Origin of the sequence: Bacillus sp. AFS088145 (genome assembly GCF_002564465.1) — a bacterium.
Classification (GTDB): domain Bacteria; phylum Bacillota; class Bacilli; order Bacillales; family Bacillaceae_G; genus Gottfriedia.
Map to the genome: position 1 here is coordinate 1 of NZ_NUUX01000014.1, position 49,841 is coordinate 49,841.

A 49,841-nucleotide genomic window follows, 5' to 3' on the forward strand; every position below is an offset into this window, starting at 1 on the left:
TATGCTTTCTGACCTTTACCATATTTTAGATAGGTTATATCTGTTAGAAGTACTTTCCCAGGTACTTCTTGTTTAAATTGACGATTCAATCGTGAAAAAGGAAGATTTTCTATTTATCTAAAAAATAATTAATTATATGTTAATTTTGTTTTAAATAACTTACAATTAATAAGAGTTTATTACAATTATATCTCTTATTCTACTAAAAGTGAGTAAAAACACTTATTTCGTTAATTACGTTACAGGTAATTAGACCTTGAAAATTCTCGGATAATCATATTATCAAATCCAAAAGTTCTATTTTCGAGTAATCTTAAAGGTATTATTGGGTGTTTACTAGAAAATAATTCCAAGAGAAAGGAGGGGTTTGACAGTTTTGATTTAGAACTGATGTAACTACTTATAGAATTTAATCCATTTGTTTTCACTCATTAATAAAATCTAATCTTACAATTAAATGAATGGATTAATGTTTAAATGTTACATAAATGTGTCTAGTTATTTTTCTTTGAATCTATTAAAAAAGGGGCTCTACAATGAAGAAAAAAAATTATTTAGCTTTACCTGTATCTACAATCCTTTTATTTTCAAGTATTTATTCTGGGACAGTTCAAGCTGCTTCAGTAACAGGCGCTAATAGTACAGTTGCTAATCAGGTAAACTCTGGTAAAAACCTTAGAAAAAGCCAAATGAAGGAAGTACCAAAAGCAAGCGGTAAAGTACTCCCTAAGAAGGCAGAGACTAAAATTGAAACAAAATTAAGAGATAAATTAAAAAATAAACAATCAGTAACGAAACATAATGAACAAACTGGTGAATTAATCGTTAAATATAAAAAGAAAGTGACCACTGGTGAAATCACAACACTTCAGAAAAAGTATTCTCTAAAGTCTTCAAAGAAATTAAAGAGTTTAAACGCTGAAGTAGTAAAAATCCCAGCAGGTGAAAGCACTAGTGAGTACATAACGAAACTAAAAAAGGATCAAAATGTTGAATCTGTACAACCGAACTACAAATATTACGCTTCTGACTTCAATAATGCTAATGACTATTATGATCAATTATGGGGACTTAATAATATCGGACAAACCGTCAATGACAGTGTAGGAAAACAGAATATTGATGTAGACGCACCTGAAAGCTGGACTAATTTTAGTTCAAAGCTATCGAAACCGGAAGCGCAAGTAGTAGTTGGTGTAATCGATACGGGCGTGGATATTAACCACCCAGATTTAAAGGATAAAATTTGGGTAAATGAAAAGGAATTACATGGAAAAAAAGATGTAGATGATGATGGCAACGGTTATGTTGATGATATAAATGGTTGGGATTTTTATAACCATGATAATACGGTCTATGATGCACTTGATGGAGATGAACATGGTACTCATGTATCCGGAACAATTGCTGCGGCTTTAGAAGGACCAAATCTAGAAAATAATAAAGGAGTAGTTGGTGTTGCTCCTAACGTAAAAATTTTACCATTAAAGTTCATCGGTCCTGATGGTGGAACAACTGCAGATGCGATCGAAGCGATCGAATATGCTAAGACTATGGGAGTTAAAATCACAAATAACAGCTGGGGTGGCGGAGAATACGATCCATTACTTGAAGAAGCAATAGCAAATTCTAATAGCTTATTTGTAGCTGCTGCAGGTAATGATGGAATGGATAATGATGAAGAGGGAGCTTACCCAGCAAGCTATGAAAGTTCTAATATCTTATCAGTAGCTGCTGTTGATAACAAAGGCAACTTAGCACCTTTCTCAAATTATGGTGCGGAATCTGTTGATGTTGCTGCTCCGGGAGTTGACATTATCAGTTCAGTTCCTAAATACCCAATCGATGAAATTACAAAAGCATTAAAAATTGATCAAGCTGGAGCATCAGCTCAAATTGCCGGAGACAATTACAAAGCGATCTTTGATGGAATTGGATATGAAAAAATATCTGAAAAACAAAGACAGGATGCTTTTGATAAAGCGTTAAGTTATTTAGATTTGACGGATACGAATAAGAAAATTTTACTTGTTCAAGATGATGAAAGTGATCTTGCAGACTTGTTAAAAGGCATTCCTGAACTTTCTAAAATCTTTAAAAGCTATTTACCAACATATCAAAACCTGTTATCTAAGTATTCTTCAGTAAAAACGGTTACGATCAGTTCTGAATCGTCTTTATCAATGAACAGTACTGATTTATCACAATACGATGCGGTAGTTTGGTTTACAGGAAACGGTATTGGATTTAATTCTGAAGATGGTACTGTTTTAACTAAATCAGATACAGAATTGTTAAAAAATTATCTGACAAGTGGCGGTAAATTATTATTATCAGGTGTTAACGCTTTAATAGGCCAAGAAAAATCATCTTTTGTAAAGGATTCTTTACATTTAAATGTATATTCAGAGATGGGTCCAAGTTTGAATGTTGAAGGTTTATCTGGTGGAATCTATGAAAATACTAAATATGATGTAAACCGATATGATTTACCTTATTACATTGCTGATTATGTAACTTCGAATGATCAACAAAAAACAATCATTAACTCTAAATATGTTTCTGACTATGCCCAAGCATACGATTATTATAGTGGAACATCTATGGCAACTCCACATACTACGGGTGCTGCTGCTATTTTATTAGGTTTACATCCGAATATGTCACCAGAGATGCTTAAGCTATATACAAGTGCAAAGGGAGCGAAATTAGATTCATTAAAAGGTCTTGTAGGCACTGGAAATATTGTTAAATCATCAACTTTAGATAACTTTGATGACAATGATACACCAGGGGTTCCATTAGATAAAAGTGTATTAAATGGAAGTCTAGATTCTAAAAATGACAAAAACGATGTTTATGCAATATCATTAAAAGAGGGCCAAGGTATCACATTCTCATTAAATGGGCAAGCAGGAAGCGATTTAGACTTGTATGTGTATAATGAATCCGCATCAAGTGTAAATAATAAGAATGGTATGGTTGCTTACTCAGAGAACATAAATTCATCCAAAGAAAAGATAAACTTTATCGCTCCTAGAACTGGAATCTATTTTGTAAATGTCTACGACTACAATGGTTCAGGAAACTATAAACTTTATTCTGGTAATTTCGGTGGATCTTATGAAGATGATTCTGACTCAGTGACTTTAGATGGAGATTGGATGCCAACATTTAATCCAGAATTCTCTGAAGAAATGGCAGGAGTACTTAATTCTAGAGGTGAAGTTAATTTCGCATTTGTTGGAACTAGCATTGAATGGCAAGGTTTTAAAGATCCAACACAAGGAATTGCCGATGTTTATATAGACGGCAATAAGATTGCATCACCATCTCTTTATAATAGTACGTTGAAATCAAAACAAAGTTTATTAAAATATGATTTTACAACTTATGGTAATCACTCTATCAGAATTGTATGGACTGGAAAAAGTGACCCAGTAGCAAGAAAATCTGCTACAGGAATCAATTTGGATAAATTTATTGTAAAAGATAACCCTATTTCATTAAAAACATCATTTGATACGGCAAAGAAATATCCAGTTATTTCATGGACTGCACCAAAATGGGCAGAATCATATAATATTTATCGCAAAGAGTCGTCACAAACTGATTATGTACAAATAAATAAAACACCTATTACTACAACGACATTTACAGATACAACTGCAATGTCGCCTGGAAAAACGTATAACTATGTTGTGGTAATTAATACACTAGATAAAACTGAGACACCTTATTCATCATCAATTAATTACGTAAACGATGATGATATTAAAGGAAGAGTATATATATCAGGTACTGCAAAAGGAAGTCTTAGTACTGACACAAAAGACTATAAAGATGTTTGGGCTAAAAACTTAGACGCGGGCAAAACATATGAAATAACGTTATCTGGCCCTACTAATGCAAACTTTGATCTTTCATTATTCAACATTGGTACATCAACTATTTATGGTACGAAAGAATTGAAAAAGTCTGCTAGTACAACGTCTACTGAAAAAATTGTCTTTAAACCAACAAAAACTGGAATGTACTACATCGTTCCTACTGCTGTAAAAGGCTCTGGCCAATATAGTATTAATATTTCAGTTCAAACAACGAAATCAGTAGAAAACAATGATTCTAATGTTAAATACTCTGGAACTTGGAGTAAGTTAAATTATACGAGCGCTTCTGGTGGCACGATTAATCAAACAAAAGGATCGACTGGATCGCTTCAATACAATTTTAGTGGTACGGGTATTACTGTTTATGCATTAAAAGATAAGAATATGGGTAAAACCGATATTTATATTGATGGTAAAAAAATAAAGCAAATTGACCTTTACTCTTCAAGCCGTAAATATAAAGTAAATGTATTCGATATACAAAATCTAGAAAATAAAGCTCACACTATTAAAATTGTTGCTACTGGTACAAAATCTAGTGCTGCAACAAACAAGTTAATAAATGTTGATTCGTTTAAATTAACTCAGTTTTCAATAGTTAAATAAGCAAAACAAAAAAATCCTGATTGCTCTTTTGAGTATTTCGGGATTTTTTTTTTTCGAATTTAGACTAGTTTAATTTCCTTTACCAAAGGAAATTAAAAGGTAACAAATTTTGTGAAATATTTTGAATAATATAGACGTTTTATCGTAATATTTGGTAAAATTAAGCAAAAATACGTTGGTCAGCCTAATTATTTTGTCATTTTTAGTGAATGAAATATGGAGGATCTAGGATTTAAGGAAAGGAAACCAAGAGTGTTTATCGGTTCATCAGCGGAAGCTATTCATTATGTTGAAGCCGTATTTGAAGGACTAAAAAGGGAAACGGAAGTCACGATGTGGATGAATGCTTTTGACGAACTAGAGTACACGATGGATGATTTAGAAAAGCAACTAGATACAAATCACTTTGCAGTATTTATATTTACTCCAGACGATATTATTGAAATTCGAAATGAGAAATATTTAGCAACTAGAGATAATACAATGTTTGAAATGGGACTATTTTGGGGGCGTTTAAAAAGAGGACGAGTTTTTTTATATAATGCCAAATGATACGAAAGGTATAATACATAAAAACTCGATAGAACCGCAGAACTATCATTTACTTTCTGATTTAACCGGTCTTAATTCTTTAAAATATGATATACGTGATGATAAAGATATCGTTCAAGAAGTGGCTGGTGCTTGTATAAAAATAAAGACAAAGATTAGGGAAAAAGGCTTATTTCCTAATCTTCATTGAAAATAGTATGGTACTAACTGTCACTTTTTCAAGTGAAGAGTATGAAGCAATCGATCTAACTGAAGATGAAAAAGACTTCCTTTTAGGAAGAAATAAAAGATTAATGAAAACAATAAACGAAATTTTTGGAGGTGTTTCTGTATGACTAGGTATATCAACTTAAATGATGCTAAAAAGGAATTCAAAAAAGATTTCTATCCAAAAGTTGAAAAAGGTATTGGCCAAAAGGGACTTGCTGATTTTAATGGTAAAACTGAAAGAGGAATTGTTGTTCTTCGTCGCAAAGCAGAATACGGAACTCCAGATCAAATGAAAGCATATTAAAACAAAAGGGTGATGAAATAGTTACCCTTTTTTTTTGTGCGAAAATAAGAAATTTAGTCCCTCATAAGAGCTTCATGAGTAAGTAAAAAGGCAAAAATAAGTAATTTAGTACCTCATAAGAGCTCCATGAGTAAGTATAAAGGCAAAAATAAGAAAAGGAGTACCTCATAAGAGCTCCATGAGTAAGTATAAAGGCAAAAATAAGAAAAGTAATACCTCATAAGAGCTTCATGAGTAAGTAAAAAACCCAAAATATGAAATTCAGTACCTCATAAGAGCTTCATGAGAAATATAACAATGATCACGTTAAACACTAATAAACAACCCCATGTTTACTACATTCTAAAAAACATAATTGCCAAGCTTTTCCACTTTAAAAATCTACTCATTATTCATCAGTTTTCTTAACTTAGATTCTGTATTTGTATTTTCAACAGGAGTGTAAACACTGCATCTTAAATCAATGTTTCCCTGAACTTGTAAGGATGTTAAGTTAAAGAGCATTTTTCCTGCTTTTGCGTGTCGAAACTCAATTAATACATCTGGAGCCGAACTTACCTCGCTCTCATTCCAGAGTTCATGAAATTCTGGGAAATTTTGTTCCATTTCGTTAATAAAGGAAGTGTACCATTGATCACCTACATATTGTCCGTAATAAGTGCGGAAAATTGCTAAAAAGCCTTTTACAAAATGCTCCCAATTCACTGCTAAACTTTTAAATTCTTTTCTAGAGAAAAGCAATTGAATAAGATTTCGTTCCTCTTTTGGAATTTGTTCGAAATCTAAAAATACGTGAGCTGCTGCTGGATTCCATCCAACGATATGGCATCTTCGATCAGAAATAATGATCGGACAGTTCCGAAGTTCATTTAATATTTTAGTCAAGGCAGGACTAATGACTGTTTCTTCTTCATTTGAAAATGAGCGTTTTTCAGCTTCCGGTAATGCAAGTGCATATAAGTAATTTCGCTCATCCTTATTTAATTGTAATGCATCTGAAATGGCATCTAATACGGAATTAGAAACGGTTATATCTCTTCCTTGTTCTAGCCACGTATACCATGTTGTACTTACTCCTGCTAACCCGGCAACCTCTTCTCTACGAAGGCCCGGAGTTCTTCTACGGGTTCCAACTGGTAATCCAACCATTTGCGGATTTATTTTAGACCGCTGCGTTTTTAGAAATTCTGACAGTGCTTGAAGTCGGGTTTCTCGATTCATCTTATAACTCCCTTCTGAACGTAGTATAAATTATACTAGGATAAACTACAACTTGTAATAGGATAAATACGCGTTAAAATAAAGAAAAAACGATTGGAGAACTTATGATGAGAAGAATTGTTATTACAGGTATGGGTGTTATCTCCCCTCTAGGAAATGATGTAGATACGGTTTGGAATAACTTAATTAACGGAAAATCAGGTATCACCGCTATTGATACAATTGATGTATCAAATATAAAAACGAAAGTAGCAGGAATTGTTCGTGACTTTGATGCCGAAGAAAGATGGGGAAGAAAGGAAGCAAGAAAATTAGATCGTTTTTGTCAATTTGCCTTAGCAGCTGCTGAACAAGCTTTGGAAAGTTCACAATTACAATTAGAAAAAATCGATCCTGAACGATTAGGAGTTTATGTAGGATCAGGAATTGGTGGGATTAATACCTTTATCGAAAATGTAAATTTATTAAACGAGAGAGGACCTGGGAGAGTTAGTCCAAGTTTAGTACCGATGATGATATCAAATGCGGCAGCAGCTCAAATAAGTATAAGATTAGGTGCACTTGGTCCATCTTTATCACCAGTAACCGCATGCTCTATAGGAAATTCTGCTATAGGAGAGGCATTCAATACAATTCGTAACGGAGAAGCGGATGTTATTTTCGCAGGTGGTACAGAGGCAGCTATAACGCAATTATCTTTAGCAAGTTTTGGTAACGCTAAGGCATTGTCCATCAATACTGAACCTACCTCATCAAGTCGACCTTTTGATGCAAATAGAGATGGATTTGTAATGAGTGAAGGTGCGGGGATTTTAGTGTTAGAATCATGGGAACACGCAGTAAAAAGAAATGCGCCCATCTTATGTGAGATAATTGGTTATGGAGCAAGTTCGGATGCATATCATATGGTTGCAACTCACCCAGAAGGACGAGGAGCGTTTTTAGCTATGAGAAATGCTTTAAATAGAGCTGAAATAGCATTACAAGATGTGGATGTCATTAGTGCACATGCAACAAGTACCCCATTAGGCGATCAATCTGAAACGCTGGCAATAAAAAAATTGTTTGGCGAACACGCTTATAAAATTCCAGTTACAGCAAATAAATCAATGCTTGGTCATATGCTTGGCGCAGCAGGAGGAGTAGAGGCGATCGCTTTAGTGAAAAGTCTTCAAGAAGGTATTATTCCGCCAACAATCAACTTAACTCAGCCGGATCCTAATTGTGACTTAGACTATGTATCGGAAGGGGCAAGGAAAAAAGAATTAAACATAGGTATTTCAAACTCATTCGGCTTTGGTGGTCATAATTCTGCCATTGTATTGAAAAAGTACGTTTAAGATAAATCCTAATTGGTATATATTAACAGTCTAAAAGCCTCTTTTTAGTAAGAGGCTTTATTTTTCAGAGACCTAAATACTCTATCTAATTCATATAATTCTGCTCAGTAAGATTCTTCACTTCACTGTTTTTAAATAAATTCAAAAATAGATAGATTAAATAAAAGAGGAATACAACAAAAAGTCCAACTAAAAGTAGGATTAGTAAATAAATTGGATTGTAATGAAGTCCTAAAGTTGTTGTTTCTTTACCTAGTTTGTAAAAATAGTCTAATGGTGTTCCTTTTTCGGGAGCCATTGTGTAAAAGTAATTAGATGTAAAGGGCTCCATCCATTTCATAAACAAATTATTTACAAAGATTGATAAAATGTACAATAAAATAATGAGTGACATTGTTTTTCGCAAAATTTTTAAATTAATTACGACCATATGATTGAAATACGCCCACAACACAATTCCTACGAGCAGCATATGCCCCCAAAGATATGCCATACCTTGCCATGTTAGGAGAGATTGATAGTTCGAAAGACCGTTAGCAAATATTATGCTTACTAAAGCAGCGGGAAGGTTAAAACAAAACGCAATTGAAAATAGCAATTCACTTTCAAATAAAAAGGCAAAAAATAAAATAAAATTAGCAAAATGACAAATTTGTAAAGGGATTTCTTCAGGTGAAATTTGATTCACTTTGTGATAAATTTCAATATTACGACCAACTAAAAGAGCAATCCCAATAAGCGAGAAACCCATACCAATCAATCGTAAAGTCTGATTGTTAAAGCGCCTAAATAGAAAATAAAACAAAGTGACAAATAGAAAAGGGCTCGCCATAAATAAAAAATGGAATGGACTCCACATTTGAAAAGTCATTGAACTATACTTTCCTTCATGTAGTAAAATTCACTTGTTTTCAACGCGATTTACCCCCATTACTTTTTATTGTAATTTGTTTTGAGCAAAAAACGTATCATTAAGCGATCAAACTAAAGACATCAAGTAATCAATACCTATTATTGATTTATTCACAAAATTTTTAGAAAGAACATGTAATGTATACTCTAAACTTGTACAAAAAAAGAAAAGTTAATTAGGGTATCAGAGGGGGGAGTAACAAATCAATTTCCATAAAACGTACTGATTTCAGTACTGTAAAAAGATTAGTTATTAGTAGTTTAAGCATAAAAACACCTGTCATATAAAACCCATAATTCTTATCTTAACATTTATGATTCAGAACTATTTTCAAGTATTTTTAACAAAGTATTTAATCGATTAGAAAATGTATTTCTCCCTATAATTTTTGTCCGTAATTTTTTTACTAATTCCTCCTTATAAGAAAACTCATTTATATATTTTTGAATCAATTGAATACAATGATGATCATCTGCATACCTTATAACTCTTTCATTTTCTTCATCAACAAAACTGTCAATTTCTTCATTGATTAACTGAAATCCACCACTTAAAACAATATCAAAAAATCGATTGTTTATACTTCGATTTTTTACGTTTTTACTATTTTTATTAAAAATAAAAGTAGATTGCCTATGAGGATTTAAAATGATTTTTGCTTTGTTATACAAAAGGTTTACTTCATTAGGCGGTAACCAATTATTGATCATTTGGATATTTCTCTTTTTTTGATTTGGAATTTTCAAATATTTATTCCAGCTTTTTCCTATGAGCAAGATTGAATAATTTGTAGAATTTATGATCGATTGGATTAATTTAATTCTGTTTGGATATGGATAACCGATTAATAACAAATCTATTTCTTTTTCTAGATTGAGAGGTTTAAAAATACGTTCATTACTAGCTAAAGGGACATAATGAATATTTTTATATCCAAGTTTGGTATAGAATTCGCACGATGATTTGTCTATGGAAAGAATATAATCCGCATAAGGCAGTACTTTTAAACTAACATCAGTATAGAAAGGGTCCTCTGTAAACCATACAACAAGTGGAATATTGGTTTCTTTTATAACTTTTAGTATATGGTTTAACTGTTTATTTCCAATCATTAAAAGTACAAATATAGGACTAATGGTTTGTAACATATTTTTAAACATCTGTTGATTTATACTAATCGGAATGTCTATTATTTCAATTTGTTCTGAGTTTATTTCATTAATCCATAAATCAAAATGAGAATAGATTCCTTTATAACCAGAATTAATATAAAAGATTTTCATAAGCTACTGAAATCTAATCGATTCAATTTTAGATGCGATTAAGGTTACAACTACTTCATCACTTGGCGATAAAGAACTGAATTCTTTTAAGATAATAATTCCTGTCTGGTTATTATAAGTAACGAATTGTGCTGGTCCAATCGTGTCACCTGAATCGGTAGTGATCACGATAACTTGTCCTGCTATAAGATTTTCAATTAAGTGTTGGTAACTACTCAATTTTTATCCACCCCTTTATAATAAAATTTCAATTCAAAACTATTATATGAATAGAATTTAAAATGTTACGGTTTAATTAATTAAGAGACATAAATTGATAGATTTAACCAGAATATTAAACATAATTAATAGTCAAATAAGTGATTCTCTCACAAAGTGAGACGGATCACTCTTTTTTTAGCTTATTTTATTAAACTTTACTAATATAGTATTTATTTCCTATTACTTTTATAGTAAACAACGCATACAGTATAGAGTATTTTTAAAAAAGGTGGGGATTTTTTGACGAAAGTTTCAATCATAATGACTAGTTATAACAAGCCAGAATATATTGCAAAATCTATACATTCTATTTTAAATCAGTCATTTTCTGATTTTGAATTACTATTGTTGGATGATAATTCCAATGAAGCTACTTTAAAAGAAATAAGACCGTTTCTAAATGATCATCGAATACGTTTCTATCAAAGCGAGGTAAAATCGTTAGAAGAAAGAGTTGAGAAAATTAGATATGCTGTTTTAATAAATCAAGCTTTAAATATAGCTCAGGGGGAATATATCTCGTACGCAACTGATGATAATTGCTATCGAAAAAATAGATTAGAGAAAATGGTTCGTTATTTAGATGAGAATCCTAATGTGATGGTTACTTATTCAGCATCCTTAGTTAATTTTTTAAATGAAAATAAGGAAATCATTAATACAAAATTAAGAGCAACACATGGAATTGTATCGATCGCGTCGTGTCAAATTGATCATTGTTCTATTATGCATCGGAAATCGATATTACCTATCATTTATAAAAAATTTGGTTCTTATTGGGATGTAGATCCAACATTTTATCGCATTGGGGATGCACGATTTTTTTGGAGATTGAATCATTTTTGGGATTTCTATCCAATTGGAGAAATATTAGATGATAACTTTATTACGGAAAAATCGATTCACTTCCAATTGGCACAGCAAGAAAAAAGTGAGTTCATAAACATGCTACCTCCACAAAGAACATGTAAAGAATTGAGAGAAGATATAAGATTTAAGAAAAAAAATCAAAAGAATATGGAGGGATAGCTTGAGTAATTATCTCTCAAATTATTGGTTACTGTATAGCGAATTTATTAATCTATTTAAAGAATTAAAATATAGAGATGTACCAATCGCTATTATGACAAACTTTTATCAACAAATAGATGAAGAGCTTAAAAAGGAAATGGAGAAAGAAAATTTCCATTTGCAGTTAAAACATGCTACCCTCACTGAACCGAACCAGATTCAACCATTTTTTAATGATTTGCTTAATCCCCTCAAAAATTCTAATAAAAATCTTGGGAATGGTAAAGTGCTTATAAACTTAGATTATATTAGGATAACTGGCAAAAAAATAAATGAAGTATTTAATAAAGACAAAACGGTGATTTTGTCTCGTTCAAAAAGTAATCGTTTCTCAGAGATACCTAATTTATTCATCGGAAATTTTAAAACTGATACAAGTCAGATTTCCAAAAAATTAGTCGATCGTGTTTGTGAAATATTTCTTAATTTCAAGAAGCATCCTGCATTTGGCAATTCATTTTTTATCAATACATTCATCAAAAGGATTCCACTAATTGTTGATGCAATTGAAACTGTTTTTAATCTATATGAACAAATTCCAATCTCTACAGTTTTAGTAGGAACATCAGAAGATATGATTAGTCGTGCTCTTGGAATAGTTGGGCTAATAAAAGGTATTCCAAGCATTTGTCTTCAACACGGTATTCTTATGGGTGAAGAAGCTTTCATTCCTGTGTTTACTAGTCATGTTGCAGTTTATGGTGAATATGAAAAAAGATGGTATATAAAGCGGGGTCTTGAGGCCGAAAGAATTGCAACGATCGGTCATCCTAGATATGATGACATTTTTGTCTATCCAAAGGCAAATCATAATGATTTTTTAAATAAGTATCATTTAGATGAAAAAAAAATGACGATATTAATAGCTACAGGTCCAAATACAAATGAATACAACTTTAAAAAAATGGTTGAATTACTAATTTCTAATAAAAGTTTCCAATTACTAATTAAGCCTCACCCGTGGGAACTAGCAAAGAATCGGATTAAGTTGTATTTGGATTTAAAAAAAGATTATAAATCAGTCCATGTAGTAACAGATCGAACAGTCGAAACGCATGAGTTAATTTCGAATGCCGATATAGTACTAGCATCATTGTCAACTGTAGCATTGGAAAGTAGCTTATTTAATAAACCAACTTTTGTCTACTACTTTATAATGAGTAATCGTCACTATGATTACTTTGATCGATTAGGTAAATACACTCAAAATGACCCAACAGCATTAGTAAATACTTTGTTAGCTTTCTTCCAATCTTCAGAAGAAAAACAAAAATATAATGAAGTAATAAATCATTTTCTAATAGATTCCTATCATGTAACAAATTCAGGAAACGAACTATCTAATCTAGTATCTAAAATAGCACGGGGTGAAAAGTAGATATGTTTTTTAAGAATAAAAAAATTTTAGTTATAGGTGGGACAGGCACAATCGGTAAAAACATCGTAAAACATCTTTTACGTGAAGAACCAGATGTAATTCGAATTTTGAGTAGAGATGAATATAAGCAATTTAATTTGAAAATTGAATTTAATAACGATTCAAGACTGAGGTTTTTAATTGGTGATATACGAAATTATGAGCGTGTATTAAGTGCAATGGAAGATATTGACTATGTTTTTCACACCGCTGCAATGAAGCATGTTGAATTTTGTGAATACAATCCTTTTGAGGCTGTTCTTACTAATGTAATTGGAACATACAATGTGATTTCTGCGGCGAAAAATCAAAATGTTAAAAAGGTTGTTTTTACTAGTACAGATAAAGCTATATCACCGACAAATAATTATGGAGCTACTAAACTAACGGCAGAAAAGCTTATCTCTTCAGCGGAATATTCAAAAGGATCGAAAAGTACAATTTTTTCAAGTGTCCGATTTGGAAATGTAATTGGTTCTAGAGGTTCAGTCATTCCTTTATTTATAAACCAAGTAAAGGAGAAAAACTTCGTAACTGTAACTGATTTATCGATGACAAGATTTATGATGACATTAGAACAAGCAACTAAATTAACAATTGAATCACTCAAAATTGCTCAAGGTGGGGAAACGTTTATATTAAAAATGCCGGTCATAAACTTAAAAGATTTAGCAGAGATCATAATTGAAGAAACAGCTAACAAATTTGGAATTGATGGTAAGCATATAAAAATTAATGAGATCGGTTTAAAGCCTGGAGAAAAAAAGTATGAGGAATTAATGACTTATGAGGAATCTTTAGTTGCATTTGAATTAACGGATTTATATATTATCCCTTCTTTTTTTTCTTCAACAAAGGTCTATGAAGGAGCAAGCAACACAAAACCTGGAACTTATAGTTCTGAAGGTCAAATCCAACTAAATAAAGAACAAGTTAGAAAAATCATTTTACAGGAAAATCTTATTTAAGGAGGAAGTTAATGAATGTTTTAGTTACCGGAGGATGCGGATTTATTGGTAGGTGGGTAGTTGGGCGATTACTAAAAGATGGTCAAAAAGTTTGGATTGTAGACAATTTATCTAATTCATCCATTGAAAATGTAAATGAATTTATAGGTGATGAAAATCTCAAAGGTTTAAGAATCATTGATTTAAAAGATCGATTTTCAATACAAGAACTTTTTAAAACGATAAAATTTGATATTTGCTATCATTTAGCAGCTAGTATTAATGTACAAGATAGCATTGATGATCCTGAAACAACATTTATAAATGATACGCTTGCAACTTTTTATTTGTTGGAAGAATGCAGGAAATACAAAGTAAAAATGGTCTTTATGAGCACATGTATGGTTTATGAAAAAGCATACAGCGATGAGGGAATCAGTGAGAAATCGCCAACAAAGACAGCTTCACCTTATGCTGGATCCAAAATTGCAGCTGAAAATATGGTACTATCTTATTATTTTTCATATGGCTTACCAGCAGTCGTATTAAGACCTTTTAACACTTATGGACCCTTTCAACGAACAGGTGGTGAAGGGGGCGTAGTTTCGATCTTTATTCATAACAAATTAAAAGGATTACCAATTAATATTTATGGTGACGGAACTCAAACGAGAGATTTACTTTACGTTGAAGATTGTGCTGATTTTGTAGTAGAAGCTGGATATAATGACCTTTTAAATGGCGAAATCATTAATGCAGGAAGCGGAAAAGACCTCTCAATAAATGACTTAGCTGAAAAGATTGCTAAAAATCAAGTTCCTATTAATCATATCCCTCATATCCATCCTCAAAGCGAAATTCCAAAACTTTTATGTAATTTTCAAAAGGCAGAAAAAATGATGCTTTGGAGTCCTAAAGTGTCGATTGAGGAAGGGATTTTAAAAACTGAAAATTGGATTAAAAATAATTTACACAATGAGAGTGATTCACCGAATGGATAAAGAAAAGTTAGCAATTCATGGAGGACAACCTATTCGAGATCATTACTTGCCTTATGGGAGACAAGTAATAAATGATGACGACATTAATTCTGTCATTAGCATATTACGTAGTGATTTTATTACCACTGGACCTACTATTGAACAGTTTGAAAGAGAAATAGCGGAATATACAGGTGCTAAATTTGCTGTTGCCTTTTCAAGTGGGACTGCTGCGTTACATGGTGCATGTTTTGCTGCAGGGATTGGTAAGGGAGATGAGGTGATAACGACTCCAATGACATTTGCTGCAACATCAAATTGTATTTTGTATCAAGGTGGAAAACCTGTATTTGTTGATATTGATCCAAAAACTTATAATCTAAATTCATCGCTAATAAAGGAGAAAATTACAAAAAAAACGAAAGCGATTATCCCTGTACATTTTACGGGTCAGCCAGCTGATCTGGAATGTATTAGTAAAATTGCTAAAGAAAACAATTTAATTTTAATAGAGGATGCCGCACATGCATTAGGAGCTAAATATAAAAATAAGAATATTGGTTCTATAGGTGATATGACTATGTTTAGTTTCCATCCGGTGAAACATATCACAACAGGAGAAGGTGGTATAATTACGACAAATAATGAAGACTTTTATCAAAAGTTATTGCAATTTAGATCCCACGGAATTGTTCGAGCTAAAGAAATGTTAATTGAAAACCATGGTCCGTGGTATTATGAAATGCAATCATTAGGCTTTAACTATAGACTGACAGATATTCAAGCTGCTCTTGGAATATCACAATTGAAAAAGTTAGATTCATATATTGCTAGACGAAAACAAATTGCCGATTTTTATAACAAAGAATTTAAATCAATGAATGAAATTTCTTTGCCATTCCAAGAAGTTCAAGGAGATTCTAGTTGGCATCTATATATTATAAAACTCCAAAGCTCAAAATTGACTGGAAATCGGAAAGAAATCTATGAGGCATTACAAAAAGAAAATATAGGAGTAAACGTTCATTATATTCCTGTATATCATCATCCTTATTACCAGACTTTAGGCTATAAGTTTGGAACTTGTACGGTTGCCGAAAAATGTTATGAAGAATTCATAACACTGCCATTACATGCAGGAATGAGTGACCAAGACTCTATGGATGTCGTAAATGCAGTTAAAAAAGTGATAAATTATTTCTCGAGAAGAAATTAATTATAAATTAATAAGGGAGAGTGAAAATGAAAGTAGTAGCAATCATACAAGCACGAATGGGTTCTACAAGATTACCTGGAAAAGTTCTACTAAAAGTTTTGAATAAACCATTATTAGCCTATCAAGTAGAACGAGTAAAAAGGTCAAAACTTATTAATGAAATCGTGATAGCAACCACTACAAAAGATTTAGATCAAGAAATAGTAGATTTTTGCGAATTAATGTCTATGTCTTATTATAGAGGATCTGAAGACGATGTTTTGTCTAGATATTATGAAGCTGCTACCATTTTTAAGGCAGATATTGTTGTTCGAATTACCTCAGATTGTCCCTTAATTGACCCCAAAATAATTGATCAAGTTATCAATGAATTTATGATCAATATGAAACAAATTGATTATGCCTCAAATACAGTTCAGAGAAGTTTCCCAATAGGAATGGACATCGAAGTCATGTCTTATTCTTTAATCGAGTCAATTAATCGAATAAACCTTGTTCAGCCCTTCAGGGAACATGTAACCCCTTATGTGTACAAATCAGGAAATTTTATCATTAGACAAGTACTTCAAGAAACGGATAAAAGTCATCTAAGACTTACAGTTGATACACCTGAGGATTTTATCTTAATTAGTAATGTAATTGAAGAACTTTATCCAAAAAATCCTTTTTTTACATTACAGGATTTATACGATTTATTTGATAAAAAGCCTGAATTATTAATGATTAATCACCATATTAAACAAAAGAAAATAGAGTGATTTAATGAAAAGTAAAAAGATTTTTATTCGAGTGGATGCTTCTTATGAAATCGGGACGGGTCACGTAATGCGTTGCTTAACTCTGGCAAATCTATTTACTAAAGTTGGAATCGATATTATGTTTATTTGTCGAGATTTACCTGGGAATTTAAATCATTTAATAGTAGATAGAGGCTATAAATTATATGTACTGCCTTGCCCAATTACTGACCATCAGTCCACTGAATTCAAAAACCCGTATGAAGATTGGTTGAGAGTAGATTGGAAAATAGATTTACTTCAAACAGTAAATATTATCAAGTCGGATCCTTCTACTTCATGTTTAATCATTGACCATTATTCGATAGATTCTAAATGGGAAAATCTATTTTATCGACTAACGGGAAAAAAAATAATCGTTATTGATGACTTAGCAAATCGAAGTCATTTTTGTCAACTTATTCTTGATCAAAACATTTCAAACCATAATGAACGCTATGATGGTTTAGTTCCAAAAAGCTGTGTGAAATTTTTAGGCTTACCATACGTTATCCTTCGTCAAGAATTTATGGTTGAAAAAATAAATTTAAGAAAAAGAAACGGTAGTATAAGAAGAATTCTTGTGTTTTTTGGAGGAAGTGATCCTACTAACGAAACGTTTAAAACAATACAAGTATTAAAAAATCCAATGTATTCAGAAATTCACATTGATATTGTTGTAGGAGATAGTAATAAAAATAAGGAAACGATTAAGTCTTTTTGCAATGAAGAACCGAATTTTTATTATCATTGTCAAATCAATAACATGGCAGAATTAATGGGTCTTGCTAATCTATCAATTGGAGCAGGTGGAACTACCACATGGGAAAGGTGTTATTTAGGTCTGCCTACATTAACAATTGTAACAGCAGATAATCAAATTGAGATTATAGATTTAGTAAATAATAAAGGCGCAATCTGCCATTTAGGCGAGAGTTCAAATGTAACCCCAGAAAAAATTGAACAAGAATTGAATTTCTTAATACAGAACCCATTAAAAGTAACAAAAATGTCTCAAAGGGCTTTAGATTTAATGGATGAAAATATGATAAATAGTTTTATAGAAAGAGTTGTTGATTCAATAAATGATACAGATTGAAGAGTTTAAACTAATAGATTTGGAAGATGAAAATTTAAATACCGTATTGACTTGGAGAAATAGTGATCGAGTTAAGTCTGTAATGAATTCTGATGAAATAATTACAATCGAACAGCATAAACGTTGGTTTGAATTATATAAAAATGATTCAACAAAAATTGCAAAGCTTTGTTTATATAAAAATAAGCCTATAGGATTTATTCAATTCACAAATATAAATAAAAAACATGGAACGTGTGAATGGGGCTTTTACATTGGTGAAAAGACAGTACCTCGTGGTTCAGGGACAGTTATGGGCATTTTAACACTGGATTACCTGTTTAATGTGTTGAAAATGAGAAAACTAAATGCTTATGTACTTGAGTTTAATTTAATAAGTCTAAATTACCATAAGAAATTTGGCTTTGTTGAAGAAGGTAGACTTAAAAAACAAATATTAAAAAACAATCAGTACGCCGATCTAATAGTATTTGGACTATTTAAGGAAAGTTGGAAAAACTATTATGAAGATTTAAAGAAGGAGGTCACACGTAATAGTGAATGAAATCGTAATAGGTAATAAAAAAATTGGTGAAAATCATCCACCTTTTATCATTGCAGAAATGTCAGGCAATCATAATCAATCACTTGACCGTGCGTTAAAGATTGTAGAAGCTGCCGCTAAAGCAGGTGCACATGCGTTTAAAATTCAAACATATTTGCCTGATACGATGACTTTAAATATTCGTAAAAATGAATTCTTAGTAAATCCAGCTAATCAGCAATGGAACGGAAAATCATTATACGAATTATATGAAGAAGCATATACTCCTTGGGAGTGGCATGAACCAATTTTTAATCGATGTAAAGAATTAGGTATGATTCCATTTAGCACACCTTTTGATGAAAGTTCCCTTGAATTTTTAGAAAAACTTAATGTGCCTTGTTATAAAATAGCATCATTTGAAAATAATGATCTTCCTCTTTTAAAAAAGGTCGCTTCTAAAGGAAAACCTATGATCATTTCCTCTGGAATGGCTACTATTTCAGAGATTAGTGAAATGGTCGAGACGATTAAAGGAGCGGGTTGTAAAAATTTTATTTTACTAAAATGCACTAGTAGTTATCCTGCATCTCCAGAAAATTCAAATCTACGAACAATCCCGTATTTAAAAGACTTATTTCAATGTCAAATAGGGTTGTCGGATCATACGTTAGGAAGCGGTGTAGCGGTGGCCAGTATTGCATTTGGTAGCACAGTAATTGAGAAGCATTTTACGTTAAATCGTTCCGAAGGTGGAGTAGATTCAACTTTTTCGATGGAACCAGATGAATTTGCAAATCTAGTTATTGAAACCGAAGCTGCTTGGAAATCATTAGGGACAATATTTATTGGTCCTACAGAGGAAGAAAAAAAATCAATTCAATTTAGAAGATCAATTTATATTTCCGAAAATATAAAAGCCGGACAAATATTAACAAAAGATAATATAAAAATAATTCGTCCAGGGTATGGACTTGCTCCGAAATATCTCGATTTAATTTTAGGAAAAAAAATTAATCGAAATGTAGAAAAAGGAACTGCTCTCCATTGGGACATGCTTATAGAAGGAGTGGATCAATAATTAATCTATTAAAAAAAATTAAAAACTATTTTATTTACTTGAGAGATACTAATCTAACCAAAAAAATAATATTTCAATATAATATATTAATTAAAAAAGGAGGGAGATGGTTTAATTTGGGATCAAACGACGATATTTGTAGAACTAGAAGTATTTGTGAGCTTTTATCTACTCTACCACCACATTATTCTATTAGTGAAATAGTTGTTGATGGAGTAACAGAAAGTGTAAACTATTTTATTACTTTAGATTCTTCAACAAATCTAGCATATTTTTCAAGTGTAAGTGGAGGATTAGTAATAGCAGATTGTAGAAGAATCTCACAAGTAGTAGTTCCAGGAGCATAATATTAGTGCATAAAAACCTTGTTTTAAAAAGCAAGGTTTTTTTATTGAATAAATTAAGAAATCACTATCAAAAAACGATTATAGGGTAAATGAGTTGAAACTTAATTTTTAGTACAATGATATAATTTCTAAAATCTTAATACATTATTCGTTATTGACAACTTTATTAATTCATACTATTATTATCTCAAGTTCAAGATATTTTAATTTGAAATAATTTGGAGGTTGAAATAATGGAGAATGAATGCAAAACCCTTCTTTTACTTTTAAAGCACTAATGTAAAGAAGTTTATGATGAATAAATGCACTGAAATAGTTTTTGTAATACTGTATAAAAATAATTTGATTCAAAAATTTTTACAAAATTATCTCGAATTAAAGATAAAAAACAATTAGGAGGATTTTAAGATGTTAAATATTGGTTTATTAATTATTCGTTTAGTAATCGGTTTACTTTTTGTAGGTCATGGAGCTCAAAAATTATTTGGCTGGTTCGGTGGTCATGGATTGAAAGGAACAGGTGGATGGTTTGAATCAATTGGCATGAAACCAGGTGTAACAATTGCACTTTTCGCAGGGTTAGTAGAACTGATCGGGGGAATTTTGTTTACACTAGGGCTATTTACACCACTTGCAGGAATTATGATTGCTGGAACAATGGTGATGGCAATTATTAAAGTTCATGCGCCAAATGGATTATGGGCAACAGCTAATGGATATGAATACAACTTAACATTGCTTTCAGTTGCTATTGGTATAGCTTTAATTGGACCTGGTAAATATGCGTTGGATGCATTTTTATTCTAATTGATCACGTTAGAAATTGATTTTACAAAGTAAATAGTAATAAGTATAAAAGTGCTGTTAAAAAATGAATCTGTTCATAAAAAAATGAAATAATAGAAAATGTAAGTTAAATAAAAGTGAGCTAATCGAGTCTTGTTCGATTAGCTTACTTTTATTTTAAATATTGATGACTATATTTCAATATAATATATAAATGAACTACTCTTTTAGAAAAAGATCTTTGACAATGCTCGAATGATACATAAACAAACTTAACTTTACTGATTCTAATGTCAAAATAATTACTTTGATTCGATGTAGTTACATATGATTTAGTAATTAAAATCTAGGAGGAAAAAAATTGGATTATCGAATTGAAAAAGATTCAATTGGTGAGATAAAAGTACCCGTAAACAAACTTTGGGGAGCTCAAACGCAACGAAGTTTTGAGAACTTTAAAATCGGTACTGAAAAAATGCCTATTCAATTAATTTATGCTTTGGCATTAATTAAAAAAAGTGCAGCAATTACAAATAAAAAACTAGGAAAATTAGATAGTGAAAAAGCAGATGCAATCATTGGTGCTGTAGATGAAATATTAAATGGTAAGCTTGACAATCACTTTCCACTTGTTGTTTGGCAAACAGGAAGTGGTACACAAACAAATATGAATGTTAATGAAGTAATCGCTCACCGTGGGAATGAGTTCTTAGCAGAAAAAGGAAACAATAAAAAAATTCATCCAAATGATGATGTTAATATGTCTCAAAGTTCGAATGATACATTTCCAACAGCAATGCATATTTCAAGTGCTCTTGCAGTAAATGAGCAATTGCTCCCTGCATTAAAAAATTTAAAAATGACACTAAACGAAAAGATGAATAAATTTAAACAGATTATAAAAATTGGCCGAACACATTTACAAGATGCAACGCCAATAACACTTGGGCAAGAGATAAGTGGTTGGCATCGAATGCTTGAAAAAAATGAAGAAATGCTAGTAGCTAGTAAGAAGTTTATTGCTGAATTAGCTATTGGTGGGACTGCTGTTGGTACAGGAATCAATGCGGATCCGAGTTTTGGAACGATGATGGCTGAAGAAATTAGTTCGTTAACTGGACTACATTTTATTTCTGCAGAAAATAAATTCCAAGCATTAACAAGTCATGATGAGATTGTTTATACTCATGGTGCATTAAAAGCATTGGCTGCAGATTTAATGAAAATAGCGAATGATGTCCGTTGGATGGCAAGCGGTCCTAGAAGTGGTATAGGTGAAATAACCATTCCATCAAACGAACCAGGAAGTTCAATTATGCCAGGGAAAGTAAATCCAACCCAATCTGAAGCACTGACAATGGTTGTAACACAAATTATGGGAAATGATATGACAATAGGCTTTGCTGCTAGTCAAGGAAACTTTGAATTGAATGTCTTCAAACCAGTCATTATTTATAATTTTCTGCAGTCAGTTAGATTACTTTCAGACGCAATCAGTTCTTTTGACGATCATTGTGCAAAAGGCATAGAAGCAAATATAGAAGTGATTGAACAAAATCTAAATCGATCACTTATGCTCGTAACTGCATTAAATCCTCATATTGGTTATGAAAAAGCAGCAGCAATCGCGAAGTTAGCATTTAACGAAAATTTGACACTTAAAGAAGCTGCATTAAAAACGGGTTATTTATCGGAGGAAGAATTCGATCGCATTGTTAGACCTGAAAACATGATTTAGTTAGATTTTGAATTCTAAATAGAATCAAAAAAAATCCTGATGGACAGTTTAAAGCCATCAGGATTTTTTTATGAATTCTCACATACCATCGACTAAATAACTATCAACTTTTCAATATTTTTTCACCGAGTTTAGAAAAAAGAGCGGATTAACTCAATTTAAAATTCGATTTTAGAGGATCTATATTAAAAAAATTATCATAAATTCACATTAAGTTCACATCAATAGATTATAATCACTTTATCCTTAAATAATATTTAAACAGAAAGAAGGCGGATTAATTGAAGCCCATAAAAACAATTTCAGCAGAAGAGATGCAAAAATTTGAAGATAAACTTAAAAAACACAATTGGATTTTAATGTTAATAACAGTAATCACTATACCATTTATCGTAAGTAACTTGTAAAAAGAGAAAAGTACTAATACTGTTTTCTTTTTTACATATGCCCCCCAAAAAGATTATGTCAAAAAAGCCAAGAATTTTTTCTTGGCTTTTTTATTGTTAATTTATCTATCTTGTTTTTAAGCGAACAAACGAAATGTTTACAACTTTGAAACAACCTATGACAAAAAATGAAACATTTAAAAACTAAGATACATATATAAGTTTTTCTGGAGTGTGATACAAGAAAAATGCTAAATGTAACGTTACGAATACTTAACAAAAGTTGGTTTTGAGATCTTCAAGTGCAGCTATTAGTTAAGTAATTTAATATAAATAAGGAGAGAGCCTATGTCTAATAAGATTATTTGGATACTTCTGGGAATGTTATTAATCCTTATCCTCATACCGAAAGCCAATGCAACTACATTTAAGTTTAAATTTAACAATAATAAGTTCTCTAATTATATAGATCATTTGAACTTAAACACGACAAAGGCTACTTTTGGTCAGACAATTGAGATCAGTATAAAAACGAAAAAAAGCGGTGAAGGAGTTTCATTAACATTTTCAAATGGTACGAATCGAAAAGAAATTTCTTTAATAAAAACATCTATGAACTCTTTTTCTGGAAAAATGAAGATTACAAGTTTATTTGCAAAAGGAGAATACAGGCTTGATGCAATTAAATTTAATCATCAAAATCTAGTAATCTCTGATAATAAAATCAATTTCACAATTTTAGATTTACCAACCCCAACGATTGAACAAGTAACAAATCAATCAACAGCTATTAAAGGGTTGTTTCTTTCAAATAGTCAGGTAGAAGTGTATAAAGATTCCAAATTAATTAATACCGTGAAAACGAATGATAAAGGTGAATTTATTGAAGCGATTAAACCATTGAAAGAATTTACTAAAATAAGCATCATTGGAGTTAGCGAAGGATTACAAAGTAAACCGATTACAGTTAGTGTAAAAGATTCAATTGCACCATCCATTACTTCACTTTCTGCTATATCTGATCAATCACTATATGTTACTGGAATATCTGAGCCTTTAGCATCTGTAAAAGTATATATGAATGACAATCTTCTTGGTGAAAGTAGTGTTAGCTCAACAGGAAAGTTCAAAGTTAAAATCGACAAACAAAAAGCGAACTCAATAGTCAAAGTAATCGTTCTTGATCAGAGTAATAATCAAAGTAAACCATTTACAATGCACGTATCACATCATACTTCACCAGTGTTAAATACGGTTAAAAATAATTCAACAAGGCAATTGATTATTAAATAAGCTAACTTATTATAGTAAGGGCAAAATTATCAAAACGTTTAATGTTGCCACAGGAAAGTCGTCAACACCAACTCCTACTGGGAAATTTGTAATCTTAAACAAAATTAAGAACCGCCCATGGTACAAAGGAAATATTCCAGGAGGCGATCCTAGTAATCCACTTGGAAAACGTTGGATGGGATTAAGTGTTGGTGCAGCATATGGTATTCATGGAAATAATAAAGAAAATTCTATTGGACAATCAGTAAGTTCAGGCTGTGTTCGAATGCATAATAGTGAAATCCAATGGCTTTTTGAACAAGTTACTGTAGGAACAACTGTCATAATTACTAAATCTACAAATTCTAATGGGATAGTTGCACAATCTTATGGTATTTCAATTTCATAAATAAAGAAAGGGGCATTCTCGTTTTTACGTGATTGCTTCTTTCAATTTTAAAAGTTTTATAAATTGTTTTTATCAGTATATTATGATGGAAGTGTTCCAATGTACGAAGCAAAGTACAAGGAAGTAAGATCAAAAATACATTAGTGGAAATCCTATAATTATATAAAGTTATTGAATGACAAAGTAAAGAAAGGAGAGGTCTCAAGTAGTTCCATTTTTAGTGGTTTTATTTCAAGTTTGTATAGTGCTAAATGACTATTTCCCCCAATCTCTAGTAATCGAATTTCCTTATTCATATTAAAATTTCACAGATTATTTTACTTACTTCTATTTAATTCTCCAAATTCCGATAATTCTAATCGAAAAAATATCTATTATTGTGATTAAACAACAAAAAAATCCCCCAATTTACAGTATGTGCAAGTACAACTAGAATAAGAATAAAGTTCCTGTTCTAAATTCGGTAAAAGTCGAATAGTTAAAACTTTTACCGGATTTAGAAACCCCTTAATAAGTTGCTTTAGGGAAATGGTATTCGAAAGGGGGAAGATTTAAACAAAAGATAATGAAGTAGAAATGATGTGTTACTTAAAATTGGTTTATTTAAAAAAAATCTTATGTCTTTATGATTTAGGAACACTATTTTCATTGGGTCTGTCTATCTTGCTCTGAACTTTTTAGAAGAATTCCTTCAATTTAATCCTCTCATTTTTTTGTAAAGACTACCCGCTAATTAATTAATAGTTTGAAAGGGTGGAAAGTTTGAAAAAAAGAAAACTATTTCCTTACAAAGTAATTTCTACTGTTGGTCTTTCAGTATTACTTTTCTCAACAACTGTATTTGCAGAAGGAGCGAATAATCCTATTGCTTTGTCAAATGGAGAAAAAACAAATCGTAATATAAGCGATTACATAAAAAAAGGATTATTATCTCAACAAAGTGAAAATAAATCAGGTAAAAGCGATCGTGATGGTTATAAAGACTTATACAATTCAGGCAAGGATCAAATTAGGAAGTTTAAACCAGACGAGAAAGTAAGACTAATAGTTGAGGTTGATAGTCCAGTTGTTACGTCAACCGTGTCTGAAGAAACAAAAGAGAAAGAGTTTAAGATAAAGCAAGATAAAGTCATTAATAGTCTTAATAAAACCAAAAAAAATATACATGTTAAACATCGTTTCTTTACAGGTTTTAACGGGTTTAGTACTGAAACTGAATATAAAAATATGAAAGAAATCAAATCGATACAAGGCGTTAAGAATATACATATTGCTCGAGTATTCCAACCTTCTATGGGCGCTAGTAAAGAATTAGTACAAGCTCAAAAAGTTTGGGAATCTTACGGATACCAAGGGGAAGGATTAGTCGTTGGCGTAATCGATTCTGGTATTGACTGGACACATAAGGATTTGACGATAACTGACAAAGGGAAACAACAAGAAAAGTGGACAAAAGAAAACATTCAAGGAAAATTTGCAGAAACTAATGTAAACGAAATTTGGTATAGCGACAAAGTTCCAACAGGATATGACTGGGCGGACGATGATACAGATGTAATTCCTGGGGAATATGGAAGTCCACATGGTACACATGTATCAGGAACAATCGGTGCCAATGGTGATGAAACGAGTGATGGCGTAAAAGGAATTGCACCTGGTGTGCAATTGTTAGCAGAAAAAGTATTCTCTGACTATGGTGGCGGAGCATATGAGGATGACCTAATCGCAGGCATCCAGCACGCAGTAACGATGGGTGCTGATGTTATTAATATGAGTTTAGGTAGTGATTCGGGCTGGGTTGGCGAAGAAGATGATCCGGTACAAAAAGCGATTCGTCAAGCAACTGAACAGGGCACATTGGTTGTTGTCGCAGGTGGAAATGCCGCTTATAGTACGAAAAATAATTTTTTGCAAAGTTCGTTACTCCCATATGCAGAGAACCCAGATATCGGTACGGTAGGATCACCAGGTGTTAGTCCTTTTGCTTTGTCAGTGGCTTCTTATGAAAATTCAAAAGTTCATATGGATTCCTTAAAATCAACAACTGGAGAGATTTTTCCATATAAAAATCAAGCTGGAAATAGTCTTACTGACGTTTTAGAAAAAGGGAAAAATTATGATTTTGTATACGTAGGTGAGGGAAGATCTGCTGATTACGCAGGAAAAGATGTAAAGGGAAAAATTGTTGTTACGAAACCGATTCCTCCATACGGATATAATGGGAATGTTGAATTTCAACAACAAGCACAGAACAGAGGGGCAGTTGCATTAATCCAGGTACCACCTACAAACTTACCCGATTTTGCTGATATTGATTTTTCACCATACTTTTTGACTTCAGTTACAACATCAAAAACTATAGGTAATGATTTAATATCTAAACTAGCTAGCGGGCAAAAAATAAGTATGCAGCTTTCTGGTGGAACATATGTCGATAATGAAAATAAAAATAAAATGTCATCGTTCTCGTCTTATGGTGCACCTTATACTTTAGATTTTAAACCTGAAATTTCTGCACCGGGTGGAAATATTTATTCGACAATACCTGGTAACAAATATGATGTTTATAGTGGTACATCAATGGCAACACCACATGTTGCAGGCGGTTCAGCATTGCTTTTACAGGCCCTTTATCAAAAAGGACTAACTCATTCAGAAGATACGGTTTTAAAAGCAAAAATTGCATTAATGAATACAGCGAAAGTTGTGATGGATCCAAGTACAAATAGTGAAATACCATATTCTCCACGTGTACAAGGATCTGGTTTAATGCAAATAAAAAATGCAATTAATACGCCAGTAATTGTAACAAATAAAAATACGCCGCTTGAGCAGGCTGGTGCAGTTGCATTAAAAGAAATAAAAAATGATCGAGCTATTTTTAATTTAAATGTAGAATCGCTTGAAACAAAGAAATCAAAAGAAGAATATGAGTACACTGTTAATGTAGACCTATTAACAGATGGTACAGTTACGAAACAGTTTGACTTAGATGGTGATGGAACATTAGATTCAAAAGATTATTTAACTTTATTAAGCAAACGTATTGAAGGTGCTTCTGTCTATGTAAATGGGGAAAAATTATCTAGTACAGATGGAGCGAAGTTAATCATCAAAGCAGGACAAGAGAAAAACCTGAATGTTGAAATTCGCTTACCTAGAAATTTAAGAAAAAATTCATTTGTGGAAGGATTTGTCCGCCTTACTCCTGTAGGAAATGACCAAGAGAAAGCAGTTCCTTTAACTGTGCCATATATGGGCTTTTTAGGTGATTGGACGCAACCAAAAAATATAGATCCTGCTCCTTGGAGTGATGGTGTATTTATAGGATATACTGTACTTTGGGACGATGTGTCTGATGCACCATTAGGTTTTGATGGAAGGACAGGTACCTTCAATTTTGATCATATGACAATTTCACCGAACACTTTCGCACCAGGTGTTTTCCCTTCCTTTCAAGCATTACGAAATTTAAAAGAAACTGAAATGTATATTGAAGATCAAAAGGGGAAAAGAGTTAAATGGTTAGGAAACTTTAGTGAATTTACAGCAGATGGGTCGCCGTTTAAATTCACCAAAAATAGCATGGCAAGTGGAGATTTGTATTATAAGTTTGATGAATATTCTGCACCTAATTATACATGGAATGAGACAAACGAGAATGGTGATTTTGTTCCGGATGGTAATTACAATTATGTAATTAAATCAACTTTCGATTATAAAAATGCAAAGCCACAATATGTAAAACTTCCTGTTAAAGTCGATTCAACGGCGGTAAAAATTTCAAATATTCAAGTGAATCCAAAAAATGGTAAATATGAAATTTCATTTAATGCTACAGACAGTGCAAATAGTAGTGGATACAAAGGTGCCATAGTATATGTAAATGGTGATTATTATGAAACAAATGAAGGAGAAACGACGATCACTGTATCAACTGAACCAAAGGGTATAGTAGTAATGGGGTATGATTATGCGTACAATCAAAGCTATGCTGTTTGGGGTGACGAATCATATATTGATTACAGTATGGTTCTTAGTTGGTTTTATGTTTCTGGAACAAATGTAAATGCTAATAATCCAGCTCAAATAACTGGATATGCAAATAATCGTGTAGATTGGAAGATTTATGTTAAAGATTCTAAAGGTAACATAATTGAGACGAAAGATATATTAAATGAACATACATTACGTATGAAATGGACTCCTGATCCAAATGTTCCAGATGGTACGTATTATATTTCTGCAGGGGTTACAACGAAGGATGGATTTAAGGTAACAACAGAATCAAAAAAAGTTACTGTAAATCGTTAACTTTTTAATAACCAACTTACTAAAGAAGTTGGCTTGGTCGAGAAAATTGCTATGTCTTATGGTATTTCAATCGCATAAGTAAAGAAAAGGGATATCTCATAGTCGATTTTTATGACAAAGAGACATCCCTTTTATTTTATGTTTTACCACCTTAAGTGAACCCATTAAACTAACTTCTGCTTCTACTGCTTTCTCTTTTTGAGCTTATTCTAGTAATTGCAGATGGAAAAATTCAATCATCTGTTTTAATGTATCTTGAACAATTGGCAAACGGAAATCCTTTTCAAATACATGTTCTCCGTTTGGAATAGTAATGAACTTTGTTTTCACTCTTTTTTGTAAAAGAGCACCTCTCAAAAAGACAGATTGTTCGTACGGAACATCTGTGTCTTTCGTACCATGTAAAAATATAGTTGGCGGGTAATCATTTAATAGTTCCAACTATGCAATAATTACCGGAATGATTTTTCGGAAATTTAATTTATTTTTCATTTCATTTTCATAATTTTTGTATACACTTTAATCAAACTCATTAAAAGTAATCGTAAAGGGAATACACGACTATTTTAAATAGGAGGTTTTCACATGATTAACGAAGTAACTTCTCATCTTCATCCTATTCTAGTTCATTTCCCAATCGCATTTATCACTTTAGCAATTTTAAAAGATTTTTGGAGTGTATTTTTCAAGAAAGTAAACTTTCAAGCAGAGCGTGGTATGTGGCTTTGGATTTTTGCAGCACTTAGTGCTTGGCTATCTGTATCCACAGGACCAGAAGAGATGGCTAGAGGGAATACTACTTTCTTGCATATACACGATCAATTAGCAATACTTACAAGTTGGCTAGTGACAATTGTTGCAGCTTTTCGAATTTATTCTACTTATTTCAAGAAAAAAGAACTATTTAGTAAGCTTAAGTTTTTATATTTAATCTTTTCACTTGCTTCACTTATTCTAGTATTATCAGTAGGATATTATGGTGGGAAAATGGTTTATACTGATGGTATTAATGTTAAAGTTCATAATAAATTAGTAAATCCACCTAAATAATTTTATCTCTTGATCTATATCGTAGTATGAAATTGATTAAGAAGCACAAACACATACAAATATTTAACCAATTAATATTGTTAGGAGACTACTGCAACAGTTACTGCTAATTGAATTTATTTTCTATGAGCCTTAATTGGCTCATTTTTATTTGAACTCAATTCAATAATCGTATCAAAAAAATTCATAGCTCATTCTTGATCAATTGGAGAAGCAATCTGATCTTTATAAGTATCGATATAGATATTTCCATTTGCTGCCATCACAGCATATACTACTTCTTTCGTTTGAAGATTACGTTTTTTTAGCTCTTCATGTACCTTTAATTCTGACAGATTATTTTCTCTTAAATTTTTTGAGATAATTTCTCCATCCATAATCAACTCGATAGGTAATTTGCTTTCTTGTATTGTCGGTATATTTAAATCTTGTTTGGTTACGTTTCGGTATTGAGGTTTTTGTAAAAAAGATACTTTACCATTTGTTTCAACTACTACATAAAGAACTTCTTCTATGTTAAAAATTCCTTTTTCCCTTAATTGTTGATTTAAATAGTCCAGAGAATAGCGCATTTTTCTCATATTGGCCTCTAATATTTTACCATCTTCAATTATGACAGTTGGATTCCCTGCAAGTAAATTTCTACCTATTCTACTTTTCAAGGAAATAAAACTAACGAGTAAAATGACTAAAACCAAAATTAAAAAAGCTAATACTGCATGGTGGATTTTTATATTTAAATTGAAAGCTAAATTTGCAATAATGCTCCCTATTGAAATAGCTCCAATAAAATCAAAGGTATTCATCTCAGCAATGATTTGTTTTCCTAATAGTTTAGCACCGATGAACAATATCAAAAATGCTAGCATTGTTCTTGTAATAATTTCAAAATGTTCAGGCATGGGCAGCTACTCCTTTTACCATTAACCTTAATTTAATTTTTAATTATTATTATCAATAAAGTATTTATGTAATCTTCATATTAAAGAAGTTTAAATTGAGAGACAAATTGAATTTATAGAAATTTGATTGTGCAACTTAAAAGAACTTGTATACCAATTTCTGCAATTTAATAAAAAATGTACATAATTTTCATTAAGATTTCACTTTTAAGGTGTATTTTTTAATAGAAAATAAAATTTAAATGCTTACTATTTATAAAAATGAAACTTTGAATACAAAGGAAAGAGTAATCTAAATTTATCCTAAAATGTTAATATAGCTTCTAAAAATTGAACCACCTGAAAAGAAATGAGTTCAATTTTTAGATTAAAAATGCTAATCAATTAAAAGAATTTTAAGATTTACTCATTATAATACAAGCTGAAAAGAAGAACTGGAGGTATTTATATGGGCAAAATGAGTAAAAAATGGGTCACAATCTGTTCAACTGCAATTGGAGCGATTTATGCTACTGGCTATTTTACAACTGATATTCAAGATTCGAATGTAGCATCGCCAAAAACTGAACAGGTCAATCTTCCGTTAAATAAAAATAATATTGTAAAAAAAAGTTTTTATAAAAATGGAACTTTTTATGGGATGGCTTCAAATCGTCGTGGATCGATTCAAATCGCCTTAAAGATAAATGAAGATAAAATTATAGATGTAGAGATAAGTAATTATGGTATGCATTATTCTGAGGATGACATAGTAAATTTACCAAATGAAGTAGTCAATGTTCAAAGTTCACAAGTTCGGAATGTGTCAGGAGCGACATATAGTACACAGGCCTTTAAAGATGCTATTCAAGATGCTTTATTAAAGGCAAGGAACATATGATGAAGAAAATCATAAGAAAAACGAAATTATTCATGGATACGGTAGTTGATATTAAAGTAGTCACATCAAAATCGTTTGATGAAACGGAAGCTTCAATTAATCGTGCATTTGATTTTTTTCAAGAGGTTGAAAAGACATGTAGCCGATTTAGTTTGGAAAGTGAATTAATGAAGGTTTGTAAAAAAATTAATACACCAGTAGCGGTGAGTCCATTATTATTTGAACCATTAAAATTCGCATTAGAGGTGGCTAAATGGACAAATGGAATATTTGATCCAACGGTTGGTCAAATACTAGAAAATGCTGGTTTCAATCAACACTATTTAACAGAAGAGCTTATACAAAATAATACATCTGATATCGTTACTTTCTCTGATATTTCCTTAAATGAAGAAGATAAAACATTACTAATAAAAAAGCCATTAGTGATTGATTTAGGTGCTGTTGCCAAAGGGTTTGCCATTGATCTAGCTGTAAATGAATTGAGACAATTTGATGGATTCATTGTTAATGCTGGTGGGGATCTTTATGCAGGTGGATTAGATGAGTTAGGGAATAAATGGAAAATAGGAATTCAGCACCCACAAAATAAGGAAAAAATCATTCACACAATAGAAATATCTAACATGGCGGTTTGTACTTCTGGAAGTTATGAACGTAAAAGTAATTTAAACTCAGAAATTCATCATATTATTAATCCAAAAAATAAAAAATCACCAACTGAGTTGATTAGTTGTAGCATCATCGCACCATATGCAATGATGGCAGATGCATTTTCAACAACATGTTTTTTAATGGCTAGGAAAAAGGGACTAGCTCTATTAGAAGAAGTTGAATTAGAGGGCATTTTAATTTCATCAGATTTACAAATTTATCATAAAGGAGTGGATAATATTGACTATTAAACAATGGATGAAGTCACCAAAAGGATATGTGATTCAGTCCTTACTGGTTTTACTCTTAATTGCTACAATTGATGATCAAACTAGTAGAGGAGCAATTAACTGTATGATTGCCGTTTTTGTGGCAACAATCACAGATATTTTATGTTGGACTATTTTAAAAAGGAAAAATATTAAGCCATACGGAGCGGTTATTACTGGGATTATTGTCGCGATGATTTTAAGTACAACAACTGCATGGTATGTGATTGTTTTCACTACAATCATTTCAATTTTATCAAAATATTTAATTGTTTTTAAAAGGAAACAAATATTTAATCCAGCAGTTTTTGGTCTATTAATGTCTATCGTCCTTTTTCATACTGAACAAAGTTGGTGGGGAGCATTTGGAGATCTTAAAGGTTGGACAAATATATTTTTATTAATCGCTGGGTATATCGTTGTAAGTCGTGTAAATAAATTTCCAATGGTATTTTCATTTTTAGGAACCTATTTCATTCTTTTATTACTGACTGAACTTTTTCATATTGGAGATGCAGCGGATGCTTTTCGTAGTCCATTTATAAATGCTTCTCTTTTCTTTGCATTTTTTATGCTCACTGATCCTCCTACATCACCAGCCAAAGACAAACAACAAGTTATTTTCGGTTTTATTTGTGCATTAGTAGGAGTAACTATTTATAGTTTATTTGGAGGATTAACCTATTTATTTACAGGCTTGATTGTCGGCAATTTATTTAATCTATTGAAATCAAAACCTTCAATTCAAAAAGTCAAACAAAGGAATCGTTCCTTTCATAATGTATGAATCTAGTAAAAAATGAAAAGTATTAGTTTCTCCCATTACAAATTAAGAAAAATTTCAGGGGATTTCTTAAACGAAAGATGGATTTAAAGTAACGACAGATTTAGAAAAAATTAATGTAAAACGATAATTTTTTTAGTACAAGCTAGCTTAACATGAGCTAGGCTTGTATTTTTTTGTATTTATCTTATGCAGGACACTCCTTTCTAACTAGTTTACTATTCAACAACAGAAACTTTAACTTCAACATTACCTTTTAATGCTTTCGAATAGGGACTAAATACACAAGATAAGAGATTCTTTTAAAATATATCCAATGCATTAATTAAAATTTCAAATTAAGCAAATGATAAAAATGGAAATTTATATTGATCCTATACTCTAAAGACATAAGGTGGTCTACATGCATAAAAGATTTTTAATTATATTTTTTACTTTTTTATTTTTATTCTTACTTCCATCCATTACATCTTTTGCAGTAGTTATATATGAAGTTAAACTTGGTGATAGTTTAAATAAAATTTCTGCACAGTACAAACTAAATGTAAAAACAGTTGCTCATTTAAATGGACTTGAAAAAAATGATAAGTTAGTGATCGGCCAAGCGATGATCATCCCAGGCTCGAGGTATTATGTGAGAGGAAATGAATCGTTATGGGATATTGCTTATAGACATTCGATTAGTGTTAAGCTATTAAAATCCAAAAATAAGCTAACAAATGACAATATAATTCCTGGGCAAAAATTATTTATTCCATCAATTTCAAAAAAGAAAATATGGGCAGGGACTTATTTTATACCTAAAAATAAAAAAACGAATAATTGGATGCTGGACCATTATAAAAAAACGTTAACAAGTATTTTTATTTTTGAATATCATTCAACTAAACAAGGAAATTTGATAAAAGTAAATGAAAATGGTGCGATTAAACAAGCTTGGAAAAAAGGTATAACACCTTATGCGACCCTGACTAATATTAGCGATAAAGGTTTTGATCCAAATTTATTACATAATCTTATAAGTAATAAGATTTTACGTAAAAAACTAATTTCAAATATCTATAAAATGCTAGATCAAAATGATCTTAAAGGAATAAATCTAGATTTAGAAATGGTTAAACCAGGTGACCGAATAGATCTTAATCAATTTATAAAAGAATTATCTGTTAAGCTGCATCGTTCTAAAATGGAACTACTAATAGCTATGCCCCCAAAAGATGCGGATAATAATCCAAGTTACTATAGTGCTTACGATTATAAAACAATTGGAAAATATGTAGATAAGATGTTTATAATGGCGTATAACTGGCATTGGTCAGGCAGTACATCCGGTCCTATAGCCCCCATACAAAATGTGAGAAATTCTTTAAAATATACTGTAAATGTTGTTCCAAGGTCAAAATTATTACTTGGAATTCCTCAATATGCATATGATTGGCCAATAACGGGTGATATCCGAACAGGGAGCGCTATTTCTACTCAAAACGCGATAAATATGTATAAGAAAAATGAAAGCCAAGTCTACTATGATCGAGAGGCCTCAGCACCAGCGTTTCGTTATATAGATAAAAAAGGAACACAGCATGAGGTATGGTTTGAAGACCCTCGAAGTTTACTTGCAAAATTTCATTTAGCAAAAGAATTTAATTTAGCTGGATTGGGGTGCTGGCATATAGGGATCACAATGCCACAAACAGAAGAAATATTATTAAATGAATTTTGGATTCAATAAAATTTTTATTAAATCGATTATAAATATTTTAGAGAAGAGTTTTTCTTTCAAAAATGATGGTAAAAAGATTTTAGATCGTAATAGAGAGTTATGGAGAACGTTCAACGGCAAATTCAAGTTTAGATAATACCAATTTAATAAAATTCTACACCAAAGCAAAAAAAGGCACAGATATTTTTCTGAGCCTTTTTGCTGATTGTAGATTTAGGAATTACTCCTATAACTTGTTAAAATTACATTTTCATATTTTTATAAAAAAACATTAAATCGCAAATGTTTCTTTTGATCTAAGGAGATAACGTTCTATAAATTCAGCTAATCCATCATTTTCATGATGTCCAGTTACAAAGTCAGATGCTGCTTTAACTTCTTCGCTAGCGTTCCCCATAGCCACACCTGTACCAACTTGACGCAGCATTTCTATATCATTTGGTCCGTCACCTATAGCCACTACTTCATTTGGATTAATTCGATATGCACGAAGTAGTTTTTTAATAGCAGACCATTTTGAAACATTTGAAGCAACCATTTCAAAACCGTCATTCCAATTTATGACTTCAGCTTCCTTTTTAAACAAAGCAGATATTTCAATAATTTGATCACTTGTTCGAACACTATATTTAAGAACATCATTATAATTAACCTGTCTTAAGTCACCAATGTATCTTGGTGGAATTTGCCCAACTTTTGTCCAATAATCAATTTCTTCATTCGTCTCCTTACAGTAAAGTCCATTAGCTGTATGGATAATAACATTGCAAGGGGTTTCTGCAGTCAGATGATGGAGTAGTTCTTCGTTCACTTTGACTGCTTCCATTTGTATCATTCTTCCTGTCTCTCCATCATGTATGGCGGCACCGTTCAAACAGATCATTGGAGTTTGTAATCCAATTTCTTTATGGTAGGGAGCGGTTACTTCATAATGTCTACCAGTTGCTAGAAAAACCATGACTCCCTGATTAATGAGCTTATTAATGGATTCCATATTTCGGCGAGAAATGTAGTTTGAGACTGTTAAGAGTGTACCATCCATATCGATAAATACTGCACGTATATTCATTTATTCTGCCCCCTCATTTGAAGTTAAACTCATCATATCATCTGAATATTAAAACCTAGTAAACTCAGTGTATAGATTTATTTAAGAATGATGAGTAGCAAAGAACAGAAAAGAATAACTGCAATTGTGTTTCGAATATGTAATTTTATAAATACTAAAATCTTAATGAACTAGAAAAGTAATTTGCTGTATAGATCGAATTCAGAGTTTAAAGCATTGGAAGGATGTATTAGAGAATTAAGTTAACTAAATTGAATACTTTTATTGTATATAAATTTGAAAGAACGAAAAAATAAAATAGAAAATAAGATGGAAATTCTAGGAAGACTATATTTAATAGTTAGAAAAAAGTAAACAAACTCGATTGGGTGGTCTAAATGCGATTAAAATCAATTGATCGAAATTTAAATGGTCAAAAATCCGAGAAAGAAACGAAGTCTATAGAGTCCATATTTCAACAGGCTGCTAAATCGAGTGATTTCTACCAATTTTCATTTTCTGAAGAACAGGATCTAACTATTAGTTACTTTAAAAGTATGGTAGATGCCGATAAAATAAATAACCTTTTACTCCCGGCATTGCAAGAGAATCTTAAGAAAATTAGTACAATTAATGATGTGAAGAAGTCGATTCCTTTTGAGGATGTCCAATTTACAAATGACCCACTAGATCTCGAAAAAAAATTAATAAAAGGATATGTTATTCTTGAATTCAAGTATTTCAAGCGGTTTTTGACGATAAGCGTAGAAAATACAAATCTTGGTTATCGCGAGAATAATGATACTGAAAATGAATTTAGTGTTATTGGTCCAAAAGTTGGGTTTGTTGAAAACCTAAGTACTAATCTTCATCTACTTCGAAAACACTTAGCTGTACCAGAGTTAGTTTTTGAGGAAATCAAAATAGGCTCAATGTCTAAAACAGAAGTAGTTATTGCATATTTGGATGGAATTACGAATCCAGAATATGTACAAACAGTTCGTCAACGTTTGGAAAACATCGACTTTGACGTTATTTTTGATAATTCCCTTATTGACCAGATTATTTCAGATAACTCAAATACGCCTTTTCCTATTTTTTTATCTACTGAACGGACTGATCGGGTTGTATATGCAATGATTAATGGGCAAGTTGCTATCCTATCGAATGGATCGCCTTACATTATTACAGGACCAACCACTATATTGGATTTTTTCATTTCCCCTGAAGATTATTATCTAAATTGGGTACTAGGATCATTTTTTCGAATCATTCGTATAATGAGTGTTATTTTCTCATTGTTTGCTACACCAATATATGTAGCAATCTTAACATTCCATTATGAAGTTTTACCTGATGATTTATTGCAACCCCTCATTAGTTCAAGAGCTCACGTTCCATTTCCCCCGATATGGGAAGCCATTTTTTTGGAAACTACTATTGAACTGTTGAGAGAGGCAGGAGCTCGCTTACCGACAAAAATTGGACAAACACTAGGTATTGTAGGTGGTATTGTAATCGGACAGGCATCTGTCCAAGCAGCACTAACAAGCAATATTTTACTGATCATTGTATCACTGTCTGCACTTGCTTCTTTTACAACGCCTATATTTAAAATGTCAAATGCAATTCGACTTTTGCGGTTTCCACTTATTTTACTTTCAGCATTTATGGGCGGGTTTGGAATAATAATAGGATTTGTTCTTCTGTTAGGACATTTATTAAAGCTTAAATCATTGGGAAATCCATATATGGTTCCTTTGTATCCTTTTAGAATAAAAAGCTTTAGCGATAGTTTTATTCGGTCATCCTATCAGTTTACAACCACTCGAAGTAGATTTTTGAGACCACTTTCCCTAAAAAGATATAATCCTAATCAAGTTAAGGATGATCGTAATAATGAAAATGAATAGTATAAATCGTAAAAAACTATGCTCTTTTTGTGCTTTTTTTCTATTATTGTTGTTACTATCAGGTTGTTCTTTTCCACGGCAAAAAATTATTGATGAAATACAAATTATATCAGTATACGGTTTTGACAAGGTCGATAAACATTTTGTTGGAACAGCACTTTATTCTGATTTTACTGATGTAGCAAACAAAGGGAGCAATCTCTTACAAGGTAATGGTAAGAAATCACTAATAATTAAACAAGCTTTAAATGAACAATCCCCAAAACCGATTGAAATGGGGAAGTTGAACCTTCTGATCTTTGGAAAAGAACTAGCTGAAAATGGGGTATCGTATTTTGTTGAGGCAGTTTGTAGGGATCCATTGATTGGAAGTAATGCAATATTGGCTGTTTCAGAAGAACCAGCAGGAGAATTATTAAAGAAAAACAAAGAGAAAGACAGCAACTATATCTATAAATTAGTTGAACAAAATTTTAGGACTCAATTTGTGCCGCTACCAACTTTGCATAGTTTTTTATTCGATTACTATGGAGAAGGTAGAGATGCTTCAGTACCTTATATTAAGATAAACCAAAAAGAGAATATTGAGGTAAACGGGCTAGCAGTATTTAAGAAGGACAAACTTGCTCTTACCTTAAATCCTAGAGAAAGCTTACTGTATAAAATATTAAGAGGAAGAGTAATTAGAGGACAAACAGAAATCAATATACAGAAAGGGAAAAAAATTGATTCTGCAATATTAACGATATTAAATGGGGACGAAAAAAGATTAATTAAAGGCAATAAGGCAAAAACAAAAGTGAAATTTGATATAACTCTAAATGGGATGGTAAAAGATTATCCAGAATGGCTAGATTTAATGAAAAGAGAAAATAATCTATTTTTAAACAATCAATTAGAAAAACAAATGAAAGAAGATTTTGAAAAACTATTATTAACCTTTCAAAAACATCAAGTTGATCCTTTAGGTATAGGTGATTTAGCAAGAGCACACTCGAAAAAATGGTACGAAAAGGAATTTTATGAAAAGGTGTATCCAGCTATTGAATATGATGTGAATGTAAAAGTAGTATTATTTCAATCTGGGATTGGCGAGTAAAAAGTGGAGGAGATCGTCTATGGGTAAACAATTAAAAGAAAGTCTGACAGTATCTCCCTTTTTTTTATTTTTTCTTATTCATTGTACCCAAACAGGTGTTGGCTTGCTGAATTTTCAAAGTAATATCGTAAAAGGAGCCGGACAAGATGCATGGGTTTCGGTTTTAGTAGTTGGTATTTCTTTACATATCATTATTTGGTTAATGTATTATTTGTTAAAGAAATCAAACAATGGAGATATTATGTCTTTACACCAACAATTATTTGGGAAATGGATAGGGAATATATTAAATACTTTTTTTTATGTTTACATGCTTTTAGTGATTACAACGATCATTAGGTCCTATATAGCAGTTCTTATTACTTGGGTTTTTCCATATTTTCCAATTTGGCTTTTATCATTTATTATGCTTTCTGTTATCACCTATTTGGTCATTGGGGGATTTAGAGTCATTACAGGAATCTGTTTTTGGGGAGTAATAATTCCTTCCATCTTATTGTTAACATTTTACTTTCCATTGAAATATGCTTATTGGACAAATTTATTACCAGTTTTTAATCATAGTATAGGTGATTATTATGTTTCAGCAAAGAATTGTATTTTGATGTACTCTGGACCTGAATTTTTGCTTATCTACTTTCCATTTATTAAAAATAATCAAAAGTCTCAAAAATGGGCACATATTTCACAAGCGTATACAATCATTTTATACTTATTTATTACATTCGTTTCATTTGGTTATTTTAGTCATGGACAACTTAAACATATAACTTGGCCAACCCTTATGATGTCAAAAATTATTCGCTATCCATTTATAGAAAGATTTGAATATGTATATATATTTTTATGGCTCTTAGTAATACTTCCGCCTTGCTGTATGGCATTGTGGGGAGCGTTCCGAATTTTAAAAGAATCATTTAAATTTAAAACTAGAAAGTCTTTATGGTTCTCAATAATTATTGTTCATTTCATGGTGATCAGTGTCAAAAGTAAATTGGATGTAGAGAAAATAGGGACTTTCATGACATATGTCACTTCTAGTTTTCTTTATTTTTATATACCAATTTTGTTTTTGATTGTTCTCATTTTTCAAGCTTTTAAAAAAGCTGATCAGATTAAATAGCAGAGCTTATTCATTTGTGAATTGCTCTGCTATTTTATATATGTAGTTTTTAGATAGTCACAACAAATCATCATTAAAAGTTAGTTATCTTAGCGTTCTTTGAATTATTATTTCGAAATTGTTTCACCTTGTGATGGGGAAATGGCATTTATTGTCACTTCAGCTGAAAATGCAAAGGAACTTTCAAAAACACCATTTTTTATCGATGGAGCAGGTTATTATACAAGTGGTATCTCTATTTCTCAATCAGAAATGGTCTTATTTCACCAATTAAAAAGTCTGCTGGAGATGCTTTTAAAATGGCAAGGATTACAACAGAAAATGTGGATGTTTTAGGAATTACGATTTTTATACAACCGCTGTTATGATCGCAATTGAAGATATGGGATTTTGTCCAAAAGGCTCATGGGGCAATTCGTAGAAGAACATGATTTAACGTTTAAAGAGGATTTCCCTGTCAATACGAGCGGTGGACAATTATCTTATGGACAACCTGGTGGGCAGGTGGAATGGTAAATGTAATTAAACTAACCAGTGAATAGAAATATGTAATTACTGGAGATAAGGACAGTAAAAATTAGTTAACGTTCGTTCTCAACCTATTATAACATTATTCATGGGTAAGGAATATTTGTACTTATTTATAGCATATAGAAGGAAATAGAGATAATCCTTTTTTTAAATCATTTTTGGAGAAAGATTATATTTTCGTTAAATCATTGAACTGTTACAAAAAATTTATAATTTAGAAACATTTATTTGCTATGATTTGATAAAGGTCAATATTGACATATACATCATATTGAATTTAGAGGTGAAAATATGAAAAACAATATTAAAAAATTATCAATGATTGCGATTAGTAGTTTCATATTGTTATCTGGTTGTTTAGTAGTTAAGGCTCAGAAAAATGTAAGTGTTTCAAAAACTGACCCGATACTAACTGAGCTTAATAAACTAACTCTTAAGGAAAAAATCGGACAAATGATTATCGCAGGTTTTGATGGAACAACATCAAGTAATGCAGATACTCTTTTAAAAAATTATAAATTAGGCGGCGTAATACTTTTTGGAACTAATATAAAAAGTCCAAGTCAATTAGTAAATTTAACAAATGACATTAAAACATATAATAAAAATAACAAGGTACCTTTGTTTATCTCTGTCGATCAAGAAGGTGGTAGAGTAAATCGAATGCCTTCAGGGTTTTTAATTACACCTTCTGCTAGAACAATTGGAAATAAAAATAATATGCAATACGCATATAATATAGGTAATATGATTTCAAAAGAGCTCTCATCCTTTGGATTCAATACTGATTTTTCACCAGTTTTAGATATACAAAGTAATCCAAAAAATACAGTAATTGGAGATCGTTCATTTGGAACAAATTCAAGTATCGTTTCAAACATCGGTACGGGAATGATGGATGGGATTCATAAAGGAAACACAATTCCTGTTATTAAACATTTCCCTGGACATGGGGATACGTCAGTAGATTCTCATTTAGACCTTCCTATAGTGAATAAAGACCTATCAAGTTTAAAAAAATTTGAGCTAGTTCCATTTAATAATGCAATTAAAAATCATGCGGATATGGTAATGGTCGCTCATATAGTAGTAAAAAAGGTAGATTCAAAGTATCCAGCATCTATGTCAAAAGCGGTGATAACTGATTTGTTACGAAAACAATATGGTTATAATGGGGTAGTCATAACTGATGATATGTCAATGGGAGCTATCGCTAAACACTTTAACTTAAGTAACGCAGCAGTAACCTCAATTAATGCCGGTAGTAATATTATTTTGATCGGACATGGAAATGAAAATGTTAAAACCATATACAATAGCATTTATACAGCCGTTAAAAATCACAAAATATCAGAAGACACAATAAATAAAAGTGTCTATAAGATTCTAGCTTTAAAACAAAAATATAAACTTAACAATAATAAAGTTCAACCTGTCAATGTTACAAATTTAAATAAACAAATAAAAAAAGCCGTTACTTTTAACAATGAAACTAGTAATAAACAGTACTTACTTTTAAAAAATATCTCATCTAAGGCGAATGAAGGAAAAATTATCAATGCAGAATTTAATGTGATAAATTCGAATATTGACTTAATAAAGGAAAAATGGGGAAAAGAAGACAGTAGTGTATATGTGGCCGCTGCTAAAGGAACATATAATACTTACTCAAAGAGAAACGTAGTTGTTGGATTTCAAAAAAGCCATATAATATTTGAATTACGTTCTTTTGATCCTCAGTTAAGATCGTTAACGATTAATAATATAAAAAATTATTTTGGTTCACCTAGTTCCGAAGTTACTACCTCAAATAACGAAAAAATAATAACTTATTCAATTGGATCTAATAAGCTTAAATTTGTTTTTCCTTTAAAGAAGACAAATATTGTATTGGATCATTATTCAATTTACAATCCTAATAATGTTACTAAATAATATGAGTAATTAAATTATTGGTATGTAAGTTGAAATAACCACTTTAAACCTGTTCCTATATCGGAGCAGGTTTTTTATGTTACTGAATTTGTTTTGTTTCCATTCCTATTAATTGATAACTAAAATGAATCATTACTTTATCGAACTGTGAGTCTACAAATATTTTTAATTTTAAAATGTTAGTGTTTTGTTACCAATGTGATATTGAGTAAGAATGCATGAAGTAATATCTTTACATGAGTACATAATTTTTTAAAAGAAGATTTTAATTTAATTAATGTGAAATAGGGTGAATTGTAATGTTTTATTTATTATTAGGTGTTGGAACTTTATTAGGGTACTTTCTGTTAATTCTTCCCGTATATGTATACGCAATAATTCTTGTAGTGGGTTCATTGTGTTCTTTTATTGCAATTTATATTGAATTAACAATTTTAGAAAAAAAAGTAAGAGCTAATTTAATATAAGCGATCTAATTAATCGAAAAATAAGTAATGCTTTTAGTTTATTATTATAACTAAAAAGAGTGTAGAATTTTAAAAAATTCTACACTCTTTTTGTTTTATATCTTTAAGCTATTAAATATCCTCTAGTTCAAACATATAACCATATCGAGGGACAGAAACTATCTTTTGACCGTATTTACCTAATTTCTTACGTAATCTATATAAAAGGGTATTAATTTCTTCTCGTCCTACATCAGGCTGCTCAACGTCATTCGTAATTCGTTCCGGCCAAACATTTATTTTAATTTCGTTATAGCTAACTGCGCTATTGGCTCTTTGATATAACAATAAAAATAATTCTGTATCTTTACTAGTTAGATGGATTCTTACGCCATCAATTAAAATTTCTCTCTTAACTACATTCACAGTTAAACCATTGAAATCGTTTAGGTGTTTATCTAAAACTAATGGCATATCAAGTGTGTCTCCAAGGTTCTGCTCTGATAGATTATGAAAAATAAGGACAGCGGCACCACTTGCAAGACTTATACAATCGCCATCACGAAGGAAAAATGGTTTATTTTTTTCTATTAAAATATGATTTACTTGTGTTCCATGTTTACTCATGAGATCAACGATTGTGTAATTTCCCTCTTTATCGAAACTAATTAAAGCATGTTTTCTTGAAATATATTGACTTGTAAAAGGAATATCTGGGAAATCATCTCCCCATGTACGCCCTAGCAATGTTTCATTTAAGGATATAGGAATTCTATTCAGGTTTGTGGCTGTCTCTCCTTGTTTTATAGAAAGATACACGTTTTGAATACTCATGTAGTTACTCCTTTGAAAACTAATCTAGTTAAACCAAAAAAGAGTATATCATATGCAACTAATTTGTAAAGATAATTGATTATTTATTTTGTCTTCTATAAGGAAAGAAGCAGGAACTAGATTAATAACTTTTAAATAATAAAGATTATAAAACAGGAACTGCCAAATCTTTCTATGGTGGAGCAGATTATAAAAAATACAAGGTACTTCCAGAAAATATTAATTTAACATTAGTAGGTTATGCACCTTATGATAATCCAAAAATTGCTTTTTCAGTAGTTGTTCGATGGATGGAAAGTGATCAGGCATCGGTTGCTAAATATAAAGGGCGAGGAATCTTAGACGAATATTTTAAATTAAAAAAAGATAGAGCGTTTTTTAAAAGAATAAAAATTTAATATTTAAAGCGATAATTTGTCAATGTAAATTGTAAAGAGCTAATCGTCAGGTATTCGATTAGCTCTTTTTTCTGTTAATTGAAGCATACTTATAATTACTTCAGCTTAGGATTTTTATTTAGCATCTCAATATTTTCATTTCTTTCTCCGCCATCAGAAAGGTCTTCAGAAAATTCATGTTCGGCTTTCTTACCTAACATGAGTTCAGAAGTACGTATTGTGCTAGATGGCAAATTATTATTCGCTGCTGCTTGCTCGTTCCATTTACTCATTAATATCACCTCTTAAGTTTAGTATTGGAATTTGTTCATGTATTTATTTAGAATCGTGTAAAGAAATGAGTATCTAGAGGAGACTCAAGGTTTATCCAGGAGTTAGAAATATGGAGATGTTTGATTTTCTGGAGTTATTCATTCTTAACCGTCTAGATGACACTGCAGCGGTATAATCCTCAATATTCTTATAGTTCTCTACTAGTTGGATTTGAGCAAAGGATGAGCATAGATGGAATATTTTTTTCTAATTGTTTTTTACTGAATTGTACATTCTTTTGTTAGAATACTTTACCAGTTGTCTCATATCGTTTAATAGAGGGACACGTAGTGAATGAATTGTGTTATATGGAAGAGAGGATGCTAGATGATGAAACGATTTGCAACGTATTATCCATATGAACAAAAATTAGTGATTGATGGTCATCACAAACTCATTCAAGGGGAAACGACAAATGGACAATCGTTTGTTGATTCAAGATTCATGTTCGCTCATTTGGCCAAAGAAATAGGAAAGAAAGTTGTTTTTGTTGGGTTCGGAGTAGGTGTAGTAGGATTACTGATTCCAACGAGTAAACTCTTCCTATACCCAGTATATATAATCATAGAGAATGCTTACTACCATGTAATCGATTGGGTGCATTATGATGTTGGGCAACATATTCATCACTTATCATCAATGAAAATCAGTTCGGGTCACTATATTGCTACGATTGAAGCACATCAAACACCAAGTAGTCCGCTTGCAAAAGACAGTTATTATCTCCTTGAGAAAATCGATGGAAAAATGAAAAATCATTTCGAAGGGGTTAAAGATTTTCTGGAACGAAATAAATGAAGAAAAAACTCCTTGCCTTGTTGAGGAGTTTTTTATATTCCCTTCCATATGAATGGTTTAGTTGAGGCTATAAACAAGATTATATTTGTTTTATAAACCACACAATTATATAATTGTGTGAAAAAAGGGTACGGATTATATCGATTAATTCACTCGAAAACTATCCGATGAGTTGGAAGCCATCGATTGATAAAAATAAAAAGCGCATTTACCAGGCAATCGCAGGGCGATTGGAAAAAGATATTTTAAAAGGAGTTTTATTACCTGGACTAAACTTCCCCACAGCGTGAACTGGCGGATTATTTAGATTTAAATTTTAGTACGATTTCAAAAGCGTTTAAAGTATGTGAATTGAAGGGTTTGTTAAGTGCATCAGTGGGAAGTGGGACATTTGTATATTATGATGCTTTATCGAATGCGTATTTACTTGAAGATACTAAGCGGAAGCATTTAATTGAAATGGGTGCAACACTACCTGATAATGATTCATACGAACCATTACTACTTCAACTTGTAAAAAAGCCTATGTGGATGGCGGGACAGGCCAAGGTAGTAGCAGTCTATGATCGTCCGTTCTGGAGAGAATTAGGACTTTCTGGATATGTATTGAGTGCAGTTGGTCCCTTAGAAGAAATATATGATGCTTCTCCTATTCAAGGATCTGGTGCATTATTTGGTTTCTTCGGAATGCCTCCAAAAGCACGTAAAAAAATGGTCAGGATAAAGTTTTAAAATTGGTTGTTGACCAATTAGTTAAGCTTTTTGGAAGTGAAGCTAATACCGTAAAGGATATTTTTTATTAAGATTGGTCCATCGATTCTGAAACCACTGTTGATGAGGATTTAAGTCCTCTTAAAAATTACCTGAGTTATGGTCCACTACCAGTAGAAGGTGTGTGGGAAAAGAAAATTTTTTTTTGCTGGTACAGAGACGAATTCAGAATATAGTGTACATCTTGAAGGTGCTCTTCAGTCATCTGAAAAGGCTGTTAGAGAAATCATTCAATTAAATGTTCAATAAGTACCGAATTTGACCTCAATTAATGGAGTTCGCCGAAGTTGGTAACCAAGAAATAACGGAAGAAACGAGGATAGATCGTCTAGTTATTCTCCTCATGTAAAACAAAATATCGAGCGAAAGGAGTACGGTAATGGATTTATTCTTTGATCACCTTGTTTGGTTCTTTAAGAAACCAGAGAAAGCAATTTTACCTTTAAAACAAAGATTTAATGGTGATCCAGTTACATATTTATTTTAGAAAAAAGTGTCAAAGTCTTGGTGTGATGCCGGTTTGACGCTTTTTTTATATGTTTCTAAACAGTTCTCACTGACCCAGGTAATTTATACAAAAAGAGACATTTGCAATTTTATTCAGCATAGTGCTGCAAAGAGTTTGTAAAAAACTTGTAAAAAGAGTGTAGTCTAATTTGCATAAAATTGTTACATTTCTAAGTTAACATATATAAGTATATGTCAAGCTTAGGGAGATAACGATGAAACAAATTATTAATAAATTAATATTAGTAGCTGCAAGTTTATCATTTACTTTACTTCCAAAAGGTGTACTTGCAGAGACTATACCAAATACAAAGATTAAGAGTATTCAAGATAAACGAGTGAAAGTTCAGGAAGAAGCTCAAAAAGCGAAAAATGAGATAGATCAATTAAAAGATCAGCAAAAATTGTTAGTAAACTCGTTAGATACAATTAACTCATCAATTGAGAATGCAAAAATAAAGATGAGCCAAAAAGAGGCGGAAATAATCAATGGTAAAAAAGAAATAGAAGATTTAGAAGTTGAAATAGAAAAATTTCAAAAACGTTTAGATCAACGTCAAGTAATCATAAATAATCGTTTAATTACAATACAAAAATCAGGTGGAAATAACTCATATTTAGACGTTATTTTTGATGCAAAAAGTATTGGTGATTTAGTTCAACGAATAAATGCAATTGGTAAATTTATGAATGCTGATCAAGACATTGTTAAGGAACAACAGAATGATCTTGAAAAAGTTGAATTAAAAAAGAAAGACTTAATGTTAACTCAAATTAAATTGGAAAATGATAAAAAAGATCTTCAAAATATAGAACGTACACTTGTTAATCAAGAAACACAAATGAAGGCTATATTAAGCAAACTTAAAGATGATGTAAATGATAAAGAAAAGGATATTTTGAGTTTAGAAGAACAAGAAAACTTATTAAAAGAACAAGAAAAAGCAATAAAAGCTGCTTCAAGTAATTCAGGTAGTAATTTTACAAGACCAGCAGAAGGGTATGTATCTTCAGGTTTCGGATATCGATCATTTGATCATGAAACGCATAATGGCGTAGATATTGCTAAAAATGGAAGCACACCGATTGTCTCAGTAGCAAATGGCGTTGTAATACGAGCTTACCATTCATCTAGTTATGGTAATGTTGTCTTTATTACACATAATATTAAAGGAAAAGTATTTACATCAGTTTATGCTCACATGCAAAAGTATCAAGTCTCAACAGGGCAAACTGTTTCAAAAGGACAAAAAATTGGAACGATGGGCAATACGGGTCATTCTTTTGGTCAGCATCTTCACTTTGAATTACATGATGGACAATGGAATGAAGCAAAATCAAACGCTGTTAATCCAGCAAAGTATATTAACTTTTAAGCTTTTGTAACATTATATATAGTGATTTATCAATATTTATAAACAGCCTATTTTTAGCTAGGCTGTTTTTTGGTTTTGGAAAGAAATGTACACCGACATAAATATGTTTACTCTTAATTATATAATTACGTTGGTATATCAAGGGTAGGTAACATATTTATGTCGTTGGTTTGCGACACAAATGTGTTTACTCGAGAAAAGTGCGACACAAATGTGTTTAATTGAAGTACAGTTCATTTTTTTCCAAAAACGACACAAATCTGTTACTTCAGAAAATATTTCCTATAATTTTAACTTTGATTTGATGTTTTATTTAATAAATAATTTTTTAGGAGATAAGAAACAACATACGAAGATTTAGGATTCCAAAAGGGAATTAAATTTCTAGTAAATATCAGAGCGACAAATGCATTTTTTAACGTAGGTTATTTAATCAATGAAATAATGATGGATGCAGAGTTTGTACCAACAATTGAGATTAATGAAGAAGATGTGAGTGGCCAATGAATGGCTTTTTTAGATTTTTTTAAAATTTCTATTTATAAGTTTTTATCTCTAAAAAATCATTTGGTATATCTTCTTCACCTCTGTATTCAATACATTTAATATTAAAATGTCTATTGTAAGGATATCTGGGATCAGCCTTTTGTTGTATTGGTAATGAATCTAGATATTTCTCCCAATTAATTTTTCTATCCGCGCACCTAATGAATGTGAGCCACTACTGGATTTAAAGTGAAAATCTCATTTTAATTTACTCACTCTACAAGTTCATCCTGAAGATTCATATGCAAAAGTAAATGAAAATGGGGATCTTGGAAAAACAGAATGTTGGTACATTCTTGACTGTAAAGAAGACGCACATATGATATTTGGCCACAATGCAAAACAAAAGAAGAACTAATTAGCCAAATTGAAGAAGGCCAATGGTCTAATTTACTACGCAGAGTAAAAATTAAGCCTGGTGATTTTTTTCTATGTACCAAGTAGAACCATTCATGTATTATGTGAAGGTACTCTTGTATTAGAAACACAACAAAGCTCTGATACAACTTATCGCGTATACGATTATGATCGAAAGGACCATGAGGGAAATTTAAGGGAGCTTCATTTAAATAAAGCAATTGATGTCACAACAGTTCCCAATCAAGAAACAGTAGTGGATTTTAAAACGGAACAAAAAGAAAATATCAAGATTAATACATTTGTAGAATCAGAATTTTTCACTGTATATAAATGGGACATTACTGGTGAAACACATTTAACTTATAATGATCAATATTTATTATTTAGTGTTATAAAAGGAAATGGAAAACTAATCCACAGCGGTGAAGAATATATATTATCAAAAGGATCAAACTTCATCATTCCGGTTGGATTTGGGGAGTTTGTTTTAGATGGTGATTGTGAATTAATTGTTTCACATACTTAAGTGCATTTGAATAGTGGATAAAGAATCAGGTCGATTGCTCTGATTCTTTTTTATTTAGATATACTAATTCTAAATCTGCTTTAAAAATTTGCAGGGGTAAGAAAATGACCACCA

General features: G+C 31.3%; 42 protein-coding genes and 4 pseudogenes. 37 read left to right on the top strand and 9 right to left on the bottom strand.

Going from position 1 to position 49,841, the window contains the following annotated elements; translation table 11 throughout:
• Positions 1–536: 536 nt before the first annotated feature.
• The 5 genes from COI44_RS10920 (at position 537) to COI44_RS10935 (ending at position 5,562) form a co-directional block, all read left to right on the top strand.
• Entirely contained in the window at positions 537–4,496 is a 3,960-nt protein-coding gene (locus COI44_RS10920; RefSeq protein WP_098427968.1) for a S8 family serine peptidase, read from the top strand.
• Positions 4,497–4,712: 216 nt separating this feature from the next.
• Complete coding sequence (locus COI44_RS10925; protein WP_098427969.1) at positions 4,713–5,048, top strand: TIR domain-containing protein; 336 nt, start codon at positions 4,713–4,715, stop codon at positions 5,046–5,048.
• The gene (locus COI44_RS10930; protein WP_098427970.1) at positions 5,038–5,238 is read left to right on the top strand and encodes a hypothetical protein; all 201 of its coding nucleotides are present in this window, start codon (positions 5,038–5,040) and stop codon (positions 5,236–5,238) included. Before COI44_RS10925 ends, COI44_RS10930 begins: the two co-directional genes overlap by 11 nt.
• Before the next feature lie 7 nt (positions 5,239–5,245).
• Positions 5,246–5,383, top strand: a complete 138-nt coding sequence (locus COI44_RS24135; protein ID WP_179887087.1) for a hypothetical protein — start codon at positions 5,246–5,248, stop codon at positions 5,381–5,383.
• Entirely contained in the window at positions 5,380–5,562 is a 183-nt protein-coding gene (locus COI44_RS10935) for a hypothetical protein (protein WP_098427971.1), read from the top strand. The genes COI44_RS24135 and COI44_RS10935 overlap by 4 nt, the downstream gene beginning before the upstream one ends.
• 381 nt (positions 5,563–5,943) lie before the next feature.
• Here COI44_RS10935 and COI44_RS10940 read toward each other — a convergent pair whose 3' ends face one another.
• A complete protein-coding gene (locus COI44_RS10940; protein WP_098427972.1) occupies positions 5,944–6,783 on the bottom strand; it encodes a helix-turn-helix transcriptional regulator in 840 nt (279 codons plus the stop codon).
• 107 nt (positions 6,784–6,890) lie between these two features.
• On the opposite strand from COI44_RS10940, the gene fabF reads away from it, so the two are divergent.
• On the top strand, positions 6,891–8,123 hold the full coding sequence (fabF, locus tag COI44_RS10945) for a beta-ketoacyl-ACP synthase II (protein WP_098427973.1): 1,233 nt from the start codon (positions 6,891–6,893) through the stop codon (positions 8,121–8,123).
• Between the two features lie 85 nt (positions 8,124–8,208).
• On the opposite strand, the gene COI44_RS10950 is transcribed toward fabF, so the two are convergent.
• From COI44_RS10950 to COI44_RS10960, 3 genes are all read right to left on the bottom strand, one after another.
• Complete coding sequence (locus tag COI44_RS10950) at positions 8,209–8,994, bottom strand: TMEM164 family acyltransferase (protein WP_098427974.1); 786 nt, start codon at positions 8,992–8,994, stop codon at positions 8,209–8,211.
• 353 nt (positions 8,995–9,347) lie between these two features.
• Positions 9,348–10,319 carry a CgeB family protein gene (locus COI44_RS10955; RefSeq protein WP_098427975.1) on the bottom strand — a complete coding sequence of 324 codons (972 nt, stop codon included), beginning with the start codon at positions 10,317–10,319 and terminating at the stop codon, positions 9,348–9,350.
• Between the two features lie 3 nt (positions 10,320–10,322).
• A complete protein-coding gene (locus tag COI44_RS10960; protein WP_098427976.1) occupies positions 10,323–10,538 on the bottom strand; it encodes a hypothetical protein in 216 nt (71 codons plus the stop codon).
• Positions 10,539–10,820: 282 nt separating this feature from the next.
• On the opposite strand from COI44_RS10960, the gene COI44_RS10965 reads away from it, so the two are divergent.
• From COI44_RS10965 to COI44_RS11035, 15 genes and pseudogenes are all read left to right on the top strand, one after another.
• Positions 10,821–11,609, top strand: coding sequence for a glycosyltransferase family 2 protein (locus COI44_RS10965; protein ID WP_098427977.1), 789 nt, complete (start codon positions 10,821–10,823; stop codon positions 11,607–11,609).
• A gap of 1 nt (position 11,610) precedes the next feature.
• The gene (locus COI44_RS10970) at positions 11,611–13,029 is read left to right on the top strand and encodes a CDP-glycerol glycerophosphotransferase family protein (protein WP_098427978.1); all 1,419 of its coding nucleotides are present in this window, start codon (positions 11,611–11,613) and stop codon (positions 13,027–13,029) included.
• A gap of 2 nt (positions 13,030–13,031) precedes the next feature.
• The gene (locus COI44_RS10975) at positions 13,032–14,036 is read left to right on the top strand and encodes an SDR family NAD(P)-dependent oxidoreductase (protein ID WP_098427979.1); all 1,005 of its coding nucleotides are present in this window, start codon (positions 13,032–13,034) and stop codon (positions 14,034–14,036) included.
• A gap of 11 nt (positions 14,037–14,047) precedes the next feature.
• The gene (locus tag COI44_RS10980) at positions 14,048–15,016 is read left to right on the top strand and encodes an NAD-dependent epimerase/dehydratase family protein (protein WP_098427980.1); all 969 of its coding nucleotides are present in this window, start codon (positions 14,048–14,050) and stop codon (positions 15,014–15,016) included.
• Positions 15,009–16,211, top strand: a complete 1,203-nt coding sequence (gene pseC / locus COI44_RS10985) for a UDP-4-amino-4,6-dideoxy-N-acetyl-beta-L-altrosamine transaminase (RefSeq protein ID WP_098427981.1) — start codon at positions 15,009–15,011, stop codon at positions 16,209–16,211. The genes COI44_RS10980 and pseC overlap by 8 nt, the downstream gene beginning before the upstream one ends.
• Before the next feature lie 26 nt (positions 16,212–16,237).
• Positions 16,238–16,969 carry a cytidylyltransferase domain-containing protein gene (locus tag COI44_RS10990; RefSeq protein WP_098427982.1) on the top strand — a complete coding sequence of 244 codons (732 nt, stop codon included), beginning with the start codon at positions 16,238–16,240 and terminating at the stop codon, positions 16,967–16,969.
• A gap of 4 nt (positions 16,970–16,973) precedes the next feature.
• A complete protein-coding gene (gene pseG, locus COI44_RS10995; RefSeq protein ID WP_098427983.1) occupies positions 16,974–18,086 on the top strand; it encodes a UDP-2,4-diacetamido-2,4,6-trideoxy-beta-L-altropyranose hydrolase in 1,113 nt (370 codons plus the stop codon).
• Positions 18,073–18,630 carry a UDP-4-amino-4,6-dideoxy-N-acetyl-beta-L-altrosamine N-acetyltransferase gene (gene pseH / locus COI44_RS11000; protein WP_098427984.1) on the top strand — a complete coding sequence of 186 codons (558 nt, stop codon included), beginning with the start codon at positions 18,073–18,075 and terminating at the stop codon, positions 18,628–18,630. Before pseG ends, pseH begins: the two co-directional genes overlap by 14 nt.
• Positions 18,623–19,690, top strand: a complete 1,068-nt coding sequence (pseI, locus tag COI44_RS11005; protein ID WP_098427985.1) for a pseudaminic acid synthase — start codon at positions 18,623–18,625, stop codon at positions 19,688–19,690. The genes pseH and pseI overlap by 8 nt, the downstream gene beginning before the upstream one ends.
• 116 nt (positions 19,691–19,806) lie before the next feature.
• Positions 19,807–20,037 (top strand): hypothetical protein, encoded by a 231-nt coding sequence (locus COI44_RS11010; protein ID WP_098427986.1) that lies wholly within the window; start codon positions 19,807–19,809, stop codon positions 20,035–20,037.
• A 408-nt stretch (positions 20,038–20,445) separates the two neighbouring features.
• Entirely contained in the window at positions 20,446–20,844 is a 399-nt protein-coding gene (locus tag COI44_RS11015) for a DoxX family protein (protein WP_098427987.1), read from the top strand.
• Positions 20,845–21,184: 340 nt separating this feature from the next.
• On the top strand, positions 21,185–22,561 hold the full coding sequence (fumC, locus tag COI44_RS11020) for a class II fumarate hydratase (protein WP_098427988.1): 1,377 nt from the start codon (positions 21,185–21,187) through the stop codon (positions 22,559–22,561).
• Positions 22,562–23,295: 734 nt separating this feature from the next.
• Complete coding sequence (locus tag COI44_RS11025) at positions 23,296–24,240, top strand: Ig-like domain-containing protein (protein ID WP_098427989.1); 945 nt, start codon at positions 23,296–23,298, stop codon at positions 24,238–24,240.
• A gap of 10 nt (positions 24,241–24,250) precedes the next feature.
• Positions 24,251–24,628, top strand: a pseudogene (locus COI44_RS11030) (L,D-transpeptidase); the annotation flags it as partial.
• Between the two features lie 753 nt (positions 24,629–25,381).
• On the top strand, positions 25,382–28,942 hold the full coding sequence (locus COI44_RS11035; protein ID WP_286163880.1) for a S8 family serine peptidase: 3,561 nt from the start codon (positions 25,382–25,384) through the stop codon (positions 28,940–28,942).
• A gap of 204 nt (positions 28,943–29,146) precedes the next feature.
• Here COI44_RS11035 and COI44_RS11040 read toward each other — a convergent pair whose 3' ends face one another.
• The gene (locus COI44_RS11040) at positions 29,147–29,383 is read right to left on the bottom strand and encodes an alpha/beta hydrolase (protein ID WP_098427992.1); all 237 of its coding nucleotides are present in this window, start codon (positions 29,381–29,383) and stop codon (positions 29,147–29,149) included.
• Positions 29,384–29,527: 144 nt separating this feature from the next.
• Here COI44_RS11040 and COI44_RS11045 point away from each other — a divergent pair, with 144 nt between their 5' ends.
• Entirely contained in the window at positions 29,528–29,992 is a 465-nt protein-coding gene (locus COI44_RS11045) for a DUF2231 domain-containing protein (protein WP_098427993.1), read from the top strand.
• A 191-nt stretch (positions 29,993–30,183) separates the two neighbouring features.
• On the opposite strand, the gene COI44_RS11050 is transcribed toward COI44_RS11045, so the two are convergent.
• A complete protein-coding gene (locus COI44_RS11050) occupies positions 30,184–30,894 on the bottom strand; it encodes a DUF421 domain-containing protein (RefSeq protein WP_098427994.1) in 711 nt (236 codons plus the stop codon).
• A gap of 448 nt (positions 30,895–31,342) precedes the next feature.
• Between COI44_RS11050 and COI44_RS11055 the strand changes: the two genes are divergently transcribed.
• The 4 genes from COI44_RS11055 to COI44_RS11070 all read left to right on the top strand — a co-directional run bounded on the left by COI44_RS11055 (position 31,343) and on the right by COI44_RS11070 (position 35,213).
• On the top strand, positions 31,343–31,774 hold the full coding sequence (locus COI44_RS11055) for an FMN-binding protein (protein ID WP_098427995.1): 432 nt from the start codon (positions 31,343–31,345) through the stop codon (positions 31,772–31,774).
• Positions 31,774–32,679, top strand: a complete 906-nt coding sequence (locus COI44_RS11060; protein WP_286163881.1) for an FAD:protein FMN transferase — start codon at positions 31,774–31,776, stop codon at positions 32,677–32,679. Before COI44_RS11055 ends, COI44_RS11060 begins: the two co-directional genes overlap by 1 nt.
• On the top strand, positions 32,669–33,484 hold the full coding sequence (locus tag COI44_RS11065; protein WP_098427996.1) for an RnfABCDGE type electron transport complex subunit D: 816 nt from the start codon (positions 32,669–32,671) through the stop codon (positions 33,482–33,484). The genes COI44_RS11060 and COI44_RS11065 overlap by 11 nt, the downstream gene beginning before the upstream one ends.
• A 400-nt stretch (positions 33,485–33,884) precedes the next feature.
• Entirely contained in the window at positions 33,885–35,213 is a 1,329-nt protein-coding gene (locus tag COI44_RS11070) for a glycosyl hydrolase family 18 protein (RefSeq protein WP_098427997.1), read from the top strand.
• Between the two features lie 262 nt (positions 35,214–35,475).
• On the opposite strand, the gene COI44_RS11075 is transcribed toward COI44_RS11070, so the two are convergent.
• Positions 35,476–36,273 (bottom strand): HAD family hydrolase, encoded by a 798-nt coding sequence (locus tag COI44_RS11075; protein WP_098427998.1) that lies wholly within the window; start codon positions 36,271–36,273, stop codon positions 35,476–35,478.
• Positions 36,274–36,650: 377 nt separating this feature from the next.
• Between COI44_RS11075 and COI44_RS11080 the strand changes: the two genes are divergently transcribed.
• From COI44_RS11080 to nagZ, 6 genes are all read left to right on the top strand, one after another.
• Positions 36,651–38,165, top strand: coding sequence for a spore germination protein (locus COI44_RS11080; RefSeq protein WP_098427999.1), 1,515 nt, complete (start codon positions 36,651–36,653; stop codon positions 38,163–38,165).
• Positions 38,152–39,264, top strand: a complete 1,113-nt coding sequence (locus COI44_RS11085) for a Ger(x)C family spore germination protein (protein WP_179887088.1) — start codon at positions 38,152–38,154, stop codon at positions 39,262–39,264. Before COI44_RS11080 ends, COI44_RS11085 begins: the two co-directional genes overlap by 14 nt.
• 19 nt (positions 39,265–39,283) lie before the next feature.
• Complete coding sequence (locus COI44_RS11090; RefSeq protein WP_098428001.1) at positions 39,284–40,387, top strand: GerAB/ArcD/ProY family transporter; 1,104 nt, start codon at positions 39,284–39,286, stop codon at positions 40,385–40,387.
• Positions 40,388–40,528: 141 nt separating this feature from the next.
• Complete coding sequence (locus COI44_RS11095) at positions 40,529–40,723, top strand: hypothetical protein (RefSeq protein ID WP_098428002.1); 195 nt, start codon at positions 40,529–40,531, stop codon at positions 40,721–40,723.
• A 54-nt stretch (positions 40,724–40,777) separates the two neighbouring features.
• Positions 40,778–40,903 (top strand): hypothetical protein, encoded by a 126-nt coding sequence (locus tag COI44_RS24595; RefSeq protein ID WP_286163882.1) that lies wholly within the window; start codon positions 40,778–40,780, stop codon positions 40,901–40,903.
• A 306-nt stretch (positions 40,904–41,209) separates the two neighbouring features.
• Positions 41,210–42,853, top strand: a complete 1,644-nt coding sequence (gene nagZ / locus COI44_RS11100) for a beta-N-acetylhexosaminidase (protein WP_098428003.1) — start codon at positions 41,210–41,212, stop codon at positions 42,851–42,853.
• 578 nt (positions 42,854–43,431) lie between these two features.
• Here nagZ and COI44_RS11105 read toward each other — a convergent pair.
• Positions 43,432–44,133 (bottom strand): FHA domain-containing protein, encoded by a 702-nt coding sequence (locus COI44_RS11105; protein WP_098428004.1) that lies wholly within the window; start codon positions 44,131–44,133, stop codon positions 43,432–43,434.
• Positions 44,134–44,294: 161 nt separating this feature from the next.
• Between COI44_RS11105 and COI44_RS23880 the strand changes: the two are divergent.
• Positions 44,295–44,531 (top strand): annotated as a pseudogene (locus COI44_RS23880) (penicillin-binding protein); the annotation flags it as partial.
• 95 nt (positions 44,532–44,626) lie between these two features.
• Here the strand turns inward: COI44_RS23880 and COI44_RS24140 are convergent.
• Positions 44,627–44,803 (bottom strand): hypothetical protein, encoded by a 177-nt coding sequence (locus COI44_RS24140; protein WP_179887089.1) that lies wholly within the window; start codon positions 44,801–44,803, stop codon positions 44,627–44,629.
• Positions 44,804–45,170: 367 nt separating this feature from the next.
• On the opposite strand from COI44_RS24140, the gene COI44_RS11110 reads away from it, so the two are divergent.
• The 4 genes and pseudogenes from COI44_RS11110 to manA all read left to right on the top strand — a co-directional run.
• Positions 45,171–45,641: a hypothetical protein gene (locus COI44_RS11110; protein WP_142329251.1), complete on the top strand. Its 471-nt coding sequence runs from the start codon at positions 45,171–45,173 to the stop codon at positions 45,639–45,641.
• A 137-nt stretch (positions 45,642–45,778) separates the two neighbouring features.
• Positions 45,779–46,154, top strand: a pseudogene (locus COI44_RS24145) (winged helix-turn-helix domain-containing protein); the annotation flags it as partial.
• Between the two features lie 980 nt (positions 46,155–47,134).
• Positions 47,135–48,295: a murein hydrolase activator EnvC family protein gene (locus COI44_RS11120; protein ID WP_098428006.1), complete on the top strand. Its 1,161-nt coding sequence runs from the start codon at positions 47,135–47,137 to the stop codon at positions 48,293–48,295.
• A 757-nt stretch (positions 48,296–49,052) separates the two neighbouring features.
• Positions 49,053–49,727: pseudogene (gene manA, locus COI44_RS11125) on the top strand (mannose-6-phosphate isomerase, class I); the annotation flags it as partial.
• Between the last annotated feature and the right edge of the window lie 114 nt (positions 49,728–49,841).

Excerpts from the sequence above, each read along its gene's own strand:
- COI44_RS10920 (WP_098427968.1), top strand. The coding sequence starts at position 537 with ATGAAGAAAAAAAATTATTTAGCTTTACCTGTATCTACAATCCTTTTA.
- COI44_RS10925 (WP_098427969.1), top strand. The coding sequence starts at position 4,713 with ATGGAGGATCTAGGATTTAAGGAAAGGAAACCAAGAGTGTTTATCGGT.
- COI44_RS10930 (WP_098427970.1), top strand. The coding sequence starts at position 5,038 with ATGCCAAATGATACGAAAGGTATAATACATAAAAACTCGATAGAACCG.
- COI44_RS24135 (WP_179887087.1), top strand. The coding sequence starts at position 5,246 with ATGGTACTAACTGTCACTTTTTCAAGTGAAGAGTATGAAGCAATCGAT.
- COI44_RS10935 (WP_098427971.1), top strand. The coding sequence starts at position 5,380 with ATGACTAGGTATATCAACTTAAATGATGCTAAAAAGGAATTCAAAAAA.
- COI44_RS10940 (WP_098427972.1), bottom strand. The coding sequence starts at position 6,783 with ATGAATCGAGAAACCCGACTTCAAGCACTGTCAGAATTTCTAAAAACG.
- fabF (WP_098427973.1), top strand. The coding sequence starts at position 6,891 with ATGAGAAGAATTGTTATTACAGGTATGGGTGTTATCTCCCCTCTAGGA.
- COI44_RS10950 (WP_098427974.1), bottom strand. The coding sequence starts at position 8,994 with ATGACTTTTCAAATGTGGAGTCCATTCCATTTTTTATTTATGGCGAGC.
- COI44_RS10955 (WP_098427975.1), bottom strand. The coding sequence starts at position 10,319 with ATGAAAATCTTTTATATTAATTCTGGTTATAAAGGAATCTATTCTCAT.
- COI44_RS10975 (WP_098427979.1), top strand. The coding sequence starts at position 13,032 with ATGTTTTTTAAGAATAAAAAAATTTTAGTTATAGGTGGGACAGGCACA.
- COI44_RS10980 (WP_098427980.1), top strand. The coding sequence starts at position 14,048 with ATGAATGTTTTAGTTACCGGAGGATGCGGATTTATTGGTAGGTGGGTA.
- pseC (WP_098427981.1), top strand. The coding sequence starts at position 15,009 with ATGGATAAAGAAAAGTTAGCAATTCATGGAGGACAACCTATTCGAGAT.
- COI44_RS10990 (WP_098427982.1), top strand. The coding sequence starts at position 16,238 with ATGAAAGTAGTAGCAATCATACAAGCACGAATGGGTTCTACAAGATTA.
- pseG (WP_098427983.1), top strand. The coding sequence starts at position 16,974 with ATGAAAAGTAAAAAGATTTTTATTCGAGTGGATGCTTCTTATGAAATC.
- pseH (WP_098427984.1), top strand. The coding sequence starts at position 18,073 with ATGATACAGATTGAAGAGTTTAAACTAATAGATTTGGAAGATGAAAAT.
- COI44_RS11015 (WP_098427987.1), top strand. The coding sequence starts at position 20,446 with ATGTTAAATATTGGTTTATTAATTATTCGTTTAGTAATCGGTTTACTT.
- COI44_RS11025 (WP_098427989.1), top strand. The coding sequence starts at position 23,296 with ATGTCTAATAAGATTATTTGGATACTTCTGGGAATGTTATTAATCCTT.
- COI44_RS11045 (WP_098427993.1), top strand. The coding sequence starts at position 29,528 with ATGATTAACGAAGTAACTTCTCATCTTCATCCTATTCTAGTTCATTTC.
- COI44_RS11050 (WP_098427994.1), bottom strand. The coding sequence starts at position 30,894 with ATGCCTGAACATTTTGAAATTATTACAAGAACAATGCTAGCATTTTTG.
- COI44_RS11055 (WP_098427995.1), top strand. The coding sequence starts at position 31,343 with ATGGGCAAAATGAGTAAAAAATGGGTCACAATCTGTTCAACTGCAATT.
- COI44_RS11060 (WP_286163881.1), top strand. The coding sequence starts at position 31,774 with ATGAAGAAAATCATAAGAAAAACGAAATTATTCATGGATACGGTAGTT.
- COI44_RS11070 (WP_098427997.1), top strand. The coding sequence starts at position 33,885 with ATGCATAAAAGATTTTTAATTATATTTTTTACTTTTTTATTTTTATTC.
- COI44_RS11075 (WP_098427998.1), bottom strand. The coding sequence starts at position 36,273 with ATGAATATACGTGCAGTATTTATCGATATGGATGGTACACTCTTAACA.
- COI44_RS11080 (WP_098427999.1), top strand. The coding sequence starts at position 36,651 with ATGCGATTAAAATCAATTGATCGAAATTTAAATGGTCAAAAATCCGAG.
- COI44_RS11085 (WP_179887088.1), top strand. The coding sequence starts at position 38,152 with ATGAAAATGAATAGTATAAATCGTAAAAAACTATGCTCTTTTTGTGCT.
- COI44_RS11090 (WP_098428001.1), top strand. The coding sequence starts at position 39,284 with ATGGGTAAACAATTAAAAGAAAGTCTGACAGTATCTCCCTTTTTTTTA.
- COI44_RS11095 (WP_098428002.1), top strand. The coding sequence starts at position 40,529 with ATGGCATTTATTGTCACTTCAGCTGAAAATGCAAAGGAACTTTCAAAA.
- nagZ (WP_098428003.1), top strand. The coding sequence starts at position 41,210 with ATGAAAAACAATATTAAAAAATTATCAATGATTGCGATTAGTAGTTTC.
- COI44_RS11105 (WP_098428004.1), bottom strand. The coding sequence starts at position 44,133 with ATGAGTATTCAAAACGTGTATCTTTCTATAAAACAAGGAGAGACAGCC.
- COI44_RS24140 (WP_179887089.1), bottom strand. The coding sequence starts at position 44,803 with ATGAGTAAATGGAACGAGCAAGCAGCAGCGAATAATAATTTGCCATCT.
- COI44_RS11110 (WP_142329251.1), top strand. The coding sequence starts at position 45,171 with ATGATGAAACGATTTGCAACGTATTATCCATATGAACAAAAATTAGTG.
- COI44_RS11120 (WP_098428006.1), top strand. The coding sequence starts at position 47,135 with ATGAAACAAATTATTAATAAATTAATATTAGTAGCTGCAAGTTTATCA.